53 protein-coding genes, 1 tRNA gene and 6 pseudogenes (1 of these 60 cut by a window edge) are annotated in these 55416 nt (G+C 39.6%); 23 read left to right on the top strand and 37 right to left on the bottom strand.

All coding sequences use genetic code 11. The annotated features are described in order from the left end of the window. The 3 genes and pseudogenes from tolA to F927_RS10530 all read left to right on the top strand — a co-directional run. Window positions 1-492 (top strand): cell envelope integrity protein TolA (gene tolA / locus F927_RS10540; RefSeq protein WP_005084505.1); only part of this gene is annotated, 492 nt, incomplete at its 5' end. A 99-nt stretch (window positions 493-591) separates the two neighbouring features. After that, complete coding sequence (gene tolB / locus F927_RS10535) at window positions 592-1875, top strand: Tol-Pal system beta propeller repeat protein TolB (RefSeq protein ID WP_005084503.1); 1284 nt, start codon at window positions 592-594, stop codon at window positions 1873-1875. Window positions 1876-1897: 22 nt separating this feature from the next. Next, window positions 1898-2356: pseudogene (locus F927_RS10530) on the top strand (OmpA family protein); the annotation flags it as partial. A gap of 33 nt (window positions 2357-2389) precedes the next feature. On the opposite strand, the gene F927_RS10525 reads toward F927_RS10530, so the two are convergent. From F927_RS10525 to F927_RS10515, 3 genes are all read right to left on the bottom strand, one after another. Then, window positions 2390-3973 carry an IS66-like element ISAba25 family transposase gene (locus F927_RS10525; RefSeq protein ID WP_005080579.1) on the bottom strand — a complete coding sequence of 528 codons (1584 nt, stop codon included), beginning with the start codon at window positions 3971-3973 and terminating at the stop codon, window positions 2390-2392. A gap of 74 nt (window positions 3974-4047) precedes the next feature. Further along, a complete protein-coding gene (gene tnpB, locus F927_RS10520; RefSeq protein WP_000618091.1) occupies window positions 4048-4383 on the bottom strand; it encodes an IS66 family insertion sequence element accessory protein TnpB in 336 nt (111 codons plus the stop codon). Further along, window positions 4380-4763 (bottom strand): transposase, encoded by a 384-nt coding sequence (locus tag F927_RS10515; RefSeq protein ID WP_001055585.1) that lies wholly within the window; start codon window positions 4761-4763, stop codon window positions 4380-4382. Before F927_RS10515 ends, tnpB begins: the two co-directional genes overlap by 4 nt. 86 nt (window positions 4764-4849) lie before the next feature. On the opposite strand from F927_RS10515, the pseudogene F927_RS16885 reads away from it, so the two are divergent. Beyond that, window positions 4850-4960, top strand: a pseudogene (locus tag F927_RS16885) (peptidoglycan-associated lipoprotein Pal); the annotation flags it as partial. 40 nt (window positions 4961-5000) lie between these two features. Here F927_RS16885 and F927_RS10510 read toward each other — a convergent pair. Continuing rightward, window positions 5001-5189 (bottom strand): NF038105 family protein, encoded by a 189-nt coding sequence (locus tag F927_RS10510; protein WP_004640107.1) that lies wholly within the window; start codon window positions 5187-5189, stop codon window positions 5001-5003. 176 nt (window positions 5190-5365) lie between these two features. On the opposite strand from F927_RS10510, the gene F927_RS10505 reads away from it, so the two are divergent. From F927_RS10505 to F927_RS10485, 5 genes are all read left to right on the top strand, one after another. Further along, window positions 5366-6340 carry a class 1 fructose-bisphosphatase gene (locus tag F927_RS10505; RefSeq protein WP_005084499.1) on the top strand — a complete coding sequence of 325 codons (975 nt, stop codon included), beginning with the start codon at window positions 5366-5368 and terminating at the stop codon, window positions 6338-6340. A gap of 53 nt (window positions 6341-6393) precedes the next feature. Further along, window positions 6394-7170 (top strand): TrmH family RNA methyltransferase, encoded by a 777-nt coding sequence (locus F927_RS10500; RefSeq protein WP_005084497.1) that lies wholly within the window; start codon window positions 6394-6396, stop codon window positions 7168-7170. A gap of 157 nt (window positions 7171-7327) precedes the next feature. Further along, entirely contained in the window at window positions 7328-7939 is a 612-nt protein-coding gene (locus F927_RS10495) for an RNA polymerase sigma factor (protein ID WP_005084495.1), read from the top strand. Then, window positions 7932-8255: a hypothetical protein gene (locus F927_RS10490; RefSeq protein ID WP_004640114.1), complete on the top strand. Its 324-nt coding sequence runs from the start codon at window positions 7932-7934 to the stop codon at window positions 8253-8255. The genes F927_RS10495 and F927_RS10490 overlap by 8 nt, the downstream gene beginning before the upstream one ends. Continuing rightward, window positions 8245-8634, top strand: a complete 390-nt coding sequence (locus F927_RS10485) for a DUF3106 domain-containing protein (RefSeq protein ID WP_004640116.1) — start codon at window positions 8245-8247, stop codon at window positions 8632-8634. The genes F927_RS10490 and F927_RS10485 overlap by 11 nt, the downstream gene beginning before the upstream one ends. Before the next feature lie 56 nt (window positions 8635-8690). Here F927_RS10485 and F927_RS17450 read toward each other — a convergent pair. The 5 genes and pseudogenes from F927_RS17450 to cxpE form a co-directional block, all read right to left on the bottom strand. Continuing rightward, window positions 8691-8792, bottom strand: a pseudogene (locus tag F927_RS17450) (GlyGly-CTERM sorting domain-containing protein); the annotation flags it as partial. 54 nt (window positions 8793-8846) lie between these two features. After that, window positions 8847-9779 carry an IS5-like element IS17 family transposase gene (locus tag F927_RS10480; RefSeq protein ID WP_020846310.1) on the bottom strand — a complete coding sequence of 311 codons (933 nt, stop codon included), beginning with the start codon at window positions 9777-9779 and terminating at the stop codon, window positions 8847-8849. 25 nt (window positions 9780-9804) lie between these two features. Next, window positions 9805-10143 (bottom strand): annotated as a pseudogene (locus F927_RS10475) (CSLREA domain-containing protein); the annotation flags it as partial. Between the two features lie 112 nt (window positions 10144-10255). Continuing rightward, window positions 10256-10954: a DnaA ATPase domain-containing protein gene (locus F927_RS10470; protein WP_004640121.1), complete on the bottom strand. Its 699-nt coding sequence runs from the start codon at window positions 10952-10954 to the stop codon at window positions 10256-10258. Window positions 10955-10974: 20 nt separating this feature from the next. Further along, on the bottom strand, window positions 10975-12171 hold the full coding sequence (cxpE, locus tag F927_RS10465) for a chloramphenicol efflux transporter CxpE (RefSeq protein WP_005084490.1): 1197 nt from the start codon (window positions 12169-12171) through the stop codon (window positions 10975-10977). A 133-nt stretch (window positions 12172-12304) separates the two neighbouring features. Here cxpE and purM point away from each other — a divergent pair, with 133 nt between their 5' ends. Next, window positions 12305-13375 (top strand): phosphoribosylformylglycinamidine cyclo-ligase, encoded by a 1071-nt coding sequence (purM, locus tag F927_RS10460; RefSeq protein WP_004640125.1) that lies wholly within the window; start codon window positions 12305-12307, stop codon window positions 13373-13375. Further along, window positions 13372-14001 (top strand): phosphoribosylglycinamide formyltransferase, encoded by a 630-nt coding sequence (gene purN, locus F927_RS10455; protein WP_171055806.1) that lies wholly within the window; start codon window positions 13372-13374, stop codon window positions 13999-14001. Before purM ends, purN begins: the two co-directional genes overlap by 4 nt. Window positions 14002-14047: 46 nt before the next feature. Here purN and F927_RS10450 read toward each other — a convergent pair whose 3' ends face one another. Continuing rightward, a complete protein-coding gene (locus F927_RS10450; RefSeq protein WP_005084488.1) occupies window positions 14048-14845 on the bottom strand; it encodes an alpha/beta fold hydrolase in 798 nt (265 codons plus the stop codon). Window positions 14846-14991: 146 nt separating this feature from the next. Beyond that, window positions 14992-16014 carry a signal peptide peptidase SppA gene (sppA, locus tag F927_RS10445; RefSeq protein ID WP_005084487.1) on the bottom strand — a complete coding sequence of 341 codons (1023 nt, stop codon included), beginning with the start codon at window positions 16012-16014 and terminating at the stop codon, window positions 14992-14994. A 139-nt stretch (window positions 16015-16153) separates the two neighbouring features. Between sppA and F927_RS10440 the strand changes: the two genes are divergently transcribed. Continuing rightward, entirely contained in the window at window positions 16154-17110 is a 957-nt protein-coding gene (locus tag F927_RS10440) for a lysophospholipid acyltransferase family protein (protein ID WP_005084485.1), read from the top strand. Here the strand turns inward: F927_RS10440 and F927_RS10435 are convergent. From F927_RS10435 to F927_RS10425, 3 genes are all read right to left on the bottom strand, one after another. Then, complete coding sequence (locus tag F927_RS10435; RefSeq protein ID WP_005084481.1) at window positions 17099-19537, bottom strand: DNA internalization-related competence protein ComEC/Rec2; 2439 nt, start codon at window positions 19535-19537, stop codon at window positions 17099-17101. The two genes, F927_RS10440 and F927_RS10435, sit on opposite strands and share 12 nt — an antisense overlap. An 83-nt stretch (window positions 19538-19620) precedes the next feature. Further along, a complete protein-coding gene (lolD, locus tag F927_RS10430) occupies window positions 19621-20307 on the bottom strand; it encodes a lipoprotein-releasing ABC transporter ATP-binding protein LolD (RefSeq protein ID WP_004640139.1) in 687 nt (228 codons plus the stop codon). After that, window positions 20300-21535, bottom strand: a complete 1236-nt coding sequence (locus tag F927_RS10425; RefSeq protein WP_005084477.1) for a lipoprotein-releasing ABC transporter permease subunit — start codon at window positions 21533-21535, stop codon at window positions 20300-20302. Before F927_RS10425 ends, lolD begins: the two co-directional genes overlap by 8 nt. Window positions 21536-21560: 25 nt before the next feature. On the opposite strand from F927_RS10425, the gene F927_RS10420 reads away from it, so the two are divergent. Further along, complete coding sequence (locus F927_RS10420; RefSeq protein WP_004640143.1) at window positions 21561-22145, top strand: PilZ domain-containing protein; 585 nt, start codon at window positions 21561-21563, stop codon at window positions 22143-22145. Window positions 22146-22159: 14 nt separating this feature from the next. On the opposite strand, the gene F927_RS10415 is transcribed toward F927_RS10420, so the two are convergent. Beyond that, a complete protein-coding gene (locus tag F927_RS10415) occupies window positions 22160-23053 on the bottom strand; it encodes a DMT family transporter (protein WP_004640144.1) in 894 nt (297 codons plus the stop codon). A 7-nt stretch (window positions 23054-23060) separates the two neighbouring features. Continuing rightward, the gene (locus F927_RS10410; RefSeq protein WP_004640146.1) at window positions 23061-23531 is read right to left on the bottom strand and encodes a YaiI/YqxD family protein; all 471 of its coding nucleotides are present in this window, start codon (window positions 23529-23531) and stop codon (window positions 23061-23063) included. A 208-nt stretch (window positions 23532-23739) separates the two neighbouring features. Between F927_RS10410 and F927_RS10405 the strand changes: the two genes are divergently transcribed. Together F927_RS10405 and F927_RS17220 are read left to right on the top strand one after the other, a co-directional pair. Further along, window positions 23740-24678 carry a hypothetical protein gene (locus tag F927_RS10405; RefSeq protein WP_005084475.1) on the top strand — a complete coding sequence of 313 codons (939 nt, stop codon included), beginning with the start codon at window positions 23740-23742 and terminating at the stop codon, window positions 24676-24678. 35 nt (window positions 24679-24713) lie between these two features. Next, window positions 24714-24857 (top strand): hypothetical protein, encoded by a 144-nt coding sequence (locus tag F927_RS17220; RefSeq protein ID WP_004757630.1) that lies wholly within the window; start codon window positions 24714-24716, stop codon window positions 24855-24857. 64 nt (window positions 24858-24921) lie between these two features. Here the strand turns inward: F927_RS17220 and F927_RS16875 are convergent. Both F927_RS16875 and F927_RS10390 read right to left on the bottom strand, forming a co-directional pair. Further along, a protein-coding gene (locus tag F927_RS16875; protein WP_100222743.1) for an IS3 family transposase occupies window positions 24922-26147 on the bottom strand; the annotation gives its coding sequence in 2 pieces (ribosomal slippage) (window positions 24922-25808 and window positions 25808-26147; 1227 coding nt in all). A gap of 107 nt (window positions 26148-26254) precedes the next feature. Further along, complete coding sequence (locus F927_RS10390; protein ID WP_005084470.1) at window positions 26255-27886, bottom strand: inorganic phosphate transporter; 1632 nt, start codon at window positions 27884-27886, stop codon at window positions 26255-26257. A gap of 436 nt (window positions 27887-28322) precedes the next feature. Between F927_RS10390 and metH the strand changes: the two genes are divergently transcribed. Beyond that, window positions 28323-32009 (top strand): methionine synthase, encoded by a 3687-nt coding sequence (metH, locus tag F927_RS10380; protein ID WP_005084468.1) that lies wholly within the window; start codon window positions 28323-28325, stop codon window positions 32007-32009. 72 nt (window positions 32010-32081) lie between these two features. Here metH and F927_RS10375 read toward each other — a convergent pair whose 3' ends face one another. Beyond that, the gene (locus F927_RS10375) at window positions 32082-32732 is read right to left on the bottom strand and encodes a hypothetical protein (protein ID WP_005084465.1); all 651 of its coding nucleotides are present in this window, start codon (window positions 32730-32732) and stop codon (window positions 32082-32084) included. Between the two features lie 100 nt (window positions 32733-32832). On the opposite strand from F927_RS10375, the gene F927_RS10370 reads away from it, so the two are divergent. Then, entirely contained in the window at window positions 32833-33765 is a 933-nt protein-coding gene (locus F927_RS10370; RefSeq protein ID WP_020846310.1) for an IS5-like element IS17 family transposase, read from the top strand. 29 nt (window positions 33766-33794) lie between these two features. Here F927_RS10370 and F927_RS10365 read toward each other — a convergent pair whose 3' ends face one another. From F927_RS10365 to F927_RS10350, 5 genes and pseudogenes are all read right to left on the bottom strand, one after another. Continuing rightward, window positions 33795-34031 (bottom strand): hypothetical protein, encoded by a 237-nt coding sequence (locus F927_RS10365; RefSeq protein WP_005084463.1) that lies wholly within the window; start codon window positions 34029-34031, stop codon window positions 33795-33797. Window positions 34032-34107: 76 nt separating this feature from the next. After that, a pseudogene (locus F927_RS16870) lies at window positions 34108-34218 on the bottom strand (DUF559 domain-containing protein); the annotation flags it as partial. A 14-nt stretch (window positions 34219-34232) separates the two neighbouring features. Continuing rightward, on the bottom strand, window positions 34233-34718 hold the full coding sequence (gene def, locus F927_RS10360; protein WP_005084461.1) for a peptide deformylase: 486 nt from the start codon (window positions 34716-34718) through the stop codon (window positions 34233-34235). A gap of 131 nt (window positions 34719-34849) precedes the next feature. Continuing rightward, a complete protein-coding gene (locus F927_RS10355) occupies window positions 34850-35341 on the bottom strand; it encodes a DUF2505 domain-containing protein (RefSeq protein WP_004640207.1) in 492 nt (163 codons plus the stop codon). 107 nt (window positions 35342-35448) lie between these two features. Further along, entirely contained in the window at window positions 35449-35739 is a 291-nt protein-coding gene (locus F927_RS10350; protein WP_005084458.1) for a hypothetical protein, read from the bottom strand. A gap of 89 nt (window positions 35740-35828) precedes the next feature. On the opposite strand from F927_RS10350, the gene F927_RS10345 reads away from it, so the two are divergent. Next, window positions 35829-36269 (top strand): universal stress protein, encoded by a 441-nt coding sequence (locus F927_RS10345; protein WP_005084454.1) that lies wholly within the window; start codon window positions 35829-35831, stop codon window positions 36267-36269. A 53-nt stretch (window positions 36270-36322) separates the two neighbouring features. Here the strand turns inward: F927_RS10345 and F927_RS10340 are convergent, their stop codons facing one another. From F927_RS10340 to F927_RS10330, 3 genes are all read right to left on the bottom strand, one after another. Continuing rightward, window positions 36323-37486 carry an alanine racemase gene (locus F927_RS10340; protein WP_005084452.1) on the bottom strand — a complete coding sequence of 388 codons (1164 nt, stop codon included), beginning with the start codon at window positions 37484-37486 and terminating at the stop codon, window positions 36323-36325. Window positions 37487-37601: 115 nt separating this feature from the next. Next, window positions 37602-38885 (bottom strand): D-arabinono-1,4-lactone oxidase, encoded by a 1284-nt coding sequence (locus F927_RS10335; protein ID WP_005084451.1) that lies wholly within the window; start codon window positions 38883-38885, stop codon window positions 37602-37604. After that, window positions 38882-40630, bottom strand: a complete 1749-nt coding sequence (locus tag F927_RS10330; RefSeq protein WP_005084449.1) for a neutral/alkaline non-lysosomal ceramidase N-terminal domain-containing protein — start codon at window positions 40628-40630, stop codon at window positions 38882-38884. Before F927_RS10330 ends, F927_RS10335 begins: the two co-directional genes overlap by 4 nt. A gap of 63 nt (window positions 40631-40693) precedes the next feature. Here F927_RS10330 and F927_RS10325 point away from each other — a divergent pair, with 63 nt between their 5' ends. Next, window positions 40694-41791, top strand: a complete 1098-nt coding sequence (locus F927_RS10325; protein ID WP_005084447.1) for an AraC family transcriptional regulator — start codon at window positions 40694-40696, stop codon at window positions 41789-41791. Between the two features lie 287 nt (window positions 41792-42078). Here the strand turns inward: F927_RS10325 and tauD are convergent, their stop codons facing one another. From tauD to tauA, 4 genes are read right to left on the bottom strand one after another with little or no spacing between them, the layout of a single operon-like run. Then, on the bottom strand, window positions 42079-42924 hold the full coding sequence (tauD, locus tag F927_RS10315) for a taurine dioxygenase (protein ID WP_005084445.1): 846 nt from the start codon (window positions 42922-42924) through the stop codon (window positions 42079-42081). A gap of 30 nt (window positions 42925-42954) precedes the next feature. Next, entirely contained in the window at window positions 42955-43836 is an 882-nt protein-coding gene (gene tauC / locus F927_RS10310; RefSeq protein WP_005084443.1) for a taurine ABC transporter permease TauC, read from the bottom strand. Next, the gene (locus F927_RS10305; RefSeq protein WP_005084441.1) at window positions 43833-44624 is read right to left on the bottom strand and encodes a taurine ABC transporter ATP-binding protein; all 792 of its coding nucleotides are present in this window, start codon (window positions 44622-44624) and stop codon (window positions 43833-43835) included. The genes tauC and F927_RS10305 overlap by 4 nt, the downstream gene beginning before the upstream one ends. A gap of 9 nt (window positions 44625-44633) precedes the next feature. Next, entirely contained in the window at window positions 44634-45674 is a 1041-nt protein-coding gene (gene tauA, locus F927_RS10300) for a taurine ABC transporter substrate-binding protein (RefSeq protein WP_020846271.1), read from the bottom strand. Between the two features lie 213 nt (window positions 45675-45887). On the opposite strand from tauA, the gene F927_RS10295 reads away from it, so the two are divergent. Next, a complete protein-coding gene (locus tag F927_RS10295) occupies window positions 45888-46811 on the top strand; it encodes a chromate resistance protein ChrB domain-containing protein (RefSeq protein WP_005084436.1) in 924 nt (307 codons plus the stop codon). Between the two features lie 2 nt (window positions 46812-46813). After that, window positions 46814-48157, top strand: coding sequence for a chromate efflux transporter (gene chrA / locus F927_RS10290; protein ID WP_005084433.1), 1344 nt, complete (start codon window positions 46814-46816; stop codon window positions 48155-48157). A 12-nt stretch (window positions 48158-48169) separates the two neighbouring features. On the opposite strand, the gene F927_RS10285 is transcribed toward chrA, so the two are convergent. From F927_RS10285 to F927_RS10260, 6 genes and pseudogenes are all read right to left on the bottom strand, one after another. Next, the gene (locus F927_RS10285; protein WP_005084431.1) at window positions 48170-48787 is read right to left on the bottom strand and encodes an ATP-binding cassette domain-containing protein; all 618 of its coding nucleotides are present in this window, start codon (window positions 48785-48787) and stop codon (window positions 48170-48172) included. Beyond that, window positions 48784-49479 (bottom strand): molybdate ABC transporter permease subunit, encoded by a 696-nt coding sequence (gene modB / locus F927_RS10280; RefSeq protein ID WP_005084430.1) that lies wholly within the window; start codon window positions 49477-49479, stop codon window positions 48784-48786. The genes F927_RS10285 and modB overlap by 4 nt, the downstream gene beginning before the upstream one ends. Beyond that, window positions 49476-50246, bottom strand: coding sequence for a molybdate ABC transporter substrate-binding protein (modA, locus tag F927_RS10275; protein ID WP_005084428.1), 771 nt, complete (start codon window positions 50244-50246; stop codon window positions 49476-49478). Before modA ends, modB begins: the two co-directional genes overlap by 4 nt. A gap of 364 nt (window positions 50247-50610) precedes the next feature. Next, window positions 50611-51543, bottom strand: coding sequence for an IS5-like element IS17 family transposase (locus tag F927_RS10270; protein WP_020846310.1), 933 nt, complete (start codon window positions 51541-51543; stop codon window positions 50611-50613). A gap of 148 nt (window positions 51544-51691) precedes the next feature. After that, window positions 51692-51781 (bottom strand) — tRNA-Ser (locus F927_RS10265). A gap of 107 nt (window positions 51782-51888) precedes the next feature. Then, window positions 51889-52224: pseudogene (locus F927_RS10260) on the bottom strand (GreA/GreB family elongation factor); the annotation flags it as partial. 107 nt (window positions 52225-52331) lie between these two features. Between F927_RS10260 and gmtY the strand changes: the two are divergent. Together gmtY and gmtZ are read left to right on the top strand one after the other, a co-directional pair. After that, window positions 52332-53642, top strand: coding sequence for a gamma-mobile-trio recombinase GmtY (gmtY, locus tag F927_RS10255; RefSeq protein WP_005084424.1), 1311 nt, complete (start codon window positions 52332-52334; stop codon window positions 53640-53642). Beyond that, window positions 53639-55416, top strand: the 5' portion of a protein-coding gene (gene gmtZ, locus F927_RS10250; protein ID WP_005084421.1) for a gamma-mobile-trio integrase GmtZ. 991 nt of this gene lie beyond the right edge of the window; only the first 1778 of its 2769 coding nucleotides appear in the window; the start codon lies at window positions 53639-53641; the stop codon falls past the right edge of the window. The genes gmtY and gmtZ overlap by 4 nt, the downstream gene beginning before the upstream one ends.

Raw genomic sequence — 55416 nt, 5'->3', positions numbered from 1 at the left:
AAAGCCGAGGCAGATGCTAAACGCAAAGCCGAAGCGGATGCTAAACGCAAAGCTGAAGCGGATGCTAAACGCAAAGCTGAAGCAGATGCCAAAGCAAAAGCCGAGGCGGATGCTAAACGCAAAGCCGAAGCAGATGCCAAAGCAAAAGCCGAGGCGGATGCTAAAGCCGCTGCCGCAAAACAGGCGGAACAAGAGGCAGCCCAGAAAAAAGCTGAATCTAGACGTATTGCTTCAACAGCTAAACGTGATTTCGAACAGAAAATTTACCGTGCTTGGACTATGCCATTAGGCTCATCAGGTCAAAGAGCTAGTGCCCGTGTAACATTAAGTGATAGTGGTGCGGTCTTATCTGTTGTTGTAACAGCAAGTGATCCTGATGTTAAAGCTAGTGTTGAAGCAGCGATACGAGCAGCAGCTCCTTATCCGATGCCAGAAGATCCAGATGCAAGACGTGAAGCTCGAAGCTTTACTTCAAATTTCATAGCAAAATAGTAATAAATGGTTAACGTTACATGCTTGTAATAGCACAAAGCACGTAACTATGTTAAATAATCAACAGCCACAAAAAAACGAGAGCAAGTAATTGTAACTATGGAAAAGACTCGTAAGCATCTCATCGCAATTGCCGTTTTTACTGCAATTAGTACCACTATTCCGATGACAACTTTTGCGCAGCTTCAATTGGAGATTGCAAAAGCACCCGAAAAAGCGCCAAAAATCGCTATTGTTCCATTTACAAATGACAATGCGATCTATCCAATTGTCGAGAGCGATCTGAATCGCTCTGGTCGTTTTACCAGTGCGTCACAGAATTTACCTGCATCTGCCAGTATGAATCAGATTCAGGCAAGTGATTGGCAAAATGCGGGTGTTCCATATGTTGTGGTTGGTCAAAGTAAGGCTATAAATGCCAATACTTTTGAAATTCACTATCAGCTTTACGATGTACAAAAACAACAATACTTACTCAATGAGGTTTTGACTGTCCCTGCTGGTCGTGTACGTCAAGCTGGGCATATGATCAGTGATGCTATCTATCAAGCTTTGACAGGCATCCCTGGTGACTTTAGTGGTCGTATTGCTTATGTACTTCGTAACCAAGCAAATCCAGCACAGCGTTACACCTTACAAATTGCGGACACCGATGGTGAACAACCGAAAACCGTACTTTCATCACGTGATCCTATCCTCTCCCCAACTTGGACGCCTGATGCGAAGAAAATTGCTTACGTTTCGTTTGAAACCAAGCGTCCAGCCATTTATTTGCAAGATCTAGCGACTGGTCAACGTGAAGTACTTGCAAGCTTTAGAGGCTTAAATGGCGCGCCGAGCTTCTCACCTGATGGTCAATCGATGTTATTTACAGCATCGATGCATGGTAATCCTGAAATTTACCAAATGAATTTGAATACACGTCAAGTACAGCGCATGACCAATGATACTGCGATTGATACTGAAGCACGTTATTCGCCAGATGGTAAATCATTTATTTTCACGTCTGATCGCGGTGGTTCTCCACAAATTTATCGCTATACCTTTGCAGATAAATCAGTACGACGACTCACCTTCCGCGGTGCTTTCAATGCACGTGGGACCTTGAGTTCGGACGGAAAAAGACTCGCTCTAGTACATCGCCCAAGTGGAAGCAGTTATAAAGTTGCACTCCAAGATATTAATACGGGGATTACAAATATCTTAACCCCAACCAGCTTAGATGAATCACCAAGCTTCTCACCAAATGGTCAAATGGTTGTTTATGCAACACGCGAAGGTAATCGTGGCTTGCTGTCAATCATGTCTACTGATGGTCGTTTCCGTATGAATTTACCAAGCGAGCAAGGTGAAGTTCGTGAACCTGCTTGGGCACCAAAATAAATTTACTTGATTGGAGAATCACATGAATATGAAATATCTTAGCCTTCCACTCATTGCTGCAACGCTAGTATTTACTGGTTGTGCAAGCCGTAAACCAGCAACAGACATTACTGCAGGAAATACACCAACAGGTACGACAGTAAGTACTGAAGGTTTGAGCGAAGATGCAGCATTAAATGCACAAAACTTAGCTGGTGCATCTGCAAAAGGGGTGACTGCTGCAAATAAAGCATTCTTGGCGAAACGCGTTGTTCATTTTGACTATGACAGCAGTGAGTTATCTAACGAAGACTACCAAACATTACAAGCACATGCGCAGTTCTTAGTTGCAAATGCAAATTCACGTGTAGCTTTGACTGGACATACCGATGAACGCGGTACCCGTGAATACAACATGGCATTAGGTGAGCGTCGTGCAAAAGCAGTTGAAAGCTTCTTAGTAACAAACGGTGTAAATCCTCAGCAGCTTGAAGCAGTTAGCTAGTAAGCGTCCGCTGAATCCCATACCTATTTTTTAATTCGATTTAGGTTTCCAGCAGTGCGGCAGCAATTCTTCAATTTGGGTCACTTTGTGTGTCGGTAACCTTTTCAGCACATCACTTAAATAGGCATACGGATCCAAGCCATTCAGCTTTGCTGACTGGATTAAAGTCATGATGTTTGCCGCTCGCTGACCACTGCGCAGCGAACCTGCAAACAGCCAGTTCTTGCGTCCCAACGCCCAGGGACGCATCTGATTCTCTACCCAATTGTTGCATATCGGTAGATTGCCATCATCCAGATAGCGGCTTAAGGCTGGCCAACGCTTCAGAGTGTAATTGATAGCCTTGGCGGTGGGAGAACTCGATGGCACTGTCAGATGATGTTGGTTGAGCCATTCATATAGTTGTTGCATCACTGGTTGACTATGCTGTTGTCGGTATTCGCGGCGGTCTTCCGCTGTACCATCGGTCTTTTTCCTGAGTTCTGCTTCTATCGCATACAGTTTCTGAATCAGCACTAAGGCCTGTTCAGCAACCTGACTTTTCCCAGTTACATGCAGTTCATGGAATTTACGACGTGCATGGGCCATGCACCCCACCTCAATCACCTGGCCTGATTTAAAACGTGCTTTATAACCACTGTAATCATCACAGACTAGATAGCCCTGCCAGCCTTTCAAGAACTCTTCAGCATGCTGGCCTGAACGACTATCCTGAAAGTCATAGATCACCGCCTGAACTGGATTATACTGTGTGGTGGCATAGGCCCAGACATAACCTTTCTTCGGTTTTTTATTATTCTCACCCATCCGCATGATGGTGACCGGTGTTTCATCTGCATGCAGCACCCGCTGTTGCAGCACCACCTCTTTTAAGGCATTGGCCAGAGGTTCCAGTTCTACACCGCAGCGACCTATCCAGTCAGATAAAGTGGATCTAGAAAGTTCAATTCCCGCCCGCTGATAGATCAGGCGCTGACGGTACAGCGGCAAATGATCGGCATACTTCGATACCAGCACATGGCTGAGCAATTCAGGTGAAGCAATGCCTTTATCAATCACATAGGCGGGCATCGCTTGCTGAGTTAGAGTGTCACACTGATCACAGACCCATTTACCACGCACATGCTGTTCCTTATAGAACTGTGCCGGTCTGAAATGCAGTTTTTCACTGACATCTTCGCCGATACGACGGAGTTGGCAGCCACAAGCACATTGGGTTGATGCAGGTTCATGCTCAATACGGATGGTGTGTAGATGATCTGGCAGTGGTCGACGTTTAGGTTTATTGGTTTTGGCTTTCTGTGTCGCTGCATTGGTTTTATCTGCATTTAGCCGTTCCAGTTCTAGATCAACCGCGGCAATATCTTCTTCAACCGCTTCATCCCACAGATGGATTTGTTTTGCCGTTAAGTGTTCATTCTTTTGGGCGAATTTGTGCTTTTTAAACAGCGCCAGTTCATGCTCGTATTTTTGATTGAGAATAGAAAGATGTTGAACTTTGGCATCCAATTGTTGGTTTGATTGTGCTAGAGACTGATGCTGCAGCGCCAACTGCCTGGTGAATTCCAGCAGTTGTTCATGGGTCAGTTGGCTTAAGTCAGGCAGCGTATTCATGACCGCAGTATGCCTGAGGTCATGAGAAGAATGAAATAGAACGTTTGGAGAATAGCAGAATGGTCGAGCCTGGTTTAAAGCATCGTCACCACCTGCTGTCGTCCAATGCGCTGCCAGGGCAAACCTTGGATCAGTGCCTGTAACTGTTCCGGGCTGAGGGCCACGGTTTCACCTTGGTGAACTTGAGCCCAGTGAAATTTGCCCTGTTCCAGCCGCCGGGCACACAGCCAGATGCCCAATCCATCATGTACCAGCACTTTCATGCGATGGCCACGTTTATTACAGAACAGGTAAGCACAATGCGGTTTGATGTAGCCAAAGGCTCTCACCACCTGAGCCATGGTCGTATCCATACCTGCACGCATGTCCATGGGCTGAGTAGACAACCAGATTTCATCAATGCGGATCATGTTGCAAGTGCCTTGAGTAATTCTGCCAAGGCAGGTATTTCTGATGTCTGCCATTTTAGCTGAATATCATTATTCGTATGAGGCACGGTGATACACAACGTGATCCTCTCATCAATAGGTTGGCTGATTGCAGCAGTGTAAGGCAAAGCAATAAATGCTGGATTCACATGAGTAGGATCCTGCACGGCACCCTCATGATGGCTGAAGATCCTGATCCAACGACTGACAAGGTTGGCATTAATACTATGTTGCAGTGCGACCGAAGCGATCGAGGTATTAGGATTTTTGCAGGCATTGACAATACTGAGTTTGAATTCTTTGCTGTATTTTCGGCGTTTTTTAGCAACAGGAGGTGTTGCTGAATATATATCCATGTTCATGGATTAAGTCCCCACTTGTTTTTAGGTGGGAACTAAATTAAGGCTTATAGGATCGCTTGGTAAGGCTGTGTTAGCCGGATGCTTACGTTAGCTACGGTAAAGAAGCTCCTGTAAACCCAGGTCACAACGAAGCAGCTTGGAAAGAAAACCGTCGTGTTGAGATCAACTACGAAGCTGTGCCACCTTTATTAAGATAAATAAGTTTAATAAAAAATGCTCACATTATGTGAGCATTTTTTATGTTTGAGATGAGGTATCATCATCGTTAGGCTGCATTGATTCTATCAAGTCATGCTTATTAAACTTTTTATATTCAGGCTTTGCCTCATACTCTTTCCAAGCATCCTTGACACATTCTTTAGAAATTTCATCTAAATTAATTGGCTCACCTGCAGTAGGTGTTGCCTCAAAAGTCTTAGTTGACATTTTCGATCTCCAACGTCCTGTTTAATATCCAATCAACATAGCATGTAATGCCATACTTGTAATCATAAAAGCAACATAAATAAAGTAAGATAATTTTTATTTTATAGCGATCTCATCTAGAATAGGCGCATTCTTTTTTATCCATTTCTGACACAGCTAAATTGGAGCTATTAAAAATGTCAAACCTAACTTTGTCTCAATATTTAGAACAACAAAATGGGAATTTGACTCCAGAATTGGCTCAAGTCATCGCAACAATTGCTGAAACCTGCAAGACTATTGATCAAGCATTACAAAAAGGCGCTTTAGCTGGAATTCTAGGAAGTGCGGGCAATGAAAATGTTCAAGGTGAAACTCAAAAGAAATTAGATGTAATTTCTAACGATTATTTAATCGATGCGTTAAAAGTACACCCTCAAGTCGGTGGGTTAGCATCTGAAGAGTTGGATGATTTTACCCCTGCTCAAGAAAATGGAAAATATTTAGTGTTATTTGATCCACTAGATGGCTCTAGTAACATCGATATTAATATGTGTGTTGGTACGATCTTCTCGATCTTGCCCGCAAAAAATGCAGTAACTCAGTCTGCCGACTTTATGCAAGCTGGTATCGAGCAAGTCGCTGCAGGCTATGTTCTTTATGGTCCATCAACCATGTTGGCGCTTACAGTCGGTGCAGGCGTGGTGTTCTTTACTTTAGATCCAAACTCACAGACATTTTTATTGACCACTGAAAATGTACAAGTGTCAGCGGATACTCAAGAGTTTGCAATCAATGCATCAAATCAACGTCATTGGGAAAATCCTGTAAAACGTTATATCGATGAGCTATTAGCAGGGAAAACATCAGTACGTGAAAAAGATTTCAACATGCGCTGGGTTGCATGTATGGTAGGTGATATTCATCGTATCTTATGTCGTGGTGGGATTTTCCTTTACCCATATGATTTGAAAGATCCGAAAAAAGCAGGACGTTTACGTCTTATGTATGAAGCCAACCCGATGAGCATGTTAATTGAGCAAGCAGGCGGTGCTTCTACAACAGGTCGAGTTCGCATCATGGAAATCCAGCCAACTGAGCTTCATCAGCGTGTACCTGTTATTATTGGTTCTAAAAATGAAGTTCAACGTGTAACGAGCTATCATTCATAACTTAATTACTTCGGGCATCATGTAATCTTGATGCCCTTTCGGATGTTCTTCTTATGGCGGTTATCTTTTTAGAATCAAAAGACAATGCAAAAATTAAACATTTGCGTGGCTTAATTGAACTCAATAGTGCTCGAAAAAAACACCAACAAACCGTTTTAGAAGGTAGTCATCTTTGCATTGCATGGTTGCAACAACAGAAAAAAATATTCTCTCTATTTACAACCGAACAAGCGCTTGCACATACAGATCTACAAAAAGTGATGGAGCTACATCAAGGTCATGTTTTTGTGATTAGCGAAGTACTCTATAAAGATCTAAGCACTCTAGGCACGACGCTTCCCTGCTTAGCCATTATTGATCTACCTAAAACAGCATCAACAATTGACTTTGGTGTTGATACCTTGATTTTGGAAAATATCCAAGACCCTGGAAATGTGGGGACATTATTACGTTCAGCAGCCGCAGCCAATATCAAACAAATCATTTGTACGCAAGGCTCTGCAACACTTTGGTCCCCAAGAGTGCTAAGAGCTGGCATGGGTGCTCATTTTAGTTTGAATTGTTTTGAAAACATTCAGCTCAATGAAATTCTTCCAAAATTTCAGATCCCTGTTTTTGTCACCAGCTCACATAGATCAACGAGTCTATATTCCAAAGATTTGACCCAATCATGCGTATGGATTTTAGGGAATGAAGGTCAAGGTGCAAGTGAGTATGCACTTGAACATGCTCAAGCTGTAACAATTCCTCAACCGGGGGGACAGGAATCTTTAAACGTTGCAATCGCAGGTTCAATCTGCTTTTTTGAGATGGTCCGTCAACGTCTATAAAACGTTAAATTACATTAAAGCCGATTTTTTGTTGGAAAAATCTATTACACTACAAAAAATAATTGCTTAAGTTGTCAACGCATCCACCATTTTCAACGTTATATGATTAATGAATTGATAATAATGGTGGGTTTCCATGACAGGATTTTCCATCTCTATGGATTTAGCACCGAAACAGGCTCAAACTGGCAACAGTACTGATACCAGTACCGTTGAACAACGTCTTCGTTTTTTTATGCAAGATGTGACTGGTCGTGCGCTTGTAATGATGGAAAGTGCTACACAAGGGCAACAAGGGATCGCAATGGATTTAGTGCAAGAAGCATTTATTTCTTTGCATAAATCATATGCAGATAAAAGTACTGAAGAATGGTACCCTCTGTTCTATACGATCCTTAATAATAAACTACAAGATTGGAGACGTAAGGAAGCACGCCGCGCAAATCCATTTTCTTTATTTAAAAAAATTAATTTAGATGATGATGAAGAAATTACTGATATCATTGATGAATCTACACCGAATCCATTTGAGTTTCTTGATCAAGAAGTCACAATGGATGAAATTCAAGAAGCCATTCATCAGTTACCAGTTCGCCAACAACAAGCATTTATGCTGAGAGCTTGGGAGGGTTTCGACACGATGACCACTGCTCAAATTATGGACTGTAGTGAAGGTAGTGTAAAAACACACTATCACCGTGCAATTCAGGGGCTCCGAGTTGCTCTCGCGCATTTAAATCCACATACGGGAGGATCATCAAATGAATAAAGATGAGTTCACTAAACAAGTGACTTCCAAACTTGATCAACTTGCAAAAGAACAGCAGCACAATAAGCTCATGGTGATGAATCATGTTTTGGATAGTGTCCAAAAGAAACCAACGTCTTATTACAGCATTTGGAAAATGTCTGGTTTTGCATTAGCTGCTGCAATTACAGGTATTGTGATTTTACCAAACTCTTTACAATTGACTGATAAACCACAAAACCAAGTTGTGATTAATCCAAAACTGTCCCCTCAAATGGTTGAAGATATGGAAATGTTAATGGTCTTGGGCGAGGATAAGGTTCGACATGGCAGCTAAAAGATTAGCACTTGTTGTATGTACAGTCGGCTTATTACAGACGAGTTTTGCTGGCTCAGATCGCTTTTGGCCATTTTCCAAGCCAGTTAAAACAACGACAGAAGAAGCATGGGATGATTTATCCCCAGAAGAGCAACGTGCGCTTATAAAGCGATATCAAACGCTTAAAGAGATTCCTAACGATCAAAGCTCTCAACTACAACAACGCATGGAGTGGTTTACTCAACTCCCCGATGATGAAAAACAAAAAATGCGTGATGTATGGCAGAGAATGAGCACACAAGAACGTAGCACCTTACGTAAACGCATGCAAAATGCAAGTTTAGAAGAGCGAGTAAATATTAGAGAAGAATATTTAACTAAATATTCTGAACACTAAATAACTTTTGTTTACTAAAAAAAATAGCGCCATATGGCGCTATTTTTACATTGATCTTACTTTTTAAAACGGCGATAAGTTAACAAACCTAGTAGACCAAATAATGATAGAAGTGTTGTACTTCCTCCACCGCTATTCGCATTACGTTTATTATCTGTTGGGTTTTGTTGCACAAAGATTTGAAATGCAAAGCGCCCCTAATTGAGCCAAATTTAAGGCGTAACTTGGGTAAGTGGTCGACCTAATTCCGTAAACCTGTTGAGGACTGCTACACGTGCATGAATTTCATTCACCTGACTAGGAAAGCTTCTTGCCATTAATTTATCGCCTAATAATTTAATGCAATGCATCTTGGTTTCCACCAAACTTCGTCGATGATAGCCTGACCATTTTTTCCATAGTCTCCTGCCTAAACGTTTAACTGTTCGAAGTAATTCATTTCGTTCTAGCGAGCTGATCTTTGTATCTTTCCATGGTTTCGCATTTTTTCTAGGTGGAATCACCGCATGCGCTTGCCGATCTGCAATGACCTGACGGCATTGCTTGGTGTCATAAGCTCCATCGGTATAAACAGAGTCAATCTGCTCATCTTGTGGAATCTGATCGAGTAAATCACCAAGCACTTGTGAATCACTGACATTATTTGTAGTGAGTTGAATAGCGCGTATTTGAAGGGTTTCAGCATCTATACCAATATGTAGTTTACGCCATTGGCGACGATATTCAGGTCCATGTTTCTTGCGTTTCCATTCGCCCTCACCTAGAAACTTCATGCCTGTAGAGTCTATGAGTAGATGCAGCCCATCGCTACTTTTTTGGTAGCTGATTGCAATATCAATATGCTTTTGTCTTCTACAAAGCGTACTGTAATCTGGTGCGGTCCAATTTAATCCACAAAGTTTAATCAGACTTTGCACAAAGCCAGTGACCATACGTAAAGATAGACGGAATAAGGATTTAATCATTAAGCAGCATTGGATAGCTGCGTCGGAGTAGGTTTGATTTCGCCCTTGTTTGCCTTTTGATGGAGCATACCATTGCGTAGCAGGATCAAACCAAATGGCAATATTTCCGCGACTCATGAGTGCTCGGTTATATGCGGGCCAATTGGTTGTGCGGTAGATTTTGTGTGTAGGCTTCTTCATTTGAAAATTATATCGCTGAAAAAGCTTTTACAGATAGGTTTGTGCAACAAAGCCTCTGATCATTAAAGTCCGTGCTTGCGGCTGTTGCTATAGTCATTGGTGCTTTAATTTCTAACTGACTATTTAATTTATATTCTTGATCTCGCTTCAATATAATTGTAGAGCTAGAACTTTCATCACCACATCCGTTGTAGCCATTTTTATATTGATCTTCAGTTCGATTATTTAAAAAGAGTATAGCTTCACGTAATGAACAAACGGAATCATTTTTGTCTTCATCCACTAATGTCGTAACAAGAATATCTGCTGAATATGCATGTCCAGTAATCGCAAATAAAGCACAGGCAAGCGTCCGCTTGAGCATACCGTTCTCCTTCTATTTTCATTTTTCTAGGTATTGCAAAAATCCGATTTTGCAACCACATCCTTTGTGCGTACTTTGTCACAGCTCTCGAAATTACTCAAGAAATTTTATGCTATTGCCGATATTCATCAATCAATGCATAAATTTGTTTCAATGTGGTGTTAGATAGCTTGGTTTTTTCACCTTTTAGCATTTTTTCTAATTGAGCCAATGTCTGTAAAAGAATCGAAGCTTGATGAGGACCATTGTGCAATAAGTAGTCCACAATTTGCTGATCAAAATGAATGCCTCGACGTGTCATCACAGATTGTAGTAATGCCTGCCGATCAACAAAAGAGCTTCCGTTTGGCGCTTTTACGCTCACAGCCTGTGTTAATCTTGATTGCAAATCGGGAAGCTCTAATTTCAACTCAATCGGCGCAACTCTAGATGAAAAAACCAATTGTCCCTCATGGTTATTCATCAAATGGAAAACTGCTTTTTGCCAATGAGGCACTCCACTAATTGCATCAATATCATCTAATGCCACTAAATCATAAAACTCTAAAGCAGTAATTGCTTCAATTGGTGCATCTAATAAAGCCAGCAAAGAAACCTTTATGGCTGGACGCCCCAGCTCTAGATATGAATCACAAATCGCTGATAATAAATGGCTTTTTCCTGTTCCAGCACCACCATAAATATACAGACGGCTAACCAACCCTGTATGTAGTTGTCTCACTGCATCAACTACAGGTCCCCAACCCGGCCCCGAAAAATCACTAATTCGGGCATCCAGTTGTGGTTCAATATCCAGTTGTAATTGACGCATAGAGTTAATTTGTTCCCCGCTTACTTGGAGTCATCTTTTAGATTAGAAGTCTCTGTATCTTGAGAGTTTTTTATTTCAAGATCAAGCTCTACTTGATCGGTTTCAACACTGATATGTTGTGGCATACTTTCAACGACAACCATTTCTTGGGGAAGTCCATAGAATCTGCTTTTTTCATAATTGTCTCGAGCATGTCTGAGTAATACAACAATCACAGCCGCGACAGGCAATGCGATCAACATTCCAAGAAAACCTGCGAGTTTCGCACCAGCTAAAACAGCAAATACTACCGCAACTGGAGACAAACCAATTTTATCTCCGAGTAGGAAAGGTTGAAGAATATAGCCTTCCACCATTTGCCCAACAAGAAAAACAGCTCCAACCAAAAGCAGTTGTGTCCAATCTAGTCCAAACTGAAATAAAGTTGCTATAACTGCAGCAATAATCCCAACGGCAAAACCAAGATATGGAATGATACTTGCCAGACCTGCGACCATCCCTATAATCAGCCCCACTTCTAAGCCAATAAGTTGCAGTCCTACAGCATAGATCACCCCTAATAAAAGCATCACTAAAAACTGACCTTTTACAAACGCACCTAATACACTATGGCATTCGCGGATAATTTTTAAAGTAGATGCTTCATATGGACGTGGAATCAAGCGACGTAAACTTTGCAGCATTCTTTCCCAATCCAAAAGGAAATAGAAAGAAATAATCGGGATCAAAATAATAATCCCACCAATTTGGATAAAATTTAGACCTGATTGTGCAAGACGTAGAGCAAAGGTTTGAATGCTATCTGAGCTATAATTTGTTTGTACATATTCCATCACGACTTTTGAGATTTGATCAGTGTCAATTTCCATTGGAACCAAATCAAAAGTTTCAGACATCCAAGGTAGAAACGTTGCATTTACCCAATGAATACCTGCTGGAATGCTATCCCGTGCATAAATCAATTGTTTCCATACAAGAGGAGCCAGGAACCATAAAACAACGGTTAGTGTCACACCAATACCGATAAATACCACACTAATCGCTAACCAACGTGGTAGCTTGATCTTCACTAAGACGTCAACCAGTGGACTAAAAAAATATGCAATCAAAAACGCACCAACAAACGGGATCACAATCGGCTTGAGTAGATAAAGCACCCAAAGCAATAATGCGATCCCAGCGAGGATAAAGATACGGCGGAGTACCAGATCTTGCATAAAATTTAACCTTTGTTCGTGTAATCGTTATAAATGGAAAAAATTTTTAATAAAGATAGCATTTTCGAGCATAAATAACATAAGAGTTTCGTATATTCAGGTTATAATCTGCCGCCAATGCGGAGACTTCACTATGAGCAACTCAACTTCTACCCCAAATACTGGTTTAAGCTACAAAGATGCGGGCGTCGACATTGAAGCGGGCGACGCACTGGTCGATCGTATCAAATCTGTCGCAAAACGCACCACTCGTCCTGAAGTCATGGGCGGTCTAGGTGGTTTTGGCGCACTATGCAAAATTCCAAAAGGTTATGAAGAGCCTGTATTGGTTTCAGGAACTGACGGCGTAGGTACAAAATTACGCTTAGCCCTCAATCTCAATCGTCATAACACGATTGGACAAGATCTTGTCGCAATGTGTGTAAACGATTTACTGGTTTGTGGTGCAGAACCTTTATTCTTCTTAGATTACTATGCAACTGGACATTTGAATGTAGATGTTGCAGCCAACGTTGTAACGGGTATCGGTAAAGGTTGTGAGCTTGCTGGTTGCGCACTGGTCGGTGGTGAAACTGCTGAAATGCCGGGTATGTATGAAGGTGAAGATTACGACCTTGCTGGTTTCGCAGTAGGTGTCGTTGAACAAAGTAAGATCATTGACGGCACTAAAGTCAAAGCCGGTGATGTTTTGATCGGTGTAGCATCAAGTGGTGCTCACTCAAATGGTTATTCATTACTACGCAAAATCTTAGATGTTAAGAATGTAGATTTAACTCAAATCGTTGATGGTCGCCCACTCGCTGATGTTGCAATGGAACCAACGCGCATTTATGTAAAACCTGTTTTAGAACTGTGCAAACAAGTTGACGTGCATGCAATGGCACATATCACAGGTGGTGGTTTACCAGGTAACCTTCCTCGCGTCCTTCCGAATGGCGCTCAAGCTGTCATTGATGAATCAAGCTGGGAATGGTCTGAGTTATTCCAATTACTACAACGCGAAGGCAATGTAGAACGCTTCGAAATGTATCGCACATTTAACTGTGGCGTGGGTATGGTCATTGCGGTTGATCCTAGTGAAGCAGATAAAGCAATTGAAGTCTTAAATGCACAAGGTGAAAAAGCTTGGAAGATTGGTCATATCCAAGAAAATGCTGAATCTGTTGAAGGCGCTGACGAAAAAATTCGTGTGATCTTTGCATAATGAGAATTGCGGTCCTTGTCTCTGGCAACGGTAGCAACCTACAAGCCCTGATAGATGCAAATTTGTCAGGGCAAATCATTGGTGTCGTATCCAACAAAGCTGATGCTTATGCATTACAACGTGCCAAAGACGCCAATATTGCAACCGCAGTCATTTCACATAAAGACTTTCCAACTAGAGAAAGCTTTGATGAAGCAATGCATCAACAATTGATCGCATGGCAAGTTGATCTTGTGATCCTTGCGGGCTTTATGCGGATTTTAACCCCAAACTTTGTCAGTAAATGGCAAGGTACGATGTTGAATATCCATCCATCTCTGCTGCCTTTCTATAAAGGTGTTAATACACATCAACGTGTGTTAAATACTGGAGATCGCCTGCATGGTTGTACGGTTCATTTTGTAACAGCAGAATTAGATGCTGGTCAAAGCATTGCACAATCTGCAATTCAAGTCAGTCTAAATGACACGGTAGAAAGCTTAGCGCAACGGGTACACCAACTTGAGCATTTCATTTACCCTCAAGTTGTACAATGGTTTTGTACGGGTCAGTTAACTTGGAAAAATGGTCAAGCCTACTTCAATCAAAAACCATTAACTCAACCCATTCAGTTTGCACAATGGTGATTTAACCATAACCAGCAAATTCCGATTTGCTGGTTAATGCTGTCCATTATCTCTTAACAATTAAGCTTTTGACCTTATCTACCGTTTCCAATGGATGTTCTAAGGGGAACATATGACCACCCTCGACAACTGAAAAAGGAATACCTAATTTCTTTTGTGCAACTTGAGGAAATTTTTCTTTTAAGAAAACACTGTCACGACCAACCACTAAATGGACTGGAACGGGCGGTTTTGGCATCGGCAACCACCACATCGAAGGTGTAGTTCTAAATAATCCAACTTCATCCGCTTTGGGAATCGTCAATGTCACCCCACCTCTTTGCGGATCATTGGTTAATGCATAGTCAATATACGCTTGAAAACAGTCAGGATCAAAATGTTGGTAGAAACCTCTTGAACCAAGCAATTCGGCAGCTTGTTCACGTGACTCCCAATGATCTCGACGGCGAGCCGATAGACCTGCTGGAGTGATCTTGTCGACTAGTTTAGGCTTAAAAATTTTAGCCAGATGAAAAACAAAAGAAGCCTTACCAATAATTAAAGGTGGATCCAGCATAATCACTTGAGAAAATAACTCAGGACGACGATAAGCTGCCATCAATGTCAGCACCGAACCTAAAGAATGTCCTAAACCAATCACCTGTCGCCCTTGTGCTTGTTGCACAACACTATCAATTACTTGGTCTACCAAATGTGACCAGCCATCTGTGATGGGATAACGCTTATCTGTTCCTATCTCAGCAACATAAATAATGTCGTATTGATCTTCCAATTGCTGAAAAAGCTTTTGATAAACTTTAGATGGAACCCCATTGGCATGGGCAAAATGAATAATAGGTTTCATAACAGTCTTTTTTAAGCGTATAGATTGATAAAGTATCTTCCACTTAAACAGTGTAGCAACCAAAAAGGAAGAACTGAGTAGTTATTTTTGAAAAAACTAGGGCTGCAATGAAGTACAGCCCTGAAGATTAAAATATTTTAGCGGCGTTATTGTATTTTTGCGTTTTGTTGAGTCTGAAGTTGATCTGCAAGTGAACTACTAATTCCCTCGCCGATCTTTGCCCCCATACGCCCTAAAATAGACTCGAAAGGATTACGCTGAACAGTATAATCAACTTTTTGACTCACATTTAGATCACGCATTAATGTCGTCATACTACCACTACGGTCCGCGACACCTAAGGCAACTGCCTGTTCACCTGTCCAAAATAGACCTGAGAAAATTGCAGGATCATTCGATTTCAAACGTTTGCCACGACCTTCTTTAACCGCATTAATAAAATGAGCATGCACATTATCCAATACTGATTGCACATGCTGTTTTTGTGCTGGATCAAGCGGTTTAGTCATACTCAAAATATCTTTATTACTACCTGAGGTTAAAGTACGATCCTCTATCCCAAGCTTTTGAGCCAATCCGCTTAAACCATAATTTGGCATAATGACACCGATTGATCCCACCAAACTCGATGGATTGACAATAATCTCATCTGCTGCTGAAGCAATATAATAAGCACCCGAAGCACCCATATCACCAATCACAGCATAGACCTTCTTATCAGGATGTTGTTTCTTCAGGTAACGGATTTCTTGCCAAATTTCATCAGATTGCACAGGAGAGCCGCCTGGTGAGTTGATATTCAAGGCAACTGCTTTACTACCACTTGCCTCAAAAGCACGTTTGAGTGCCTTATTTGTATCATCACTGTTTACAGTAGAAGAACCGCTGGAAGAGTCGATCGTTCCAATAATATCCACAACTGCCAAATGATCACTGGTAATATTGGTCGTTGTTTTCGTCGAAGACGTCGAACACCCTTTACCCATTGCAATCAACACGAAAAGTAAATATGCAAAACCTAGGAATTTAAAAAAGATACTCCAACGTCGGCTTCGACGCTGCTCTTCGACAGAAGCCAATACGGCCTTTTCTAAAATCTGCCATTCTTTGCCTGTCACATTATTCGGATTTGTGGGTTCATTTTGTGGTTTTGGTGGCCAATCGGACATAAGACTCCAATCCAATATATTTTAAAAGTGGCTTTATTATATACGCTGATTTGAGCAAAACTGTTTAAATAACTTATTTTAACTTATAATTATTTTTTACCTTATACTCTCACTTTGTAATTTTTCGCATTTAAAATACATGGCTCAATCAAAATCTAGCAACACTAGTTACCGTCTAATCAAATTTCTGAGTCGCCAGCCGATTCAACTAGGACGTTTCTTTGCACGTATGCTTGCTGGATTTCTCACGAGTTTTCAACTTTCTAAGATATCAAAAATTATTAGTCTAAATATACAGATTGCTTTCCCGAATATGGATCTACAGCAACGACAACAGTTGACCAAAAAAGCAATTCAAAATGAATTAACCTCATACTTTGAATTTTTAAGTATTTGGGGTTCTTCTAATCAAAGAAATATTCAACGCATTCAAAATGTATCTGGTGAGCAGTATTTACATGAGGCATTGGCTGAAAAAAAAGGAATTGTTTTGATCGTTCCACATTTCGGAACTTGGGAAGTCATGAATGCCTGGCTTTCTCAATACACAGAAATGACGATTCTCTACAAACCTGTTAAAAATCCTGATGCAGATCGTTTTGTGCGAGAAGCGCGCAGTCGTGAACAGGCACATCTAGTACCAACAGATGAAAGTGGTGTCCGTCAAATCTTTAAAGCATTAAAACAAGGCGGCACAACTGCTATCCTACCTGATCACACACCTGATCATGGCGGAGAAATGATCAATTATTTTGATATTCCTGTCGCTTCAAGTAGTTTGAGTGCAAAGTTAATTCAAAAAACTAAGGCAAAGGCACTACTCATTTATACAATGCGTAATGATCAAGATGGCTTTGATATGTATATTGAGCCGATTGACCCTCAAATTTACCAAGGTAGTGCCGAAGATGGAACATTAATTATTCACCAGACTTTAGAACAATTAATTAAACGCTATCCTGATCATTATCACTGGAGTTACAAACGCTTTAGTGCCAATAAAGAATTAAAAAGAATCTATGACATAGATGAAAATCAAGCATTAGCCAAAGTTGCAGAAGTTCGCCATTTAACTAAGCAAGCATCAATTACTTAGGCTATTTTTGGATAACCATTTTCTTTTTTGTCGATGCTGTAGCAACACCCCATCATGATTATTCATCATAAAGCTAATCGTACCCGCATCTGCTGTATTTAATATTGGAATATTTAAGTGCTGCAATCGTTTCAAAACCTCCTGACTGGGATGTCCGTAACGATTATTAAATCCCGCAGAAGCAATTGTAAGTTTGGGCTGGAGGGTTGCCAAAAATTCGTAAGCAGAGCTATGCTTACTGCCATGATGACCAAGAATTAACACATCGACTTTTAAATCTGGATACTGCTGTAACAATTTATATTCGGTTTCCCAGCCTGCATCCCCCATAATCAAAAAGTTCTGATAAGTTTGAGCATCTAAAAATTGCACATAGAGCACACAAGAATATTCATTTTTCTGATATTTCGCATAGCTCAATTCATTGGCTCGAGGAAATAAAACTTGGATGTTGATGTTTGGAAATGACGACTGTTGACCTTGTTGGCAAAATGAAAAATTCTCCTTAAATTGCATTTTTTCATACTTTTCATTCGATTGAACCAAATCAATTTCAAAACTATTCTGAATCGACGTAAATGCTCCACTATGATCTTGATCCAAATGAGATAACACAACATGTTCCAATCGCCGAATACCTTGCTGACGTAGAAAAGGAATAACCACTCGCTCCCCGATACTGAATTTGGTTTCATCAAATGATCCACCAGTATCAATCAGGAGATTACCTTTGGTATGTTGTACTAAGACAGCTTGTCCTTGACCAACATCTAATACGTGCAATGCTTCGGGTTGAGCTTTTACACCCCATAATATCGGTAAGAAACAGACAGCAGCCCAAAACTTTGGAACAATACCTCTAGGCAAAAACAATAGAAAAATACCGATAATTAAACTCACCATCATCCAAGGGGTGAAACTTATCCCATACAACTGCGGCGAAATCGATTGAAGTACATCTAAAATCAGCATCAAGAATGACAAAAACACATCATTCATTTGAAATAACCACTGCCCTAATGTAGGAATAATTAACCACACACATGCAGCTAGAATATCTAAAGGAACAATACAAGCACCTAACAATGGGATAGCAATAAGATTAGTTAAGGGGGCAAACCATGAAACTTGCTGAAAGAAAATCAAAACCAAAGGCAATAACGCGACAAAAATTTTCCATTGCGATTCAATCAGAATATGACTGCCCCAGATCATTTTTTGTTTAAATGTTAAATTTACATTTTGTGGTAACTGTATAATCGTCTGATAGATTCTTATCAAAATAAAACACGCGCCATAAGATAACCAAAATGCAGCAGATAAAATGCTAAATGGATCTAAAACTAACAATAAGCTCGCACTATAAACCAACACACTAAATGCCTGAATCGACTGTCTTAAGCACATAAAAGTACTGACAATGCTAACGGTTAATAATGTTCTCATTGCTGGAATCTCAAAACCAACAAATGCCACATATAGCAAGACACTAAAGATAAAGGGCAACAATAGTAGTAATTGTCGAGGTTGCTTCAAATAGATGCTTGGGCAGTAGCGCTGAATCAACTTTTGTAATGACCAAGTCAGTATCAATGCAAATACCAACACATGTGGTCCAGAAATAGCCAATAAATGTGAAATCCCAAGGTGTTGAAATTGTTGTTTTACGGCATCAGATAAAAGACTCTCATCCCCTGTGAGCAAAGCCAATAGCAACCCTTTATGTTGGAATGCTGATGCCTGTAGCATTTGTCGAAAAGCCAAACGCTTTTTTTCAACAGCTAATAAGAATATGGCCCAATGAGATTGTTGTTGTTGCAAATGATGATGATAACCCAGCTGATAGAGTTCATCTTCATGAATAGGCTGAATATTTCGTACAGAAAATCCCGACTGCACATTTTGTTGTAAAAACCATTTTTCCAGATCGAATGCACCAGGGACGGCATAACTATGGGCGGGTCGAATTTGCCCAGATACACGATAGTAATGACCCAATTGAAATTCTGGCTCTACTTTAGATGTGTCTTTTTCTTTTCTTAAATGAAGAAACCAATTCACACTTTGTGCATGTCGATTCAAAACCTCAGCAACTTGTTTCTCGCCATTTTCATTCAGTTCACTGATCTTTTTGATATAAACAATCGCTTCAAATGTTTCAACATTTTGTTCTTTAAAAATAAGACGTTGTTGTAATTGAATATCAGCATAATGATAACCTGTGCAAAATAATGCCCAAGTCGCACTGATTAAAAGCAAGGCTTTATAAGTAGGATAATGAAAATACTGCTTTTTCCAATAAAATCCGAAACCAAAGATCGCGAATGCAATAATCAGCCAAAGCCACCATGTAGATGTAATGATCGGGAAATGCATTCCCATAAGTGCGATACCCGCAACCCACCCCAATAAAATAATTTTTAGCATCAATGATGAATTTAATTTTGATTTTTCTGTGGGCAAAATTAAAGCCCTTTTTCAGGGCTTTAACAAGAGCTTAAATCAATAATTTATGGTTGTTCAATCCATAAACCATCTTGCATATGTAAAATTGAATCTGCCGATTGTGCCAATTGCTCATCATGGGTCACAATTAACATCGCCATATTGAGTTCATTTTTCAAGTCCGTCAATAATTCAAAAACACTCAATGCTGTTTTCCGATCCAAGTTACCTGTTGGTTCATCTGCGAGTACAACAGCGGGCTTAGTCACCAAAGCACGAGCAAGTGCCACACGTTGACGTTCACCACCAGATAACTCACCAGGCTTATGTTCCATACGATGTGACAAACCCACGCGATCCAATAAATACTCTGCTTGAGCTTTAGCAGACTTATATTGCACATCACCACGGAACATCAGTGGCATCGCTACATTTTCTAAGGCTGAAAATTCAGGTAACAAATGATGGAATTGATACACAAAACCTAAATATTGATTCCGTTTGAAACCACGGTCAGCTTCACCCAAATTATCGAAACGCTGTCCTTGCAAGAATACTTGACCTTGTGAAGGTTGCTCTAAGCCACCCAAAACATGCAATAAAGTACTCTTACCCGAGCCACTTGCTCCAACAATTGAGACAAACTCACCCGCATTTACTTGAAGTGATAAACCTTTAATGACTTCAACTTTACTTTTGCCATCATCAAAATGCTTATAAATTTCTTTAGCTTCTAAAACAATCTTACTCATAACGCAGCGCCTCAGCAGGTTGAACTTTAGCTGCACGTAATGCAGGGTAAATCGTTGCCAAGAAACTTAATAATAGTGACACGATCACGATCACAACCACATCTTGCCATCTGAGATATGACGGTAAGTAATGAACAAAATATGCATCAAATAGATTTAACCCTAAAACAGTATTAAACCAAGAAATGATGTCACTAATGGTCAATGCTAAAGTCACCCCTAAAATTGTCCCCGCAATTGTCCCAATGACACCAATCACAGTACCCTGCACCATGAAAATTTTAGTAATCATAGACGGCGAAGCACCGAGAGTCCTTAGAATAGCGATATCTGATTTCTTATCAGTCACTACCATCACCAAAGATGAAACGATATTAAATGCCGCGACAACAATAATAAGGAATAGAAGCAAACCGACTAAGGTTTTTTCCATTTGAATCGCATTGAACAGATTACCGTGGGTATATGTCCAATTAGATGCGTAAAAATTGCTCGGTAATTCACTAACTATTTCATTTGCTACTTTAGGCGCTGCAAAAATATTATCTAACTTTAAACGGATACCCTGTGCACCATCTGGTAAACGTAATAAAGTTGAAGCATCGTTCAACGCAATATAACCCACCATTGAGTCTACTTCTGCACCCACACTAAAGATACCGACAATCTTGAAACGTTTAAAACGCGGTACCACACCAGCAGGTGATGGTGTTGCTTCAGGAAGAACCAAAGTAACATTGTCATTTAGCCCCAAACCAAGTGCATCCGTCATGTCCTTTCCAAGAACAATACCAAACTCACCCTTTTGTAAGGCATTTAAGTCACCTGTCACCATATGATTTTGGATAATTGAAACCTGTTTTTCATATTCTGGTTCTATACCCGTGACCATAATCCCCGCGACCTGCCCATGAGCAGTCAACATCCCCTGCAATTGTGTGAAAGGTGCTACACCCGTGACATGTGGATGACTCTCAACTTTTTTTGCAAGTTCTGGCCAATCTGTTAAAATTTGAGTAGAAGAAACAGTAGCTTGTGGTACCATTCCGAGGACACGAGTTTTTAATTCTCGATCAAAACCATTCATAACAGATAAAACTGTAATGAGAACAGCAACGCCGAGAGTCAAACCAATCATGGAAACCAAGGCGATAAAAGAAATAAAATGATTACTCCGCCGAGCACGAGTGTATCTCAACCCTATATACAGCGAGATTGGCTTAAACATACCATCTAGTCCGAGGTGATTTATTATGGAAAATGCACAACATCATCTTGTTGACGACAACACTGAACGTCGCGTGATGTCTCGTATTGATGCTGTGTTGAGAATCAACTATCAAATCATTCCAGATGATGTTGCACTGAATGATCCGTATGACTCTCATTTTGTATTACCGCGCTATTTTCTACTACTTGCTGAATTAGATCAATTTGATCATGCATTTCGCTACGAATTAGAACAATTAAATGAAAAAGATCAACAAATTGCTCGCATCTTATCCCTTTTTAATCAAAAATTAAATCTGATTACAGGTTCTTTTTACGACAATATCGTACAATCTCAATTGCCTGTACCTGAACAAGTCAATTTTTCGGAAAATGGTTTAAGTTTCTTTAGCGCTCAGGATATTAACGAAGGGACTTATATTCATATTACCTTGAGTCATCCTGAGAACTATTTTCATATCGCTGCGACCGCACAGGTTGCACATAGTACCGCAGATGAACAAGGTAAATTCCGCATCGGTGCGTATTTTATTACTTTAAATCCACAAGACCGTGCAAAACTTGCAGCTAGTATTCAACAAGCGCAACGGGATGAAATCAACAGCTAATTAAATGATTAAACTCAAGTGCTTAGTCGCTTGTGTGTTCTTAAATCTTTATAAAAATAAAGCAATAAACCAAACAAAATAATACTAGCGCCCACAAAAACCTGTGCTGATAATTGTTCATGATTGAGATAGGCACCTATCAAAATCGCAAGCATCGGCGTCATTACTGTGGTTAAAGATAATGTCGTTGCTTGTAGGTTTTGAACCAGTTTGAAATAACAAAACATTGCAATTAACGAAGCCATGATTACCGTATAAGTCAACGCCAATAACGATTTTGCAGATGGAATCTCTGTAGGTGCAAATTGCCAGATCCAAGGCAGTAATAACAAGGCAAAAAATGTCGAAACGAATATCGAACCTGTTGCCTGTGCCATGGGCTGTACAATCGCATTGATCTTTTTGACCCAAAAGATAGAGAGTGAATAAGAAAAAACACTGAGTAACATCAATAAGATTCCAAGCGGTTGTACATGTTTTTGATTCCCACTCAGACAAATCATTGTTAATCCAATAACTGACGTCCCCATCCCCAACCATTGTAGCGTTGCTAATTTTTGTTGAAAACCAAATCGTCCAATTAAACCCGCCATAATCGGTGCTAGGCCAAACATTAATGCAATCAAACCTGAGCTTAGATAAGCCGTAGCTGCATAAGTAAAAATTTGCGAACCAATCAAACTGAGTGACCCTGCAACATAGCTTAACCACGCCAACTTATGCATGGGAAATTTTACGTTTAAACAAAGTAGAACCGTAATTGCCAATGGCAAGGCAATCAAAAAACGTAACAGTAATGCCCACATTGGATGAAGATCAGAGACACTCCAAACAATCGCTAAAGGTGTTGAAGCCCAAATAAAGACCAACAACCCATAAGTCAGCATTAAGTTAAGACGAGATGGCATAGATTGCTCAACACGCGGTTTTGCGTTTTTGTTTTAGTATTGTTTGGTCTAAAGCACTCGAAAATTCGCGTTTATCTCGCTCAGAAATTGGAGGTGGACCACCTGTTTGTACCCCAGCACCACGCAAGGTATCCATAAAATCACGTAAATGTAATCGAGCTTTGACATTTGCAGTGGTATAAATTTCACCTCGAGGATGAATTGCAATTCCACCCTTCTCAATCACTTGTGCTGCAAGCGGAATATCTTGTGTAATGACAATATCGTGCGCTTGCATACGATCTACAATTTCTTGATCGGCACGATCTGCCCCACTCATCACTTGAATAGATTTAATTCTGATTGAGGGTGTAATCCCTACATTTTGATTGGCGACGAAAGTGACTTCGAGTTGATAACGATCCGATGCGCGTAAAATCACTTCACGTAAAATCTTTGGTAAAGCATCCGCATCTACCCATAATTTAAATGGCAGCACGTTGACAAGCGCTCTCAAGAATAAAAATATAGTTTAGCAGATTACAAGAAAAGTAGAGTTAAGATCAGTTGCTAATCTTAGCATTTCACTATTTTGTCGGATTAAGATCAAAATAAATTAATTTTTGTAGAATTACATATCCAGACTTGAAATATAGCAGTTACCCTCGATTAAATAGATTAAGTTCAATCTTTTTGCATCGTGCTTTATGAAAAATCAAAACAGTCCAGAAACCATTACAATTCAAGATCAAAATTTCGGTAATCATGCTGAGCATTGGAATCTGTTAACAGATACGCCCGAAACGGATGTTCCCAAATGGTTAGGATTGGCACTTGATGCACCGATCATGCCGATGGGACTCTGTGAAAATGAACAGGAAATGGATCAATCATTTTGGTTAATTCGTGGGCCAAGTCATCAGGGTATTTCAATCAACCAAATCATTGCCGTTGAAGATCAAAAACCTCGTGCATTAAAAACAGCATTTCCGAGTTTTGAGAGCCCGTATAAATATGATGCACAAATCGAACGAATTATTACCTGTGATTCTGCAACTCAAGCCGTGTTACGTTTGAACTTAAATAAAAATACAGTGATTTATGCATTTGATAATTTGTTTAGTGTAAATCGCTGTCAATATGACAAAAACCAAAGTTATCAAGTTCAATTTAATGCTTGGGCATATGAACTAGAAACCGTTTCCAAAGACGAGAAAATCATTGTTGATGACCCAGCTTCAATTAAACACCACCGAGCATTAAATGCAATTCTTGCAGAACATAATGGGATTGCACCTGAAAACTTACAGGAGCTTATTAATGAGTGGGAACCAAAAACACCAGAAGATCAAGAACCTGTGACTGTCGACTTTTCTAAAATGGTTGCCTATTTATTTGGAGAAACATTAGGTCAAGAAGATGAAGCTTGGTTCCAAGGTAATATTGTTGGTAAAACCACTACGCAGTTTATGCAAGATGAATATACCCTTTATGATGTCACTTTAGTTTTAGAAGATGATTTACCTGCAATCCTTATTCGCATCGCAACTAAAAATGATTTGTATAAAAACTTTAACATTGGCGAATATATTCGTGGCAACCTATGGATTCAGGCCAATATTTATGCTAAAAATGCTTTAAAGTGACAAAAAATCACATAAATGGCATTTTAGGCGTTCTAATGAAAATTATACCAGAACAAACGACCACCAGTCTTATTCATTCAAGTGATCAAGGTCTTAAACTTGATGTTGGTGCTTATTGCTTTTTTCTACTGGGTATGTTTTTAGCAGCACTTATTTTTCATCAAGTTGGCTTGTTCTAATTTTTGACCATATTCGTAATGTCCCGTCCTGAAATAGATTGACAGTATTTCATTTAAAACCGAGTTAAGCAATTAGCTCGGTTTTCGCTTTCTCATACATCTGATTAGGAGTAATCATATTTAAACTTAAATGCGGTCTGTAGCAGTTATAAATCACTATAGATTCCGAAATTAAATGGTCTAACTCCTTCATCGTTTTACATCGTGTAGTTAAGAACTCCTGTTTGAGTATGCCATTGATTCGCTCTGCTAAAGCATTTTGGTAACAGTCTCCTCCATCTGTCATCGAGGGACTTATACCGTAACGCTGTAGTGCCGATTGATATAATTCAGAGCAATATTGAGAACCTCTATCTGAATGATGAATCAGGGTTGTTGCTCTATCTTTTATAGACTTCATTGCCATATGTAAGGCTTGTACAACATTCTCTGCCCGCATATCACTTGATAACTTATAACCTTTAATTTGTCGGGTATAGGCATCTGTCACAAGTGATAGATAATGCACACCCTCTGCACTTTCAACATAGGTAATATCACTAACAAAGACTTCATTTGCCCGTATTGGAGAATAATCCTTTAATAAATTAGGATGTTTCTTCATCCAGTGTTTGCTATCTGTAGTTTTGGTATAGCGACGTTTAGGGCGTATCAATAAATCATTCTCTTTTAATACCTTAAATAACTGATCTCGACCAAACTTCAGTCCTTGTTCTAGCAATTTTGGTTTGATCAGCCAATAGAGTTTACGCGTACCGATACTTGGCATCAAATAACGATACTCCATAACCAATTCAAGTACTTGCTGAGTTTCCTGAGCTTTGATTTGAGCACGTTTTTCTGATTGATAGTAAGCCTGTCGGGTGATTCCAACCCACTCACAATAACGTGAGACATTTAGTCTTCTTTGGGCTTGCCAATCTTTGAAACGTGCTCGGTATACTTTTTTCCAAGATCTCTCCCACATTCTTTGTCTATGTGATAAATCACATCTTGGATAAATTCAGTTTTTAGCTTTTCTGCGGCTAATTGTTTTTCCAACTGGCGAATGCGTTGTTGAGGGGTGAGTTGGCGTTTTGAAGTGGAAGGCATAGCTTTAGAAGTCCAATCTTGTTGTCCGTACTTACGTAACCATGTAAGCACAGTTGATCTTCCTTGAATACCATATTTTGCTTGAGCTTGTTTATAAGTGATTTGCCCTTTTTCTACCTCATGGACAATCAGCATTTTAAAGGCAAAACTATAATCTCGTTGTGTTCGTTTAACTCGTTGTTCTTTTTCATATTCCATAAAATAAGCCTCTTAAGGTGTATACTTATTTCAGGACGGGACACATTTAAAAATAAAAAAGCCTTGCCGTAGCAAAGCTTTTATAACCTTCAAGATTTAGTCGAGTATCAAGATACAAACTGTAAGAATACCCAGTACAGACCACCTGATAATGCAATCGTTGCAGGCAAAGTAAATACCCATGCTGAAAGAATGGTTCTAATCGTTGCAAAGTTTAGGCCTGATTTATTTGCGACCATGGTACCTGCAACCGCACTGTTTAATACATGTGTTGTCGATACTGGCATACCAAAACCATCTGCGGCAGCAATCGTACTCATCGCAACCAATTCAGCAGACATCCCTTGACCATAAGTCATGTGATTTTTACCAATACGCTCACCCACTGTAATAACGATACGTTTCCAACCCACCATTGTTCCTAAGCCAAGTGCTAATGCAACAGCAACTTTTACCCAGTTCGGAATGTACTGTAGGAATGAATCCATATTGTTACGATAGTCTTTTACTACTTTTTGCTGTTCTGTGGTCATCACAGGTAGTGCATCTTCTTTATCTAAGCGCTTAAACGTTGTAGTACTTAAGTACATATCATTACGTAATTCAGCAACTCCAGCTTCTGGAATATCTTTAAGATCACCATAAGCTGCAACTTTTTCACCTAAATGCCCAGTCATACTCGCCAATGCAGGTAAAACTTCAGGTGTTTGTTCTTTGGTTTGAATGTATTTTGTCAGGATATCTCGCGCTTTTTCATCCGAAAATTCTTGTTGATCAACATTCAATACCAAAGCAGTTTGAGCTGATAATTGCTCAAAAGATTGTAAATGCTTTTGGTCTAAACTTTTGTTCAGCGAATAAGCCAATGGAACCAAGCCGATCAAGATCAACATGATTAGACCCATACCCTTTTGACCATCATTTGAACCGTGAGCAAAACTCACACCTGTACAAGTGAAAATCAGGATACCGCGAATGAGTGGTGGTGGTGGCTTATTTCCAACAGGTGGTTGGAACAACTCCATTTGGCGTTTAAAGATTTTTTTCACCAATAAGAATAAAACGGCTGCAAAAGCAAAACCAATCATTGGAGAAAATAATAACGCCTTACCGACCTTTAGCACTTGATCCATGTCAATGCCACTGGTTGCGCCAGTTGATGCATTTAACAAATGATTCATAATACCCACACCTAAAATTGAACCAATCAAGGTGTGTGAACTCGATGCTGGGATACCCAAAAACCAAGTACCGAGGTTCCACAAAATCGCTGCAATCAACAGCGCGAAAACCATGGCAAAACCAGCCCCGCTGCCGACATTCATAATCATTTCAACAGGTAATAATGCAATAATACCGTAAGCAACTGCACCACTTGCCACCATAACCCCTAAGAAGTTACAGAAGCCTGCCCACATGACCGCTACTGGTGCAGGAAGCGCATTGGTATAAATCACCGTCGCAACAGCATTTGCAGTATCATGAAAACCGTTTACAAATTCGAATGCCAAGGCAATAAATAGTGCCGTAGATAATAAAATAACTGAATATAAACTTAATGGTGGGACATGTGATAAATCAGCACTCACCTGAAAACCAATATAAATCAGTGTAGCAACAATGACTGTTAAGAACACCGGCATAAAAAATTTAGGTGTTGGTACATGTACATTCGTCGATTGGGCTTGCGATTCTATCGCAACTGGTGAATCCGAAGCAGGGGGTAGATTTGAATTCATGTAGACGGCTGGAGGATAAAAAAATCCCCCATATTGTTTAATTAAATTATGACAATTATATGACAAAGCTTTGTCACATGAACTCAAATTTTCATCATTTCATCACTTTTACACCAATTTTTTGTATCGAAACAGTGCATTAAATCAAAATTAATTCATATTTTTCAATAAAATAAAGCAATATCAGGGTTGGAATAAATCGTTGTCTGATTTTGCAACAAACGCAAAAAAATATGACTTTTATTGGTCATACTGCGAACATTTTGCTTTATTTTTAAGCATTATTACCTCGAATTATTGCACTTTGATGAAAGTTTTATGACATTTTTCAATTTGAATGCGCGGTTCACCGCCTTTTAGATGGAAAATAAGCGCTTCAGCATTGCTTCTGCTACAATGCGTCTGCTTCTTATCTTTGCCATTACTGGGGTTCCTTATGTCCACGCTTGCCACCCTAAAATCTCTTCTCGCCCAACGTATCCTGATTATTGACGGTGCAATGGGAACCATGATTCAACGCCATAAGTTAGAAGAAGAAGATTATCGTGGTGAACGTTTTGCAGATTGGGCTTCTGATCTTAAAGGTAACAACGATCTTTTAGTACTGACTCAACCGCAGATTATTCAAGGCATCCATGAAGCTTATTTGGATGCTGGTGCAGACATTATTGAAACCAACAGCTTTAATGGTACCCGTGTTTCGATGTCAGATTATCACATGGAAGATCTTGTTCCAGAGATCAACCGTGAAGCGGCACGTCTCGCCAGAGCTGCATGTGATAAATATTCAACTCCAGAAAAGCCTCGTTTTGTGGCAGGTGTACTTGGCCCTACATCGCGTACTTGTTCAATCTCACCAAACGTCAATGATCCAGCATTCCGTAATATTACTTTCGATGAACTAAAAGAAAATTATATCGAAGCAACGCACGCCTTGATCGAAGGTGGTGCTGACATCATTTTGATCGAAACTGTATTCGATACCTTGAACTGTAAAGCGGCAATCTTTGCGGTCAAAGAAGTGTTTAAGCAAATCGGTTATGAACTTCCCTTGATGATTTCAGGTACGATCACAGATGCCTCAGGTCGTACATTGACAGGTCAAACTGCTGAAGCATTCTGGAACTCAGTGCGTCATGGTGATTTGCTGTCAATTGGTTTTAACTGTGCATTGGGTGCAGATGCAATGCGCCCTCACGTTAAAACCATTGCTGACGTTGCAGATACCTTTGTTTCAGCGCATCCAAATGCTGGTTTACCAAATGCATTTGGTGAGTATGACGAAACACCAGAACAAACTGCTGCTTTTATTAAAGAATTTGCTGAAAGCGGATTAATCAATATTACAGGTGGTTGCTGTGGTACCACACCAGATCATATTCGTGCCATTGCCAATGCAGTAAAAGACATTGCACCTCGCCAAGTCCCTGAAACAGTTCATGCATGCCGTTTAAGTGGTTTAGAACCATTTAATATTTATGATGATTCTTTATTCGTGAACGTCGGTGAACGTACCAACGTCACAGGATCAAAAAAATTCCTACGTTTGATCCGTGAAGAAAATTTTGCAGAAGCTTTAGAAGTCGCTCAGCAACAGGTTGAAGCTGGTGCGCAAATCATCGACATTAACATGGATGAAGGGATGCTCGATTCGCAAGGTGCAATGGTGCATTTCCTGAACCTTGTCGCTTCAGAACCTGATATTTCTCGTGTACCAATCATGATTGACTCATCGAAATGGGAAATCATTGAAGCAGGTCTAAAATGTGTTCAAGGTAAACCGGTTGTAAACTCTATTTCCTTAAAAGAAGGTTATGACGAGTTTGTCGAAAAAGCTCGCCTCTGCCGTCAGTACGGTGCAGCAGTTATTGTCATGGCTTTTGACGAAGTTGGTCAGGCAGATACCGCAGAGCGTAAGCGTGAAATTTGTAAACGCTCTTATGACATTTTAGTCAATGAAGTTGGCTATCCAGCTGAAGATATTATTTTCGATCCAAACGTGTTTGCAGTGGCAACAGGGATCGAAGAACACAATAACTATGCCGTAGACTTTATTGAGGCGACTGGTTGGATCAAACAAAACTTACCACATGCCATGATTTCAGGTGGTGTTTCTAACGTTTCGTTCTCATTCCGTGGTAATGAGCCTGTACGTGAAGCGATTCACTCCGTGTTCCTCTACCATGCTATCAAACAAGGCATGACCATGGGTATTGTAAACGCTGGTCAGATGGCAATTTATGACGACATTCCAAAAGAACTAAAAGACGCTGTTGAAGATGTTGTTCTGAACCAAAATCAAGGTGAATCAGGTCAGCTTGCAACTGAACGCTTACTGGAAGTTGCAGAAAAGTATCGTGGTCAAGGTGGTGCAGCCAAAGAAGCCGAAAATCTTGAATGGCGTAATGAGCCTGTTGAAAAACGTCTTGAATACGCTTTGGTTAAGGGTATTACCACTTATATCGATCAAGATACCGAAGAAGCACGTTTAAAATCAAAACGTCCGCTTGATGTGATCGAAGGCCCATTAATGGACGGCATGAACGTGGTCGGTGACTTGTTTGGTTCAGGAAAAATGTTCCTTCCTCAAGTCGTTAAATCTGCACGTGTCATGAAACAAGCGGTGGCATGGCTCAACCCATACATTGAAGCAGAAAAGTCAGAAGGACAGTCTAAAGGTAAAGTCCTGATGGCAACAGTAAAAGGTGACGTACACGATATTGGTAAAAATATTGTGGGTGTTGTCTTAGGTTGTAATGGTTATGACATCGTTGACCTCGGCGTGATGGTACCTGCGGAAAAAATTCTGCAAACAGCAATTGATGAGAAATGTGACATCATTGGTTTGTCTGGTTTGATCACTCCATCTTTGGATGAAATGGTCTTTGTAGCCAAAGAAATGCAACGTAAAGGCTTTAACATTCCTTTATTGATCGGCGGTGCAACTACATCCAAAGCACACACCGCAGTTAAAATTGATCCTCAATATTCAAATGATGCAGTAATTTATGTGGCTGATGCCTCTCGTGCAGTGGGTGTGGCAACTACCCTACTTTCTCCTGAAATGCGCGGTAACTTTATTGCAGAGCATCGTGCTGAATATGCCAAGATTCGTGAACGCTTAGCGAATAAGCAACCGAAAGCTGCAAAATTGAGTTATGCAGAATCAGTCGAAAACGGTTTTAAAATTGATAATAACTACGTACCACCAAAACCAAATGCTTTGGGTACACAAGTTATTAAGAATTATCCGCTTGAAACCTTAGTTGAATATTTTGATTGGACACCATTCTTTATCTCTTGGAGTTTGGCGGGTAAATTCCCGAAAATTTTAGAAGATGAAGTGGTCGGTGAAGCAGCGACTGATCTTTATAATCAAGCGCAAGCGATGCTGAAAGACATCATTGAAAATAAACGTTTCGATGCTCGTGCTGTATTTGGCTTATACCCTGCTCAGCGTACTGGTGCAGATACCGTCAGCGTATTTGACGAATCAGGTCAAAATCGCACTCACACCTTTGAGCACGTACGTCAGCAATCAGACAAAGTGACAGGTAAACCAAACTTGTCTTTGGCAGATTATATTAAGCCTTCTGAACAACCTGAGGATTATCTTGGTGGTTTCACGGTGTCGATCTTTGGTGCTGAAGAATTGGCAAATGAATATAAAGCCAAAGGTGATGATTACTCAGCTATTCTGGTTCAGTCTTTAGCAGATCGTTTTGCGGAAGCTTTTGCTGAGCATTTACATGAGCGTATCCGTAAAGAGTTCTGGGGTTATAAAGTCGATGAAACGCTGAGTAATGAAGAACTGATCAAAGAAAAGTATGTCGGTATTCGTCCTGCTCCAGGTTACCCTGCTTGTCCTGAACACTCTGAAAAAGCAGTGTTGTTTGATTGGTTAGGTTCAGAAGCGAAGATTGGTACGAAGTTGACTGAACACTTTGCCATGATGCCGCCTTCTTCTGTAAGTGGTTTCTATTATTCGCACCCTCAAAGTGAATACTTTAATGTGGGCAAAATCTCTCAAGATCAGCTTGAAGATTATGCAAAACGTAAAGGCTGGACACTGGATGAAGCAAAGCGTTGGTTAGCACCGAATTTAGATGATTCGATTGGGTGATTTAAAGTCCTTCTTAACCCTTCTTGAAAAAGGAGGTAATAGAAAATCCCCTCGATTGAGGGGATTGTTTTTTTATTGAGATGGTGTAATGCGCCTTAAAGGTGATATTTCAAATCCTTCAGGTGTAGGCTTAAACTTATCGGAATCAGAAGACCATCTTTTAGCTCTACTTTGGAAATCACGTAAATCATTATACTTTAAACTTACAGATACAACGTAATCATTATCACCACCACGTAATCTTGCTAAATCACGCATCCAAGAATTTTTACTCGGAACTCGTACACGACTATCACCATATTTTCTATTATTAACAAGAATTACATAGCTATGTACATCTAATGCTGCAGATTTGATTAAATCCCCAAAAGTTTCAATATCTTTGTTCCAACTAAGAATAAAAAGACCATCTATTTGGCCCTGAAATGCAACGCGAGCGCGCGAATTTTGCAATTCTGAACAAATCATTACACCGAAACAAAAACCATTATGAATATATACTGGTTTGTTGAAATCTTTAAAAACTTTCCAAGTTTTTCCATACTTTGACTGAAGATCTTTATCCTCTCCCACAGCAGGTAAAAGTTTCGGTTGCTTTATAAGCTGCCAACTATTACATCCAAAACTAGTATCATGTAAAAGCATATAGGCACTACTATAAATCTCATTGCCATTATGCTCATATTCAGTTCCAGCAATAAAACTTATCTTTGATTTTGACATTTGATGAATTAGAGTATTTAACCATTCAAGTGGAATAGATAGCTCTGGCTTTGTTGCACAAACCTATCTGTAAAAGCTTTTTCAGCGATATAATTTTCAAATGAAGAAGCCTACACACAAAATCTACCGCACAACCAATTGGCCCGCATATAACCGAGCACTCATGAGTCGCGGAAATATTGCCATTTGGTTTGATCCTGCTACGCAATGGTATGCTCCATCAAAAGGCAAACAAGGGCGAAATCAAACCTACTCCGACGCAGCTATCCAATGCTGCTTAATGATTAAATCCTTATTCCGTCTATCTTTACGTATGGTCACTGGCTTTGTGCAAAGTCTGATTAAACTTTGTGGATTAAATTGGACCGCACCAGATTACAGTACGCTTTGTAGAAGACAAAAGCATATTGATATTGCAATCAGCTACCAAAAAAGTAGCGATGGGCTGCATCTACTCATAGACTCTACAGGCATGAAGTTTCTAGGTGAGGGCGAATGGAAACGCAAGAAACATGGACCTGAATATCGTCGCCAATGGCGTAAACTACATATTGGTATAGATGCTGAAACCCTTCAAATACGCGCTATTCAACTCACTACAAATAATGTCAGTGATTCACAAGTGCTTGGTGATTTACTCGATCAGATTCCACAAGATGAGCAGATTGACTCTGTTTATACCGATGGAGCTTATGACACCAAGCAATGCCGTCAGGTCATTGCAGATCGGCAAGCGCATGCGGTGATTCCACCTAGAAAAAATGCGAAACCATGGAAAGATACAAAGATCAGCTCGCTAGAACGAAATGAATTACTTCGAACAGTTAAACGTTTAGGCAGGAGACTATGGAAAAAATGGTCAGGCTATCATCGACGAAGTTTGGTGGAAACCAAGATGCATTGCATTAAATTATTAGGCGATAAATTAATGGCAAGAAGCTTTCCTAGTCAGGTGAATGAAATTCATGCACGTGTAGCAGTCCTCAACAGGTTTACGGAATTAGGTCGACCACTTACCCAAGTTACGCCTTAAATTTGGCTCAATTAGGGGCGCTTTGCATTTCAAATCTTTGTGCAACAAAACCTATCGGTACAATAACTTAAAATTTCTTCAACATCGCCATACCTTAATACCTCAAATAAATTACGAATATTTAATTCAAAATCTCTTTCAAAATTTACAAACCTCTCAACTGCTGAAATATTTTTTTCCCAAAAAATATCTGATTTAGCTTTTCTGTAAGCTATAAGTAGATCTGTAATCTCTAAATTATCAAAACCCTTAAATTTTTTAACCATTTTCATCCAAAACAATTATTTAAATTTTAAAGATTTTAGCATTTAAGTAATGAAAAATTGAAATTTTTATTTTATTACCTAAAATCTGTTTACGGCGCAATCTTGACCATAGCAATTGTTCTGCATCAGTCATGTTACTTCGTAAATCTCGTGATGGAAGTTTTAAGTTTTTATTATAAGGTTTCATTATTATTTTAATTTCTAAGCACTGAGCCGCTCCACAAACAACACACCATCCAAATGATCAACTTCGTGCTGAACGATACGAGCTGGAAAACCCTCAAAAATCGTTTCAACAACTTCACCTTGTAAGGTGTAATAACGCACCTTGATAGTTTGTGCGCGCTCTACGAAACCACGTTGATCAGGGACACTTAAACATCCCTCCTCCCCCAAACAAGTCGTTTGAGAAAATTCTAAAATCTCAGGATTAACCATTACCACAGCATCCATTTCAGGGGCATCGGGATAACGAGGATTTGGACGAGATGCGACAATAATCACACGCTTGGAGATATAAACCTGTGGTGCAGCAATTCCAACACCATTACGCTCCAACATCGTCGCATGCATCGCGGAAGCCAATTGCAATAGCCACTCACTATTAAACTCCCCATCTGCAACAAATGCCGCTTTAAGTTCTAATATTTCTTCACCACGTTGCGCTACAGGCAAAACCACACTCATACCCATGACCTTATTTTGATCAAATCGTGCTTAACATAGTATTGGATATTTTCTATTGCTTCTATCATTTTCACTCTAAAAATAAAAAAACGCTCCGTATTGATGATACGAAGCGTTTTTTCTAATCTAAATTAAAGTTGTTTCTTTAATTCATCCTCTACGATTTCAATTTCTAAACTGCTAAATTTACGAATTTCGCCTTCAGCATGTTTCTCAAGCATCCCACCAATCAAAGGTACTTTAACTTTTACTGTCCAAGTTAAAGAAATATTTACTTTTTCACTGTCACCTGTGACGCTTCGTTCACCTTTTGCTTCTAAAGGTAAGTTTGCACCTAACTCAACTGTTGAAGTTAAGTTTTTCAAATGAGTAACGTCAGAACGCTTTAAACGAAATGCATTTTTTAATAATTTTTTAGCAACATCAGGAATATTTACATCAAGGTTATATTCACGGCGTAACGTGTAAATATCCCCATTAATTGCAGATTCAATAATTTCTAAGTTCTCACCTGGAATACGTTTACACACTGCTTCATGCAATGCTGTATCCGCGACTAATCTTGAAAAGTCTTCGATTGAAACACCGTGAATTGTTTCATTAACCGTAAATTGATGTGCCATCTTTAAATTTCCATTTCGTTTTATTTGGATTTCATCATTGTGCAAAATTATAGCATTCTCATTTGGAGAATAAAGCATCATATATAAAAAATGGGTGACTGCTCGGATTAGTTATTTTTATTGTGATTTTCTCGTGTGCTTAATTTTACAGCAATTGATGTGGTACGACTGATCAACAGGCACTGCTGACCATACTCAATCACCGCATAAAACTGTTCTGCGCCATCATCAAGACCAGTTGCTGACCATGTCGTTCCCTGCGGAAATTCATCTAACCAAATTGCTTTATAAAAGTCTGAAACAGTATCAAAAGCCAAATATGTTTCTGGATCCTCCACTATTTTGGCAGCCATCTGATCAAATTTTTGCTGTTTATAATTTTCTAAGCTGATTAACACAAACCTTCCTATTTTTATTTGCTTGAGATATCTGAAATATGTTATCAACATAGTAATGACGACAACGATAAATTATAAGGAGTAAATACATGTCTTACCAAAATATTCTAGTTCCTGTCGATGATTCTCCAATTTCTTATGCGGCTGTTGAGCACGCACGTTCCTTAGCCAAATTATCTGGAGCAAAAGTGACTGTGCTGAGTGTGGTTGCTGTCGATCCTTTTGTCGGTGTTGATTTTTATCAAGTTGCACCTGCGATTACAGATCATTTTATGCAAGCAGAAGCACATGCCAAAAATCAGTTACAAGAAATTGCTCAGTCTTTTTCTGAAAATGGTGTCGATGTCACAACCAAAATTCATCATGGTATTGCAACAGACGGTATCCTTTTCGTTGCGGATGAAATCGGTGCAGATTTGATCGTTATGGGTTCAAGAGGACGTACAGGGGTAAAACGTTTATTGCTTGGTAGTGTTGCGCGTACAGTTCTAACCGAATCACATATTCCTGTTCTTATCGTCAAGCAATAATCAACCAATTGAATAAAGCCTTGTGCATACCGTACAAGGTTTTTTATTGCACTTTATTCTCGAAAAGTTTGCCATGACTCAAACCTATTTTGCTGATATAGCATTAAGTTTGAAAATTGAGGAATGATTGCCTCACTTTGGGTCGGTCTCAAAAACACAAAATCATCCACTTGCGTATCACAATTCTTGGGTACATTGATCAACTCCTGATTACTGCTTCGTCCATACAAAACATGAGTATGTGCTTGATCAGGGTAAACATAATTTGCCATCCAATACCCCCCATAAATAAATAGAGCCTTGCATTTATGCGGTAATTTATCCAACACAGCCATAGATGGAAGCTGGGTAAATGGCAAAACTTTTAACACAGGTGCCGCAATCCATAAAGCAGGTTGTAACGCTTGTAGAAAGTCATGATCAAAGTCACTTGGTTTTAAAAGCATTGAACCAAAGGACAAGTCATTACAGACACTTTCTGTGGTATGAAAGCTAAAAGTTGGGCTGCCACCACCATTAAAGCAAAGCTCTTCATGCCACAGTGTTGGAAACTGTTTTTGAATAAGCTGTTGATAATTTGCATAAGTCTGTTGTGAACTTTGATAGGCTAACTCAGGTTTTTTAATAATTGCAGGGACTTTGGTGACATGTGCATCATAGCCCATCAAGCCAGACAGTTTTAAATATTGCGGATATTGCTGAATCAATGCCAAAATTTCTGTGAATTGCTGTGTGGACTGTACTCCGCCTCGGTGTAAACCAACATCAATTTCAATATTTATATCTAAACAAATAAAATATTTTTTGGCGATTTCAAGATATTGCTGTAGACGTACTTTGGTATCAATCAGCCACTGAATTTTCGCTGTTGACCACTCCATATATTGTTCAAAAAATTGATGGACGACTTGGGCTGGCATTGGTTTACCTAACAAAATATCCGCGTCAGCAAAATTTTCTAATATCGAAACAATATGCGGTTGATGGAACACCATAAAACGCTGGGTATCGATCTGTTCAGATAACAACTTGAGCAAATCTAAACTTGCTAAAGATTTCACCACCAAGCGTGCTTTTAGATACTGGGCATGCGCAAGGCGAATCTGAACATGCTGGATATTTTGTTTTAAAGCAGCTTCATCGACAATCAGTTGCGGGGTCGCAATCCCCTGTTTCTTGAGGTCTAAATTAAGTTGTTTAAAATAATGATCCAACATGTCTTTCCATCCTTTTATCTTATTAGGGATTTGCTGACCCTACGGAGTCCTTTATCAAACAATTGCAGATGTCGTTTTCGAGTATCAAAATAATGAGAGGGGTTTAATATCAAAACTAACCTAAAAATAACTTTTCCAGATAGGGATTTAAAAATTTGGCCTCTGGATCAAGCTGCTGACGCAAAGCCATAAAATCATCCCACTTTGGATATAAATCACGAAGCTGCATGCAGCTCATACTGTGCATTTTCCCCCAGTGCGGACGCCCCTTATATTTCTGTAAGATTGGCTCAACCACATCAAAAATCAGTTGTGGATCTTGTTTATGATATTGATGTACCGAGATCGAAATAGAGTCTTGCTGATAAAAAGGACTGAGCCAAATATCATCACCCTTTACAAAGCGAAACTCGAGCGGAAAAAAGGTTGCTACTTTATGCATACGTAAAGCATGTAATACTTCATTTAAACACTCAATTCCTCGATCAACAGGAATCTGATATTCCATTTCATTGAACTTGGTATTGCGTGGCGTTGGAAATATTTTGCTCGACCAATCCACATAAGTCGTCGGTTTAACAAAGATGCCTAATAGCTTTTGTAAATAAGGGTTTAGTGAAGGAAAGGTTTTTGTCAGTTCTGAACATAAGGTCAGTAAAGTATCATCTGAGGGAAAGTTCGCTTTACGAGCTAAAATCTCGTCGCTCGTTTCATTCAAGGTTTTTAGCATTAACTGTTTGCCATAAGAAAAGACAAAACACTCAATATGTCGATGTTGCAGTTTCCATTGCTGAATGTTTTGCATCATATCTTCGACACGGCATAGCTCGATATGTTCTTTGAGCTTATAACGTGGACGATTCTGCATGGTGATCTGAGTCAAGATTCCCAAACTGCCTAAAGAAACCCGTCCTGCGGCAAAGATTTCAGGATGCTCTGTGCGACTGCATTTCAGGATTTCACCTGAAGCCGTCAACAACTCAAAAGCTTCAACATAAGCAGAAATACAATGCAAATCTGCGCCTGTGCCATGTGTTCCTGTAGAGACAGCACCCGCCAGGCTTTGCTGATCGATATCGCCCTGATTCATCAAGGCCTGATTGATCGATTGCTGCTGTAAGTGTTGATCTAAATCATATAAACGTGTGCCTGCATAAATGCTGCTCTGACATCGATTGATATCAGTGGATGCAATTCCTGCAATGTGATCCAAAGACAATAACGTTGCATCCGTACAGACCAAAGGCGTAAATGAATGCCCCGCACCGACCACCCGTATTTTTTGATGTTCAGAGACAATCGACTGTAATTCTTGAATATTCGCGGGTTGGAGAATCTGCTGTGGCATTGATTTTTGCAAACCAGACCAATTTGACCAAGCGTATTGAGGATGATTCACACAAGCTCTCCCTGACTTACTGCCGTTTTCAAATTGCCATGATTACTGCGTTTCGCCAATTCATGTTCTGGAATTGGCGCCGGTCTTGTAATTTGATCGTAATTACGTTTATTTTTATCCAATATTAATTGTTGAGATAAGTCTTTGAATTTACTTTGACATGCAGCCAAGGTCCATTGTCCAAATAATGTATGACCACCTTCATAAGCTTGCTGTTGGTATTCTTCATAAGTGGTTACATAGCCCATGTAATCATTACAATAAGAGGCCAACCATACTCGATCAAATGATGATGCTTCGAGCAGGTTTTGTCTCACTGTTTCAATAACACGCTGCCCTGCAATCGTTGTAAATTCTCCAGGACAACAAACAAGTGCTAAAGTTCCTAAACGAATAATTTGTAAAGGTACGATACTTGGCACCAGTGGACTTTGCTTGATCGCACCCGCCCTGACTTGTCGATTCATCTCCGCAATCAATGGATCAAGAATACTCGGTGGGAAGCCAATTGGTTGACCCAAAATCTTTTTAGTTCCAGCTTCTAGTAAAATTTGTTTGGGTCCTTGTGAAGCATAAAGCTGGTGATATTCAGTAAAATCATCAGCCCTTGAATGTTTCATTTTTTGTTTTCTAAATTGATCTGCTAAAAACTGCATGCCTTTGATTATCGGTTTGGGCGCACCTAATCCATCGACAGGTGTACCTGCAAAAAATGAAGTCCCATGACAAGGCTGACTGGTTTTTGCATCAAGCTGTCCATTTGAAAACTCAGGTGGAATCTCAATATTGCTGAGATCTACATAAGACAGTACTGCATCAATCTCCCCTGCGACTTTTTGCATATTTTTTGGGGCTGTTTGTTGCAATGCCATCAAAGCTAACTCACTTTGATAACGTCCGTTTTGTTGTGCATATTGATATTCAGCTTCTCCTTTAAGCTGATTTCGGATCTTGAGTTGATCTTTACCGTGAAAATGTGGTGATACATCGCCTGCCGTTGCTTGTGCAAAAATCGCCACTGGATTTTGAATGCCTTGTTGAACTAAAGCTTGTTCTGAAAATGCAGCAGCATAACCTTTGTTATCACCATCATACGCATTTAATTTATTACCAAGGCAAGTGGCATGTACACCAAACAATGAAATAAAAGACTGTAATTTGTGTTCTCGATAAAATCCGATGAGTTGCATTTCACGGTTTAATGCTAAATGGGTTTCAGCTTCGGTGTGTGATCTCACCTCAGGATTTCGATTATAGGCTTGAATCGAACGATTCCATGCTACTGGCGTGTCATCCGTAAAAGCTTGCGTTGTAAGAAAAATATCCGTTTGTTGTTCATTTTCAATTGCTGTCTGAATGCTTAAAACAATTGCGTTTAAAATCGCGATGAGATGCTCATGTACAAAACCAGGTGTTGGCATATTGTATAAAGCTTCATGCGCGCAGCCCCCAGGTCCTGAGTGCGTGTGCGTTGCCATTAACACCAACTGATTCTCGTTAAATTCTGAACCTAACCTCCCTCTTAAACGAGCAACAGCTTTGCTACGCATCGCATGTGTAATACAGCCTAAATCTAGGCAACAAATAATCAATCGATTGTGGTGTTGATCGACAATGCTAAAGCTACGTGCATATAACGCTGTTCTTTTTGTATAGGCTCGATGTGACCATTGCCCATAACCGAACATAGCATAGCCTTTAGGCACAATTTTGATTTCCTGCTTATTCCAACCAACCTGATACATTGGTACTTTCCTTTCAGTTCTTTTTCTAATTTCGATGAAGCATGTTGAAAGTTAATCAAAATTATGCGATACCCAAAAGGGTCAAATAAACGATACTTTGGGGGGCAAAACGGACAGATGCCTACAGCAATAACGCATTCGATCTGCTTACAAAGATTTGTACCTCCGACTATTCTAGCCAGCTTAATCCATTATGCTGAACAGAAAAAATGGAACTATAAACAATGGTTTGAAGCTTCAGGATTGGATTTCATACAAATTCAGCAAACAAATCATTTGATTCACTTTGACCAACTGTGCAATGTCGTGCGTCAAGCGATCTCAACCTATCAACAACCCTGTCTTGGTTTAAAGCTAGGAAGCAGTGAAGGTCTGATTTCAATGGGAATTTTGGGTTTTGCGATGCAATCCTGTAAGACTGTCGCAGAGGCTTTGGAGATTGCGCTTCGCTATCATCGTATTTCAGGAAGCGTATTAAATTTAGCATTTAGGATTCAAGGTGAAATCTGTGAACTCGAAGTGAAAACACCCAACCCAGAGTCCGATCTCAAAGCCTTTTTCTTTGATGAATTGTTTAGTAGTACCATCGCCTGCTTAAATGCAATGTTAGGCGATCATGATGATGTGATGAGCCTCGAACTTAGCTATTTACCAACTGACAACCAACAAGAATATCGCAATATCTTTGGCTGCTCGGTTCAATTTAATAGCGATAAAAACATCATGCGTTTTAAAACAAGTATGTTGCAGCGACGCTTAAAAAACTACAGTCCAGCCAACTATGCAACTGCAATACAAATCTGTGAACAGGCATCAATACAAATTGATCTATTTAATCAAAGTAACTTTGTGGATTTACTGGATCATTTGATTGAACAACATTTACCTGAGCGTTTTGAGATGCAACAAGCCGCACAGCAATTACACATCAGCGAACGCCACTTAAGACGGCAATTATTATTAGAAGGCTGGAGTTTTCAGAAAATTCGGCAAACTGTATTAGAGCGTAAAGCAAAACAACTACTTGAACAGAACCTATCCATGAGTGAGATCAGCCTACAACTTGGTTTTAGTGAATTACGAGAATTCCGACGGGCCTTTAAACGCTGGACGGGACAAGCGCCTTCAGTTTATAAACAGACCTATGAAATCAGCCACTAAAGGCCGTTTAAATATTGAATTAATTTATTAAAGGATAGGCTTTTACAGAGTCTTGCCGTGTTCTCATCCCATTTCAGGATCAGCCTGCGGCTCGCCCTACTTTTCTTTCGGGAAAAGTAGGCAAAACCACTTTCATCCGCAAAACTCGTTGACTACCCGCAACTAATTTAATGAATCGCAGAAACATCACTTTATTAATGTAGTCCTGCCTCAGACAGTTGCGGATGACTTTCCGAGTATCATATTCCATCGAGTTTTTCCCCATTTCACGGCGATTAAATCTAAACTCAGCTTGCCGCCTGATAAAACGGCGCATCACCGTTAATCGTGGCACGGTGCATAATCCGATGCGCATCACCATAATCAAATAAAGCCTTATGCTGTGTGCAACGGTTATCCCAAATCGCCACATCACCCTCTTGCCACTGCCAACGTAAATGAAACTGCTCATGAGTCGCGTGGGCGAATAGATATTGCAATAACTCAGCACTTTCTGATTCTTCTAGCTCATTAATGCGCGTGGTAAAACCTTCACTCACGAACAAAATTGGCTGACCCGTGACAGGATGCGTTCTTACTACAGGATGCACGACAGGCGGATTACGTTTAAAGGTTTCTTCCAGTTTTTTACGCTCCACATCATTGTGCGCAAAGCGTTCAATTGGGAACGACTGACGAATATCATGCGTTGCCGTTAAACCTTTTAACTTTTGTTGCAAGCTTTGATCCAACCCAGCAAACGCAGCTACTCCACTCGACCACAGCGTATCACCACCTACAGGTGGAATCTTGATGGCTTGTAAGACACACCCTAATGGCGGATTTTTACTGAAAGTCACATCAGTATGCCAAAGTTCATTGTCACGTAAGTCTTGTTTCCAACTATCCAGTACAATAATTTCAGGCACATTTTCTACTGTCGGGAAAATAGGGTGAATATGTAAAGAACCAAATCCACGAGCAAGTTCAGCTTGAGCCTGAGGTGCAAGCTGCTGATTGCGGAAGAAAATTACATGATGATCCAGCAAAGCCTGTTGAATTTGTTGCGTGGTATTTTCATCAACCGTATTTAAATCAACATCGTGAATAATTGCACCAATGCTTGATTTAATGATTTCAATATTTAAAGTCATTTCTAACGCTCTATTCTCTACAATTTGCACTTATAACTGTTGACCATACCAAGGAGAGAGTTGCTTCTGTAACCAACGCAAAAACAACTCAAAACTCACTGCGACAATCGCAATCACAATAATGCCGAGAACCACAGTATCGGTAATCAAGAATTGAGCTGCTGACTGCACCATAAACCCAATCCCACGATCTGCTGCCACCAATTCCGAAGCCACTAGGGTCGACCACCCCACACCTAAACCAATACGGATACCCGTTAAGATATGTGGTAAGGCTGTCGGCAGAATCACATGCCAAAACACTTGCGATTGGCTTGCACCTAAAGATAAGGCAGCACGCTCACGATTGAGCTGATGACTGATTACGCCATGAGTGCTACTGATAATGACTGGTGCAAGGATCGAAAAGAAAATCAAAAGTACTTTGGTGGTTTCACCAATCCCGAACCAGATCACCAATAATGGCAAATAAGCCAAAGGTGGGATCGGACGCAATAACTCAACCAAAGGATCAAGTACGGCGCGCACCCATTTATTCAAGCCCATCCACAAACCTAAAGGCACACCAATCGCAATCGCGGCAACCAAGGCCAATAAGACACGGGAAATACTCGCGGCCAAATGCTGCCATAAGGTGGCTTTCATAAAGCCTTGCTGACTGACTTCAAGGAACTTCTGCCATACCGCTTGTGGACTGGGTAAAAACAGGCTTGGGACAATTTTTAATGCCGTGATCAAATACCAGATCACCAATACACTAAGTACACTTGAAAGACTGAGTACCAAACTGCGATGATGAACGAAAAAATCACCTACAACATTTCGTTTTGAAGCTAATTGTTTCGGCTCAATTTGTGCAAACTCGGTCGTGTTACTTAGCTTATAGGCTGTATTTTTTGCTTGACCTGTCATACAGCCACCTCATGTCCAGCTTGTTTCTGTACACGCAAACGTTCAAACAATTGCTCACGTAATTGAATAAATTTTGGATCGGATTTAATCGTACGAATCGATTCACCCTGCTTATAGCGCTCTGCAAAATCTAGTTTTAAAGTTTCAACGATCTTTCCTGGGCGAGCTGTCATCAATACCAGTTGATTGCTGAGCAATAACGCTTCTTCAATGTCATGGGTAATGAGGAAAAAAGATTTATTTTGTTGAATCCATAAATCCAATACCAACTGCTGCATGGTTTCACGGGTAAATGCATCAAGCGCAGCGAAAGGTTCATCTAATAAAATAAAAGCTGCATGGCTAATCAATGCACGCGCAATACCAACACGTTGCTTCATACCACCTGACAGTTCCCAAATATTAGCTTGAGCTACATGACTTAAACCCACAATTTTCAGGATGGATTCTACTTGCTGATGAATATGCTGTTCTTTTAAACCTTTAAGCTGTAAAGCAAAACCGATATTTTCAGAGACATTTAACCAAGGTAATAGCGCATGATCTTGGAACACTACCGCACGGCGAGCATCAGGTGTCGTTAGTACTTCATCATCAAGTTTGATCTGTCCTGAACTTGGTTTTTGAAAACCAGCCAAAATATTGAGCAATGTGGTTTTTCCACAACCAGACTCACCCAAAATTACCGTCAAAGTGCCCTCTCCAATTCGGAGATTAATATCTTGCAATACAGGTACGGTCTGGTTTGGAAAAGTTAAATGAAGATGCTCAGCAGCGAATACGCTCATTTCGATCTCCTAAGGCTGTAAAAACTGAGTGGTAACATTGGCTTGATAGTTAGGTTTTACTTGATCCACCTTGCCTTGGCTTTTTAAGAAAGTTGCGGTATCGAAAATATTTTTGGCAAACTCACCTGATAAGGTGGCTTGTTGCTGTTGGCGATCTAGGTAAATATTTCCTGAAAGAAGCAACGGAATATCTTTCGCATCTGAGCCAGTCAATTGTGCAATTTTCTGGATATTGTCTACATTTTTCTCAAATGCTCTCTGATCTTGGTTATAGCTTTCAATCTGCTTTAAGCTGGTTTGGACAAAGGCTTTTAAGAACTCAGGATTTTTTTCAGCAAAGTCTTTGCGCACCACCCAAAGATCATAAGTTGGTGCACCCCACTCGCCAACTTGTTTTGAATCTGTTAATACATGACCACTGGCTTTAACTTTGCTTAATGCAGGTTCCCAAACATAGGTCGCATCAATATCACCACGTTCCCAAGCAGCTGTGATCTCAGGTGGACGTAAGTTAATAATCTTGACTTGACTATCCTCAATATCCCAATGCTGTAAAGCTGACAATAAGCTGTAATGTGTGGTTGAAACGAATGGCACAGCAATGGTTTTACCAATCAAATCTTTTGGGGTTTTAATCCCAGATTTATCACTGACCACCAAAGCTTCTGAACCACCTAATTTTGCTGTCACGAGGAATACTTCAATCGGTAAATCACGACTTGCTGCGGCAGCCAAAGGACTAGAGCCAATATTGCCGATCACCACATCGCCCGAAGCCAATGCATTGACCACATCTGAACCTGCATCAAATTTACGCCACTGAATTGCCTGTCCACTGTCACGTTCATAAGCACCATTGGCCTGCGCAACCTTGGTTGGATCGACACCTGTTTGATAAGCAATCACTACTGCTTTATTATTTTTAGACAAAGTAGATGTCACAACTTTTTGATTTTGATAGACAATAAAAGCAACAATCGCCACAAGGACGATTGCTGTAACAAGGAGTGGCTTAGTATTTTTGAGGCCCATAATTAGATGATCTTTCAATAATATCCACTTATGGTATGCCTGAGCCTTTATGATTAAAAATAAGAAAAAGTGCGTTGTTTATTCTTTTATAAGATATGAAAACTACCCAATCTTTTTCATATTTCCTTAAAAACCATTATGTATAAAACCTATAAGCATATAAACAATTTTAACTTTTCAAACCACAACTTATTTATGTAGCATATATAACAGCTATGTTGAGTATATTACATGAATATATCCTTACTCATTTCATCACTCCCCACCCAAAACACAACAGCGCGAATGCGTGTGTGGAGAGCACTCAAAGCAAGTGGAGCTGTAACACTTCGGGATGGCGTTTATATATTGCCTGCTGAACATTCAAACAAATTTGATGCAATTGCTGATGATTTAATCTCAGAAAATGGCAACGCCTATATATTCCAAACCGTTGCTGTAGAAAATCTTGATATCGCTAAAATTTTCAACCGAAAAGAAGAATACGATGTGCTCTATCAACAAATCAGCCAACTGCGGCAAGAGTTGAATCAGAGCAATAAAAAAGAACTTCTTAAACAGATTCGTAAATTACGCAAGCAGCTCGATGCATTAATAGATATTGATTATTTTCCGACTGAAGCAAAACAACAAACACTTCGAGAACTGAATACAGTTGAACAAGCAATTCTACGTTTTGGGGAAATAGACGAACCTAACAATCTACAAGGCCATCTTCAAACCTTCCATGTAGACAATTTTCAAAACCAAATTTGGGCAACAAGAAAACGCCCGTGGATTGACCGTTTGGCCTCCGCATGGTTGATTCAAAATTTTATTGATCCAAATGCTAATTTTTTATGGTTAGAAACACCCAGTGATTGCCCTAAATCAGCTTTAGGTTTTGACTTTGATGGAGCTAAATTTAGCCATATTGAACATTTAGTGACTTTTGAAGTGCTATTGCATAGCTTTTCATTACATGAACAGAAAGCATTAAATAAAATTGCAGCAATTGTCCATTTTCTTGATGTTGGTGGGGTAGAACCACCAGAAGCCGCTGGCATTGAAAAAGTCATTCAAGGTTTAAGAAACAAAATTACTGATGATAACCAACTACTTGAGTTATCCAACTATATTTTTGATGGCCTCTATGCCAATTTTTCTCGAGAATGATCATGCAACAAAAACAAATCAATGAGCTCGATCAGCCAATCGCAGCTGTACCCTTTTGGCAAGCCTTCCTGTTCTGGCTAAAACTAGGGTTTATCAGTTTTGGCGGACCGGCTGGGCAAATTGCAGTAATGCATCAGGAATTGGTTGAGCAGAAACGCTGGATTTCCGAAAAAAGATTCTTACACGCACTCAACTATTGTATGTTGCTACCAGGTCCTGAAGCTCAACAGCTCGCCACTTATATTGGCTGGCTCATGCATCGAACCACGGGTGGGCTAGTGGCAGGCATTCTGTTTGTTCTCCCCTCACTGTTTATCCTGATTGCACTTTCATGGATTTACGTGCAGTTTGGGGATGTTCCAGTCATTGCAGGTTTGTTCTACGGAATCAAACCTGCTGTCACGGCAATTGTATTTCATGCCACCTATAAGATTGGTAGCCGATCACTAAAAAATAAGTTTTTATGGTTCATTGCTGTAGCCGCATTTATTGCCATCTTTGTTTTTAATATCCCCTTTCCACTGATCATTTTCACTGCGGCAATTCTGGGATATTGGATGAGTAAGCAGCAACCTGACTTATTTACCCATCATGCTCATCAAAGTAATCAAAAGAATTATGGTGTGGCGCTGATTGATGATGAAACCCCACCACCTGCACATGCAGTTTTTCGTTGGATCAATCTCGCCAAGATTCTCACCATTGCAGCATTGCTGTGGTTTATTCCCATACTTGCATTAACGCTAAGCTTGGGATGGCAACATAGCTATACCCAAATGGCATGGTTCTTTACCAAGGCGGCGCTCCTCACCTTTGGCGGTGCTTATGCCGTCTTACCTTATGTGTATCAAGGTGCGATTGATCATTATGCATGGCTAAGCCCAACCCAAATGATTGATGGATTGGCATTAGGCGAAAGCACGCCTGGTCCACTAATTATGGTGGTCGCTTTTGTCGGCTTTCTCGGTGCATTTAATGCCTCTTTGCTCGGAAGTGAACACTTATTTCTCGCTGGTGCATTCGGAGCCATCATCGTGACTTGGTTTACCTTCCTTTTCTCTTTTGTTTTTATTCTTGCAGGTGCACCTGTGATCGAATCAACGCATAACCAGCTCAAGTTTACCGCCCCATTAACAGCCATTACGGCTGCCGTCGTTGGGGTGATCTTAAATCTCGCCTTGTTTTTTGGTTATCATGTTCTATGGCCGAATGGATTTGATCAAGCTTTTAATTTTGAAGCAGCGCTGATGATTATAGCGGCATTAATTGCGCTGTTTAAATTCCAAATCAATGTGATTTATCTGATTTTTGCTTCAGCGTTATGTGGGCTAGTTTTATATCTATAAGTTTATATTTTGTTATAAATACCAAATTACATCAGTGAGTTGCTCTATTTCAGATTTATCATGACTGACATAGAGCATCGGTATTTTAATCTCCTGTATCACCTGCTGAAAAAAAGGAATAATTTCAGCTTTATGAGCTGCATCCAAAGCAGATAAAGGCTCATCCAATAACAACAATTTTGGCGAGTAAAGCAATGCACGACCTAATGCCACACGTTGCTTTTCCCCACCTGAAAGTTTAATCGGCATTCGATGCAGTAAATGATCCAGCTTGAGTAATTCTACAATGTAGTCCACTTCGAATCGGCGTTGTTGTGGCTGAATATGCTTAAATCCAAACACTAAATTCTGCATCACTGTTTTATGAGGGAAAAGCTGGGCATCCTGAAAAACCAAACCGACACGGCGTTGTTGGGTGCTCCAGTTAATTCGCTGAGATTGATCAAACCACAGTTGATCTTGAATTTTAATCCAACCTGTTTGCGGAGTAATCAATCCCGCAATACTGTGCAAAATAGTCGTTTTCCCCGATCCTGATGCACCAAATAAACCAATTACAGGCTGATCAGACTGGAAAGTTTGGTTTAAAACAAACTGCCCCTGTTGAACATGTAACTGACAGTCGATCATATCGAATAACCACGCTTATTTTTCTGATACCGATTGAACCATTGCGCAAACCATAAAGCAAAAAATGCCACGGATAATGACAAAATAATGAGTCGCCACAGCGCAGCTTCAGTGTCAGGTTGCTGCATTAAACTATACATTGCCAGTGGTAAAGTACGGGTTTCGCCTGCAATATTCCCCACAAAGGTAATGGTTGCGCCAAACTCACCTAGACTTCGACAAAAACACAAAATGCTCCCTACCAGAATCCCACTACTTGCTAATGGCAAAGTTACCTGCATGAAAGCACCGAAAGAAGAAGCACCTAAGGTTTTGGCAGCCATTTCTAAACGCTGATCAACCAATTCAATTGCTAGTCGAATCGACTGAACCAATAGTGGAAAACCCATCACCGCAGATGCGAGTACAGCCCCTTTCCAATTAAATGCAAATTCAATTCCCAACGGTGCCAGATATTGTCCAAAAAAACCACGATTGCCAAACAACTGTAAGAGTAAATAGCCAGGTACAACAGGCGGTAATACCAAAGGTAAAAAGACCAAAGTCTCTAATAAGGACTTTCCCCAAAACTCTTTGCGAGCAAGTATCCATGCCATAATAGTTGCAGGGACTAAACTAAAGATGAGACAAGTTGCCGCCACCTTACAGGATAACTTTAAAATCTCGATTTCTTCGGGACTAAGCATCATCATGGTACAAGAACACTAAAACCATATTTTCTGAAGACCAAAGCTGCACGATCACTACGTAGAAACTGATAGAATTTCACGGTCTCAGGATTATTTTTCAGTAAACCTATTGGATAAATAATAGGAGTATGACTATTTTTTGGAAATACACCTGCAACCTCGACATTTCGACTGATCGCCGCATCTGTTGCATAAACAATACCTGCTCGACACTCTCCACGTGCAACAAAATTAAGCGCTGCACGAACATCTTCAGTTTCCACTATATGCGGTTCAACTTTGTTCCACCAATTCAGTGATACCAAAGCCTGTTTTGCATATCGACCAACGGGCACACTTTGAGTATTTCCAGTACACCATCGACCTTTGTGATTTAGGGTTGGATCGAAGTTTTTTTCCATTTTTAGTGTGAGGAATTGGTTTTTAGGATGAATCACCACTAAACGGTTCTCGAGCAGATTCACACGATCTTGTATTTTGACCCACTTTTTATTTTGTAGATAATTCATCCATTCTTGATCTGCTGATATAAAAATATCAGCTGGCGCCCCAGCTTCAATCTGTTTAGCTAACGTTGAAGAACCTGCATATGAATTTTTGATTTTAACTTTATTATTTTGTTGATAGTCTTGGGTTAATTCATTGATCACATCAGTCAAACTGGCAGCAGCATATACAGTCACGGTACTCTTGGCAAAAACTTGTGGAGTAAACACTCCACCACTTGCCACCACTACAGCTATACATATTGCTTTGATCTTTACCCGCATTCTTATCTTCCTCTGCTTCGATATATTTTTAAAACATACCGCCCAGTAAAGATACACCAAAAGCAAAAATTAGCCAGTCTGGATGTGAATTCAGCTCTTTTATTGATATCTTATCATCAAATGAGACTTAAATTTTTAATGCATCTATTCACTAGCGATTCTATTTATAAAATTAAAAACTTTGTGTTCTTTAACCACATATTTTCATCATTTCGCTCTTAGATAGATTCAATCTTGTATGTTGGGTAGATAAGCAAGAGTAATTTATGAACTCATATTGTCTAAGATACTTTCCTTTTTTTATCTCTAATCGGTTTTGTTGCACAAAGATTTGAAATGCAAAGCGCCCCTAATTGAGCCAAATTTAAGGCGTAACTTGGGTAAGTGGTCGACCTAATTCCGTAAACCTGTTGAGGACTGCTACACGTGCATGAATTTCATTCACCTGACTAGGAAAGCTTCTTGCCATTAATTTATCGCCTAATAATTTAATGCAATGCATCTTGGTTTCCACCAAACTTCGTCGATGATAGCCTGACCATTTTTTCCATAGTCTCCTGCCTAAACGTTTAACTGTTCGAAGTAATTCATTTCGTTCTAGCGAGCTGATCTTTGTATCTTTCCATGGTTTCGCATTTTTTCTAGGTGGAATCACCGCATGCGCTTGCCGATCTGCAATGACCTGACGGCATTGCTTGGTGTCATAAGCTCCATCGGTATAAACAGAGTCAATCTGCTCATCTTGTGGAATCTGATCGAGTAAATCACCAAGCACTTGTGAATCACTGACATTATTTGTAGTGAGTTGAATAGCGCGTATTTGAAGGGTTTCAGCATCTATACCAATATGTAGTTTACGCCATTGGCGACGATATTCAGGTCCATGTTTCTTGCGTTTCCATTCGCCCTCACCTAGAAACTTCATGCCTGTAGAGTCTATGAGTAGATGCAGCCCATCGCTACTTTTTTGGTAGCTGATTGCAATATCAATATGCTTTTGTCTTCTACAAAGCGTACTGTAATCTGGTGCGGTCCAATTTAATCCACAAAGTTTAATCAGACTTTGCACAAAGCCAGTGACCATACGTAAAGATAGACGGAATAAGGATTTAATCATTAAGCAGCATTGGATAGCTGCGTCGGAGTAGGTTTGATTTCGCCCTTGTTTGCCTTTTGATGGAGCATACCATTGCGTAGCAGGATCAAACCAAATGGCAATATTTCCGCGACTCATGAGTGCTCGGTTATATGCGGGCCAATTGGTTGTGCGGTAGATTTTGTGTGTAGGCTTCTTCATTTGAAAATTATATCGCTGAAAAAGCTTTTACAGATAGGTTTGTGCAACAAAGCCCCTCCTAATTATCTTTATTGCTTACTACAGGCTTACGTTGCATAAACCCCAAAAACAACAAAGCCCCGAAAATCGGGGCTAAGTCATTGATATTTGGCGGAAGCGGTGAGATTCGAACTCACGGAGGACTCACACCCTCGTCGGTTTTCAAGACCGGTGCATTAAACCGCTCTGCCACGCTTCCAATGGCGGCTATCATATAAATAAAAGTGCAAGTTGGCAAACCTTTTATTCAAATTTATAAACTGAATGCTCAAAATAAACTCAACAAGCTGAATTTTTATAGATTTTCTATTTTTCATAACGAATTGAGTTGATATACCAAACCTTTTTGCCCAACGGGGTATATACTTCAACCTCGTCATCAACTTGTTTAGTTAATAATGCACGTGCCATGGGTGATTCAATCGAAATATGTTGAGGATGATGATCATAAATCTCATCAATACCAACTATTCTCAAAATTTTTTGTTCACCCGCTTCATTTTCGATCTCGACCCAAGCCCCGAAGTAAACCTTTCCCTCTTGTTCAGGAACATAGTCTACAATTTTTAACTCTTCTAAACGTTTACCAAGATAGCGTACTCGTCGATCAATTTTCCTAAGCAATTGTTTGTTGTATTGATATTATAACCCCATTATAAACATACTATTTCTAATATTCTATATTGACAATTGATCAAATAATGATAATTTAAATTATAAAACACCTCATACTTTGTACTAAATAGTATATGGCTTACGTTAAGAAAATTTATGTAAATTACAAAGATTGTTCAACTCAAACTACCTTGGTCTTGCCTTGCCTCCTAACTGAGAAAGGAGTCATTATTTCTCATTTACGTTATTTGGCTTGGTTCAATTCAAAAAGCGAATCGTGGAAAGAAAGGTCTTGTTACGCACTCAAACTTTTACTGAAGTATATAAATTCTGTTCCACAAATTGAGAATGCAACAAAATTACTCAAAGCTTTCACTGAGGCTTTAATCACAGGCACAGTTGATCCAACTACCCGTACTGATGCTCTTGATCTTTATTGGCGACCACGTACAGTCAGAGATACCAATAATCTATTATTTCATATTACGCATTACACAGATTTTCTGATGTTGCAGGATGAACACTCAACAATTCGAGTAAATCCATTTCGTAAAGCAACAAGTTATGAAGAACGCTTAAATTGGTGTGCTTATTATCATAAACAGGCAAATGTCTTTTTAAATCATTTAACTAAAAAAGATTTATCACAACAGCAAGTTCGTTTAGTTGGCTCGTTCAATGAAGACCTGATTGATTTTGAATATGCAGTTCGTTTCCCTGAAGATCAAATTGAAAGGTTGATTTACTTAGGGTTCGAAAAAAATGGAAAATACGACTATAAATCGCAAGCGATTACGATGTTGATGAATTATGGTGGGCTTAGGAAAAGTGAAATTTTTCATATTTTCACCTCAGATATCACTTTAAATCCGAATAGACCCAAAGAAGCATTGGTTCGAGTCTATCATCCTGAGCTAGGCGCCTCTCCTGATCCCCAATTCAAAAACAGACGTGAATTTCTTTTATCCCAAACATCGTTCAAACCTAGAAATAACTACTTATTTACCGAACGTTTATATGCAGGGTGGAAAAGCCCATTACTTACTTCTAAACAAGGCTATTTTGAAGTGGTGTTTAATCCACCAGAAAAGGCTAAAGAGTTTTTGGTAATTTGGGCAAACTATTTAAAATTTCAAAGAGTAGAGCCTTTAAAAAGCAATCCTCACCCTTTTGCTTTCACCAATACACTAGGTGAGCCTGAAACCATTAAAAATTTTCAAAGACTGCATAAAAATGCGGTAGAGCGTATTGGACTCATTTGTAAGAAAGATCATGGAACAACTGAACACGGACATCGACACGCTTATGGTTTTCGAGCACGTCAGGCTGGCTTAAATCAAGTCGAAATTCAAAAAGCAATGCATCATAAAAGTCCAACATCGTGCCTTGTTTACATCAAGCCGACACTTGAAGAAGTGCAAGAAAAATTGAGAGAGATTCAATGATAAAACCTCAAGCAATTCGACAAATCGAAAATAAGAGATTTAATAAAGAATTTTCAACTTTTCCAGACTTGGATTCTTTAAAGCAATTTTGTAAAAATGCTGACATTACCAATTCTGTATCGTATAAACAAAATTATAGAAAGTATGGACTACCTGCTCATCCAGAAAGAATTTATGATGAGTGGATCAGCTATAAAGATTTTTTTGATATACCTGAATTTATTTCTTATACCGATTTAAAAGAACTCATTATAGACCAAAGTTTAAAAACTATGGCTGAATACAAAAGGTTCATAAATAAACAAAATGATGCATCTCTTCCTCTTGACCCTCAGGGTGTTTATGCCGATGAATGGGAAAATTGGTACAAATTTTTAGGTAAAATTGAACCATTTAAACCCGATTTTATTTCACCAGACTATGTCACTTGGGCAGTTAAGATTAAAGAGTTTATGACTAAAGCTCGTGGTGGTGGAACGAAAGAAACTCAGTTGTGTCGTTTCGTCCGTCTTTATATCGAACAATTTGATAAAAGCAAAACACCACACGCTTTTCTCATACAAGAAAAATTCGATATAAAGCCCTTTCGAGATTTACTTGAAAATATAGAATCTGAACCGATGAGGCGAAAACTTGTTGTCTATGTCAATGAATTCTTAGATTACATCATTGATAATGATTTAACGATTGAAGATGATGAAACAGGTGAGATTGTACGAGTCGATAATGCTCGAAATCCGTTTTCCCTTTTACTCAACCAACAGAATATATCATCTAGCTCAATCCGTTCTGAAACGACAAAACCATGCTTACAATATCATTTTGTCAAAAAAGCTCAAGAATGGATTATTCCATCAAGTGCAAAATGCTTCCAAGATTTAGAGCATCTTCATAAATTTGATGCCGATTGGGTAAAAGTCAACTTTGATCAATTAGACTTATATGACCCTGATTGTGTTTATCGTATCGTTGATAATCAAGCATATTTATGGTGTCCAATAGATTGGATTCATACTTATGCACTTACCAAAGTTCCCTTAAGAGGACGGCAAATCGCCTATAATGATTCTGGCGAAGCTGATGAATATATTGCTGATTTAGATCAACAAAACAAAATCATTTGGCTAAAAAATAATTCCCCACTTTCACGATTAACCAAAGAACAATCGTTCATCAAAAGAATGCCTGATGGTCAAACAGGTATGTTTACCACTACAAATAAAACAAATAACAATGGGCAAGGCTACACAATTCCGTGGATACCCGAAGACTTAGCATATTGGCTTATTAGGCTAAGGAAATGGCAACAAAAATATAATTCTATCTCATACCCCAGTGCTTGGATTAATTGCCAAAGAACAAATTTAAATGAGGTACAAAGAAAAGCCAAAGGATTGAATTGTTTTCTTTTTAGGCGCTTTAATGATTTTGAACCAGCAAATGTCGGAAATGCTTTAACCCCAAGATTAGCGGCTGCTCTTTATAATATACAGCCCTCAAATCTTTGCTTAGCTACACTTGAAGGAAATAGAGCAATTTTAGGTGCATATAAGTCTAAATATACACCTCATAGCATGCGTGTTAGCCTCATTACAGCCTATGTTCTTGAAATGGGTATGCCTATTGAAATCGTGATGAAGATCGTTGGCCATAGCTCCGTGATCATGTCGATTTATTATTGCAAAGTTTCCAATCATGATATTAGAACTCGATTAGAAGAAGGTGAAAAAATAGCCTTAAAATCTGAAGTTGAATCAATTCAAAGGACAATTGA

The organism is Acinetobacter haemolyticus CIP 64.3 = MTCC 9819 (assembly GCF_000369065.1).
GTDB classification, from domain to species: Bacteria; Pseudomonadota; Gammaproteobacteria; order Pseudomonadales; family Moraxellaceae; genus Acinetobacter; species Acinetobacter haemolyticus.
This window is presented reverse-complemented; position numbering and strand designations above follow the sequence as displayed.

Bases quoted from the DNA above. Each gene is read 5' to 3' on its own strand.
- F927_RS10415 (WP_004640144.1), bottom strand. From the start codon at position 23,053: ATGCCATCTCGTCTTAACTTAATGCTGACTTATGGGTTGTTGGTCTTT.
- tolB (WP_005084503.1), top strand. From the start codon at position 592: ATGGAAAAGACTCGTAAGCATCTCATCGCAATTGCCGTTTTTACTGCA.
- F927_RS10405 (WP_005084475.1), top strand. From the start codon at position 23,740: ATGAAAAATCAAAACAGTCCAGAAACCATTACAATTCAAGATCAAAAT.
- metH (WP_005084468.1), top strand. From the start codon at position 28,323: ATGTCCACGCTTGCCACCCTAAAATCTCTTCTCGCCCAACGTATCCTG.
- purM (WP_004640125.1), top strand. From the start codon at position 12,305: ATGAGCAACTCAACTTCTACCCCAAATACTGGTTTAAGCTACAAAGAT.
- F927_RS10345 (WP_005084454.1), top strand. From the start codon at position 35,829: ATGTCTTACCAAAATATTCTAGTTCCTGTCGATGATTCTCCAATTTCT.
- F927_RS10355 (WP_004640207.1), bottom strand. From the start codon at position 35,341: ATGGCACATCAATTTACGGTTAATGAAACAATTCACGGTGTTTCAATC.
- F927_RS10370 (WP_020846310.1), top strand. From the start codon at position 32,833: ATGAAGAAGCCTACACACAAAATCTACCGCACAACCAATTGGCCCGCA.
- F927_RS10420 (WP_004640143.1), top strand. From the start codon at position 21,561: ATGGAAAATGCACAACATCATCTTGTTGACGACAACACTGAACGTCGC.
- F927_RS10435 (WP_005084481.1), bottom strand. From the start codon at position 19,537: ATGCTAAAAATTATTTTATTGGGGTGGGTTGCGGGTATCGCACTTATG.
- F927_RS10505 (WP_005084499.1), top strand. From the start codon at position 5,366: ATGTCAAACCTAACTTTGTCTCAATATTTAGAACAACAAAATGGGAAT.
- chrA (WP_005084433.1), top strand. From the start codon at position 46,814: ATGCAACAAAAACAAATCAATGAGCTCGATCAGCCAATCGCAGCTGTA.
- F927_RS10485 (WP_004640116.1), top strand. From the start codon at position 8,245: ATGGCAGCTAAAAGATTAGCACTTGTTGTATGTACAGTCGGCTTATTA.
- sppA (WP_005084487.1), bottom strand. From the start codon at position 16,014: ATGTCCGATTGGCCACCAAAACCACAAAATGAACCCACAAATCCGAAT.
- F927_RS10500 (WP_005084497.1), top strand. From the start codon at position 6,394: ATGGCGGTTATCTTTTTAGAATCAAAAGACAATGCAAAAATTAAACAT.
- F927_RS10330 (WP_005084449.1), bottom strand. From the start codon at position 40,630: ATGTATCAGGTTGGTTGGAATAAGCAGGAAATCAAAATTGTGCCTAAA.
- F927_RS10365 (WP_005084463.1), bottom strand. From the start codon at position 34,031: ATGGTTAAAAAATTTAAGGGTTTTGATAATTTAGAGATTACAGATCTA.
- F927_RS10390 (WP_005084470.1), bottom strand. From the start codon at position 27,886: ATGAATTCAAATCTACCCCCTGCTTCGGATTCACCAGTTGCGATAGAA.
- F927_RS10470 (WP_004640121.1), bottom strand. From the start codon at position 10,954: ATGCGTCAATTACAACTGGATATTGAACCACAACTGGATGCCCGAATT.
- F927_RS10440 (WP_005084485.1), top strand. From the start codon at position 16,154: ATGGCTCAATCAAAATCTAGCAACACTAGTTACCGTCTAATCAAATTT.
- tauC (WP_005084443.1), bottom strand. From the start codon at position 43,836: ATGACAGGTCAAGCAAAAAATACAGCCTATAAGCTAAGTAACACGACC.
- tauD (WP_005084445.1), bottom strand. From the start codon at position 42,924: ATGACTTTAAATATTGAAATCATTAAATCAAGCATTGGTGCAATTATT.
- modB (WP_005084430.1), bottom strand. From the start codon at position 49,479: ATGATGATGCTTAGTCCCGAAGAAATCGAGATTTTAAAGTTATCCTGT.
- F927_RS10305 (WP_005084441.1), bottom strand. From the start codon at position 44,624: ATGAGCGTATTCGCTGCTGAGCATCTTCATTTAACTTTTCCAAACCAG.
- F927_RS10425 (WP_005084477.1), bottom strand. From the start codon at position 21,535: ATGTTTAAGCCAATCTCGCTGTATATAGGGTTGAGATACACTCGTGCT.
- cxpE (WP_005084490.1), bottom strand. From the start codon at position 12,171: ATGCAAGATCTGGTACTCCGCCGTATCTTTATCCTCGCTGGGATCGCA.
- F927_RS10510 (WP_004640107.1), bottom strand. From the start codon at position 5,189: ATGTCAACTAAGACTTTTGAGGCAACACCTACTGCAGGTGAGCCAATT.
- gmtY (WP_005084424.1), top strand. From the start codon at position 52,332: ATGGCTTACGTTAAGAAAATTTATGTAAATTACAAAGATTGTTCAACT.
- lolD (WP_004640139.1), bottom strand. From the start codon at position 20,307: ATGAGTAAGATTGTTTTAGAAGCTAAAGAAATTTATAAGCATTTTGAT.
- F927_RS10295 (WP_005084436.1), top strand. From the start codon at position 45,888: ATGAATATATCCTTACTCATTTCATCACTCCCCACCCAAAACACAACA.
- F927_RS10525 (WP_005080579.1), bottom strand. From the start codon at position 3,973: ATGAATACGCTGCCTGACTTAAGCCAACTGACCCATGAACAACTGCTG.
- def (WP_005084461.1), bottom strand. From the start codon at position 34,718: ATGAGTGTGGTTTTGCCTGTAGCGCAACGTGGTGAAGAAATATTAGAA.
- F927_RS10340 (WP_005084452.1), bottom strand. From the start codon at position 37,486: ATGTTGGATCATTATTTTAAACAACTTAATTTAGACCTCAAGAAACAG.
- F927_RS17220 (WP_004757630.1), top strand. From the start codon at position 24,714: ATGAAAATTATACCAGAACAAACGACCACCAGTCTTATTCATTCAAGT.
- F927_RS10480 (WP_020846310.1), bottom strand. From the start codon at position 9,779: ATGAAGAAGCCTACACACAAAATCTACCGCACAACCAATTGGCCCGCA.
- F927_RS10450 (WP_005084488.1), bottom strand. From the start codon at position 14,845: ATGAAACCTATTATTCATTTTGCCCATGCCAATGGGGTTCCATCTAAA.
- F927_RS10285 (WP_005084431.1), bottom strand. From the start codon at position 48,787: ATGATCGACTGTCAGTTACATGTTCAACAGGGGCAGTTTGTTTTAAAC.
- F927_RS10375 (WP_005084465.1), bottom strand. From the start codon at position 32,732: ATGTCAAAATCAAAGATAAGTTTTATTGCTGGAACTGAATATGAGCAT.
- F927_RS10325 (WP_005084447.1), top strand. From the start codon at position 40,694: ATGCGATACCCAAAAGGGTCAAATAAACGATACTTTGGGGGGCAAAAC.
- F927_RS10515 (WP_001055585.1), bottom strand. From the start codon at position 4,763: ATGAACATGGATATATATTCAGCAACACCTCCTGTTGCTAAAAAACGC.
- modA (WP_005084428.1), bottom strand. From the start codon at position 50,246: ATGCGGGTAAAGATCAAAGCAATATGTATAGCTGTAGTGGTGGCAAGT.
- F927_RS10270 (WP_020846310.1), bottom strand. From the start codon at position 51,543: ATGAAGAAGCCTACACACAAAATCTACCGCACAACCAATTGGCCCGCA.
- tnpB (WP_000618091.1), bottom strand. From the start codon at position 4,383: ATGATCCGCATTGATGAAATCTGGTTGTCTACTCAGCCCATGGACATG.
- F927_RS10490 (WP_004640114.1), top strand. From the start codon at position 7,932: ATGAATAAAGATGAGTTCACTAAACAAGTGACTTCCAAACTTGATCAA.
- F927_RS10495 (WP_005084495.1), top strand. From the start codon at position 7,328: ATGGATTTAGCACCGAAACAGGCTCAAACTGGCAACAGTACTGATACC.